Origin of the sequence: Tropicimonas sp. IMCC34043 (assembly GCF_003390845.1) — a bacterium.
In the GTDB taxonomy this organism is placed as follows: Bacteria; Pseudomonadota; Alphaproteobacteria; order Rhodobacterales; family Rhodobacteraceae; genus Tropicimonas.
The window spans coordinates 451,419-505,077 of record NZ_QMEK01000002.1; the positions used below are offsets into that span (position 1 = coordinate 451,419).

The following is a 53,659-nucleotide window of genomic DNA, read 5'->3' on the forward strand; positions in this document are numbered from 1 at the left end:
CCTCGATGCTGGGTGCGGCCTCGGGCATGGTTGCGGGCCTCGTGGCGGTGACGCCCGCGGCCGGCACGGTGGGGCCGGTGGGCGCCATTGCGATCGGCGCGATTGCCTCGGCGATTTGCTACTTCTTCGTCGATGTGGTGAAGAACTCCCTGGGCTATGACGACAGCCTCGACGTCTTCGGCGTCCACGGCATCGGCGGGATCGTCGGTGCGATCCTCACCGGCGTGTTCTCGGCCGCCAGCCTCGGCGGTGTGATGGGCGACGACTACTCGATCGCCGGTCAGACGCTGATCCAGGCCAAGGCCGTCGGCATCACCATCGTCTGGAGCGGGGTGATCTCGTTCATCCTCTACAAGATCGTCGACATGGTGATCGGCCTGCGCGTCAGCGCGGACGACGAGATGCAGGGGCTCGACGCCACCTCGCATGGCGAGAGCGCCTATCACCTCTGACGCGCCGCTGGGGCGTCGGAAGTCCAAGCAAGATCGTGCCGCCGCGCGTCGGCGGCACGAGGTCGGACCGGCTGACCCCGACGGTGTGACTGCCAGAGGGATCGCAAGCCGCGGCCCGGCCCGCCTGTAAAAGGTGAAGACCAGAGCACATGGGAAAAATCAGATGAAACTCATCATTGCAGCAATCAAGCCATTCAAGCTCGAGGAGGTGCGCGAGGCGCTCACTGCCATCGGCGTCCGGGGCATGATGGTGACCGAGATCAAGGGTTTCGGCTCTCAGTCCGGACACACGGAAATCTATCGCGGCGCCGAGTACGCGGTGAACTTTGTGCCCAAGGTCAAGCTTGAGATCGTGGTGTCCGCCGCGATGGCCGACCAGGTGGTCGAGACGATCCAGAAGACCGCGCGTACCGACAAGATCGGCGACGGCAAGATCTTTGTTCTCGACGTGAGCCAGGCGGTGCGGGTCCGCACCGGCGAAATCAACGATGACGCGCTTTGAACGACCGGGTGCATAAGGGAAAACCGACCGACATGAAACTTTCCAGATTCCTACCAATTCTGGCAATGGCCGCAGCGGTTCTACCCGCCGCCGCATTTGCCCAAGACGTCGACATGACGCCTCCCAACGAAGAAATTGGCTTCATCCTCACGACCTTCATGTTCCTTGTCACCGGCTTCCTGGTGATGTGGATGGGCGCGGGCTTCTCGATGCTCGAGGCCGGCCTCGTGCGCCAGAAGAACGTGACGATGCAGTTGACAAAGAACGTGGCTCTCTTCGCGATTGCCGCGATCATGTACTACCTGATCGGCTATAACCTGATGTATCCGGGCGATGGCTGGACCATCCCGGGCTGGATCGGTGCCTTCAGCACCACCACGCTGGAGCCCGTCGGGCTTGCCGGCGTCGAACCTGACCTGACCTATGCCTCGGTCGGCTCGGACTTCTTCTTCCAGTTGATGTTCTGCGCCACCACCTGCTCGATCGTCTCGGGCACCCTTGCCGAACGCATCAAGCTGTGGCCGTTCCTCGCCTTCTGCGTCTTGCTGGCCGGCGTGATCTATCCGATCGAAGGCTCGTGGAAATGGGGCGGCGGCTGGCTGGCCCCGGGTGTTGACGGTGTGACCGACTTCCTCGACTTCGCCGGCTCGACCATCGTGCACTCGGCCGGTGGCTGGGCGGCTCTGTCGGGCGCGCTGATCCTCGGACCGCGGCTTGGCAAGTACAAGGACGGCCGCGTGACGCCGTATCCGGGGTCGAACCTGGCGCTCGCGACCCTCGGTTGCTTCATCCTGTGGCTTGGCTGGTTCGGCTTTAACGGCGGTTCGCAGCTTTACATGGATACCGGCGCCAACGTCGCCGACATCAGCCGGATCTTCGCCAACACCAACACCGCCGCAGCCGGCGGCGCGGTTGCAGCGCTGATCCTGACGCAAGTGATCTATGGCAAGGTCGACCTTACCATGGTGCTGAACGGCGCGCTTGCGGGCCTCGTCTCGATCACCGCCGAACCTTTGACCCCCTCGCTCGGCGCCGCGACGCTGATCGGTGCCATCGGCGGCATTCTCTGCACGTTCGCGGTGCCGGCGCTTGACAAGCTGAAGATCGACGATGTGGTCGGTGCGATCCCGGTCCACCTTGTCTGCGGCATCTGGGGCACGCTTGCGGTCGTGTTGACCAACCCCGATGCGAGCCTGATGGCGCAGCTGAAAGGCATCATCGCGGTCGGCGTCTTCGTCTTCGTCGTCTCCTCGATCCTGTGGTTCATCCTGAAGCTGACCGTGGGGATCCGGGTTCCGAAGGATGACGAGATTACCGGACTCGACATGGCCGAGCTGGGCATGGAGGCCTATCCGGAATTCGCAAAGGGCTGAGACCTCCTCCTCCTTGGGACCAGCCTTGTCTGCCCCGGGCGCTTCGGCGCCCGGGTCTTTTTTTGTCTATCCCGAAGGAACGGGAATTTGGGCCTGAGAGCGCCGGGGGCCGCCGCGATGCCGCGCGCCCCGGACGGCGCGATCAGCCGGCTTTGCCGGGGATCCGTACCGAATTGCCGGTGGCCATGTCTGTGCCCATATAGGCCTCGCCCGCGGCCTTCCACGCGCCGAAACCGCCGCCCATGTGCGCGACGGGCGAGACGCCCCCGGCCAGAGCGATCCGCGCCGCCCGTTCCGAACGTACGCCCGATCCGCAGTGGAACACGATCCGCTTGCCTTCCTGCGAGGGCAGGCGTTCGGGTTCGAAGAACGGCAGCGGCAGCAGCAGTGCGCCGCGGATATGTTCGAAGGCATATTCCTGGATCGTGCGGACGTCGATCAGCGCGATTTCGCCCTTTCGGAAGGCCGCAGCCACCTCTGCCACGCTCCAGGTTTCCAGATCGCCATGCTCGGTCTTTTCGATTTCCATGTCGCTCTCCTTGCAACTGTCGTCGCTGTGTCCCGCGCGCGCCGGACCGGGCTGCGGCAGGTCAGTGAAAAGCGTTACAGAGATATAGCTTAAAGGAGAATGCGCCGGATTGTCCGAAGCCTACCTGAGTTGCGCCACCCTCGAGTCCGCCGTCGCGTTTTTATACTCGCAACCGAAGTCGAATACCGCACGGTTCAGAGCGCTTTCACGCAGCAGAAGGAAACAGCTGTAGTTGTCATGGGTAAAGTCAACCCGCTCGGCGACATTGAAAAAATGTGTCTGGTTGCCGAAGTGAGTGACGATTGCCCCGCCGTTCAGCGATCGCACGCTCATCATGAGCTTCGGCTCGAACAGCGGATAGGATGTGTCGCGTTTGGTTACGACGACGGACCTGTCGGCGACATACCCGGTGCGAAGCTGCGACCGCAGGACCGCGAGTTCCTGGCGCAGCGCCTCTGCCTCGACCTCTGCCTCGGTCCGCAGTCTCACAAGCTCTTTGAACTCCCGCAGGGTTTCGTAAGAAATCTCTGCTGTCTCGGGTGCGGCAGCCGACGCGTCGCTGTCGCGCATGGAGATCGCCACCACGAATATTCCAAGCAGGATGGCAGCAGATCCCACTATGGTTCCCGAAAGAAAACCGCCACTATTTTTCATAACTCAACCGCACAAGGTTCAACTGTTTACATTGCGCCCACACTCCCTGGAGGCGAGCGACGGGCGCGAATTAATACCTCTTACGCGAGTGTGAAAGAATTTTGTTAACCAATTCGCGCAAATTCGGCAAGAACTGACGATACTGTATCGATTCTGACTGCAATCCGGGCAGATCGGGCGGCTCAGCCAAGGACGCTGGCGATTGCCCGTGCGGCCGGTCCGATCGTGGCGTCGGTCAGGCCGGCCAGGTTGATTCGGCCATCGCCGATGACGTAAATCGCATGGTCCTGACGCAGGGCCGCGATCTGGTCGGGCGTCGCGGGCAGCAGCGAGAACATGCCAACCTGTTCGGCGAAGGCGGCAAAGCGGTTCGATCCGGTCTCGGTCTGCAAGGCCGCGGCAAAGTCCCGGCGCAGTGTCCCTATGCGGCTGCGCATGGTCTCGAGTTCGGTTCGCCACGCCGCCGTCATGCCCGGATCGGCGAGGATCTCGGTCACCACGGCGGCGCCGTGATCGGGTGGAAAGGCAATGCTGACCCGGTTGAGCCAGGCGAGGCTGCGCTGGACCTCAGCCTGGTCGCGCGGGGTTTCGGTGACCGCCAGAAGCAGCCCGACCCGGTCGCGGTAAAGCCCGAAGTTCTTCGAGCATGACGTCGCGACCAGCATCTCGGGGCAGCGGCGCGCCAGCAGCCGCAGGCCCGTTGCGTCGGCGTCCAGTCCCTGCCCGAGCCCGAGATAGGCAAGATCGACCAGCGGCAATGCGCCCGCCTCGGTGATGCGGTGGGCGAGCGCCTGCCAGTCCTCGGGCGTCAGATCGGTCCCCGTCGGGTTGTGGCAGCAGCCGTGCACCAGCACCACGTCGCCCGGCCGGAGCCCCGCCAGGTCCCGCCACATCCCGGCCCGGTCAAGCCCGCCTGCCGCCCTGTCGAAATAACGGTAGACGAGGCGTTGCAAACCGCTGCGCTCGACCATCGGGGGATGGTTGGGCCAGGTCGGATCTGGCAGCCAGAGCCGCGCCTCGGGTCGGGCCAGCGCGACCAGTTCCATCGCCTTCTGCAGCGCGCCGCTGCCACCGGGTGTCGCAAGTGCCGCGACCCGCGCGGGTTCGACACCGTCGCCCAACACCAGGGCGCGCATGGCCTGCAGGAACCGAGGATCGCCTGCGGGGGCCACGTATCCCTTGCTGGTCTGGGTCTCGACCAGGCGCCGTTCGGCCGCCTTCACGGCGGCAAAGACCGGTGTGTTGCCCATGGTGTCGCGATAGACCCCGACGCCGAGGTCGATCTTGTCCGGCCGGTCGTCCGCGGCGAAGGCCTGCATGATCAGGACGATGCCGTCCGGCTGACGGGCTGTGAGGGTGCGGAACACGGGCGTGCGCCGCCTAGTCGGGGATGCGGTTGCGGTCGACCGGGCGTTTGAGCAGGCGGGTGAAGTCCTGCCGCCGCACCGGCTCGAATCCGAGCCGCTGGTACAGCCCGAGCGCGCGGGGATGGTCGAGCGTGTTGGTGTTGACCGTCATCTTCTCGACGCCCGGCTGCTCCCATCCGGTCAGCACCGCGTTCTGCAGAAGATAGCGGCCGAGCCCGCGGCCGATTGCCTGCGGCACCAGCCCGAAATAGGCTAGGTTGCAGATCCCCTTCTTGCGATGATCGAGCATGAAGAAGCCATGCGGCCAGCCATGGCGCATGAGCGTATAAAGCGATGTCCCCGGGTCCTGAAGCCAGTCCTCCAGTTCGTCCTCGCTGCGGTCATAGAGATCCTGCCAGGCATAGTCGCGCCCGACCGCGTCATAGAGCCCGAGGAAGAACCAGACCGGCGGGTTTTCGGCCTTGAACAGCGCCGCAGGCTGGCCGACCGGCTGGTGCGGCCAGGGGAATGTCGGCCGCTCGGTCATCTCGAGCCATGTAATGGTGAAGTGAATTTCGGTTCCCGCGGGTGTGGTGCTCATCCGATGTCCGCCTTCAGATCGGGATACATGCCCCATTCGGCCCAGGACCCGTCATAGAGCGCATTGCGCCGGTGGCCCAGAAGCTCGAGCGCCAGATTGACGATCGCCGCCGTCACGCCCGAGCCGCAGCTGGTGATCACCGGCCGGGCCAGATCGACACCCGCTGTCTCGAAGACCGCGCGCAGCGCCTCGTCGGACTTCATCGTTCCGTCAGCGTTCAGCAGCGACGCATAGTGCACGTTCAGCGACCCCGGAATGTGCCCCGAGCGCAGGCCGGGCCGCGGTTCGGGGACCTCGCCGCGGAACCGTTCGGGGCTGCGGGCATCGACGATCTGCCAGTCGCCGAGCTTGACCGCCCGCGCGACCTGGGTCACGTCCTTGACCATGTCGGCCTGAAGCCGGACCGTGATGTGGCGGTCACGGACATTCGGGGGCATGTCCTCGACCGCGCGGTCCTCGGCCTGCCACTTCGGGAAACCGCCGTCGAGCACGGCGATATTGTTCTGTCCCATCAGCCGGAACATCCACCAGACCCGTGCGGCCGAAAACAGCCCGGACCCGTCATAGACCACCACCTGGTGGCCGTCGCCGATCCCGAGCGCCCGCATCCGGCTAATGAACTTCTCAGGTGGCGGCACCATGTGAGGCAGGCCGGAGCGCAGGTCGCAGATCTCGTCGGTATCGAAGAACCGGGCGCCGGGGATATGCGCTGCCGCATACTCCGCCCTGGCGTCGCGGCCCGTCGCGGGCATGTGCCAGGAGGCATCGAGCAGCCGCAGATCCGGATCGCCCAGATGCGCGGCCAGCCAATCCGTGCCGACAAGGGTCCGCGGATTGTTCCTGTCCATGTCTCGCTCCCTGCACCGTCGTGTCGGAAATGGCTACTATCCGAGGCGCCAAGTGGCAAGGGTGCGCAGGGACAACGCCGCAAGCCGCAGCCGCGACAATGGTCGCAAGCCGGCCGCGCCGGTGGGCGACCGGGATCTACCGTTTTGGGCGGCTGGTCAGCTGTTCTGGCGCAGCAGGCGCTGTTTCTGGCGGTCCCAGTCGCGCTTGGCCTCGGTCGCGCGCTTGTCGGCGACCTTCTTGCCCTTGCCGATGCCGATCTTGATCTTGGCCATGCCGCGGTGGTTGAAATACAGCACCAGCGGCACAAGCGTCATGCCCTTGCGCTGGGTGTCGGACCACAGTCGCGACAATTCCTTGCGGTTGACCAAAAGCTTGCGGCGCCGCCGCTCCTCGTGGCCGAACATCGCCCGGTCGTAGGGGGCGATATAGCCGTTCACCAGCCACAGCTCGCCGTTTTCGACCGCGGCGTAGGATTCGGCGATATTGGCCGACTTCGAGCGCAGGCTCTTTACCTCGGATCCCGACAGCATGATGCCGCATTCGAGGTCGTCCTCGATTGCATAGTCATAGCGCGCCCGCCGGTTCTCGGCGATCACCTTGTAATTCGGATTGTCCTTGGGCTTGGCCATGACGCGGGGATATAGGCGCTCTGACGGTTCCTGCCAAGGGCGTGCTGTACCGAGGCCGGGTGAGGGCGGTGCCGTTCGAGGGGGCGCTGCCCCCGTCCCGCGATGCGGGACTCCCCCGGGATACTTGGAAACAGAAGAAGGTAGGGGAGCAGCGCGCCGGGCCGTGTGGTCGGGACGGCCCGGCGCGCCGTGGCCCCGGTCAGTCGATCAGGCCGGCATGGACCATGGCGGCACGGATCGCGGCCTTGGTCGGATCGGTCAGCCCGAGCAGCGGCAGGCGGACCGCCTCGGAGCAGCGGCCAAGCAGCGACAGCGCGTATTTCGCCCCGACGAGGCCGGGTTCGAGGAAGATCGCGGTATGCAGCGGCATCAACCGGTCCTGATATCCGAGCGCGCGTTTGTAGTCGCCGACGAGGGTCGCTGCCTGGAAAGCCGCGCAGAGCCCGGGCGCGACATTTGCTGTGACCGAGATGCAGCCCTGCCCGCCATGGGCGTTGAAGCCGAGCGCCGAGGCATCCTCGCCCGACAACTGGATGAAGTCCTCGCCGCAGGTCTGGCGTTGCTTGCTGACCCGTGTGACGTCGCCGGTCGCGTCCTTGACCCCGATGATCCGCGGCAGCTCGGCCAGCCGGCCCATGGTCTCGGGGGTCATGTCGACGATCGAGCGGCCGGGAATGTTGTAGATGATGATCGGCAGCTCGCAGCAATCGTGCAGCGCGGTGAAATGCGCGATCATCCCGGCCTGGGTAGGCTTGTTGTAATAGGGCGTGACGATCAGCGCGGCATCGGCCCCGACCGATTCGGCGTGCCGCATCAATTCGATTGCCTCGGCGGTGTTGTTCGAGCCTGCGCCCGCGACCACGGGCACCCGGCCGGCCACGACCTTGACCACCCGTTCGACGACGTCGCGGTGTTCGGCGTGGCTCAACGTCGGGCTCTCGCCGGTGGTGCCGACCGGGACGACCCCCGAACTGCCTTCCTCGATCTGCCATTCGATCAGGGATTCGAGGGTGTCGAGGTCGAGCGCGCCGTCCTTGAAAGGCGTGACCAGCGCGGGAAGCGAACCTTTGATCATTGTTTTTCCTTCAGTTCCCGCGCCGGCGGCGCGTCGATTGCGATGGCCCGGCCGGTCTGTGCCCGGTCAGCCGCGGCGGACCCTACTCGCAGCCGCGAAGCTTGCCAAGTTTGTGAGTTGCGTGCACGTCTCTGTGAGCTAGGGTGAAGCCGCCCCCGTTTCCGTTTCCTGTCGCTCCCGCCGGTGCATCCTTGCCCAATCCTATCGCTCCGCTTCTTCTTGTGACCGTGATGATTGCGGGCGCCGTGCAGCCCGGCCCGGGTTGGGCGACCGCCTCGGCACAGGCGGTGGCGTTGCAGTCGGCGCTGAGCCAGATGCGGTCGGGCGACTGGGACGAGGCTGCGGCCACCGCGCGGAAGGCCGGCGATATCGCGGCCGACGTCATCGTCTGGGACCGGCTGCGCCAGGGCGGGTTGGCGGAATTTTCCGAGTACCAGGCGTTTCTTGCCCGTCGGCCCGACTGGCCGGGGCTCGATCTGCTGCGCAGCCGCGGCGAGACCGCGATCCCCGAGACTGCCGATCCTCGCGCTGTCGTCGCCTATTTCGACGGCGAGGTTCCCGAGACCGGCATCGGCGTTCTTCGCCTTGTCGAGGCTTATCGCGCGCTGGGGCAGGAGGGCGATGCCGAGGCGCTGGCGGTGCTGGCGTGGCGCAGCCGCACGCTGTCGCCTGAAACCGAATCGGCGCTGCTGACGCGCTATCGCGCCTTGCTGACGCCGCATAACGAGGCGCGGCTCGACGATCTGCTGTGGCGTGGCCAGGAGGTGGCGGCGCGGCGGATGCTGCCGCGGGTGTCCGAAGGCTGGCAGAAGCTGGCCGAGGCCCGCATGGCGCTGGCCGATCAGGCGCCCGGGGTCGACACAAGAATCGCCGCGGTGCCGAAGGCGCTGCAGAACGACCCGGGGCTTGCCTATGAGCGCTTTGCCTGGCGCGCGGGCAAGGGGCGCGAAGCGGAGGCGATTGCACTTCTGGCCGAACGGTCGCGGTCGCCGGAACTGCTCGGCCGGCCGGAGGCCTGGGCGAACTGGCGCCGGATCTATGCCCGGCGGCTGATGCGCGAGGGCGCCTATGCCGAGGCCTATACGCTCGCGAGCCTGCATTTTCTGGTCGAGGGATCGAACTTTGCCGATCTCGAATGGCTTTCGGGCTTTATCGCCCTGCGCTATCTGAAGGATCCCGAGCTGGCGCTGCTGCATTTCGACCGGATGCACGAAGAGGTGGAATCGCCGATCAGCCTTGGCCGGGCAGGCTACTGGAAGGGGCGCGCCCATGCCGCGATGGGCGACGAGGACGGGGCCGAGGCGGCCTATCGCCTTGGCGCGCAGAATCAGTCGAGCTTTTACGGGCTGTTGTCGGCCGAGGCGCTTGGCGAGGACATGGACCCCGCGCTGACCGGCACCGAGAGCTTTCCGCCGGTCGACAAGACCGTCCTGGCGGACAGTTCGGTGCTGTCGGCCGGATTGTTGCTGCTGGAGGCCGGCGACCGGCCGACGGCCGAACGTTTCCTGACCCATCTGGTCGAGGGCAAGCCGCGCGAGGCCTCGGGCGCGCTGGCGCAGATGATGCTTGAGCGCGGCGAGATGCACATGGCGCTGATGATCGCCAAGCGCACGGCGCGCGAGGGGATCGTGCTGCCCGCGGCCTATTTCCCGCTGTCGCCGCTGATGGAGCGCGAGCTGCCGGTGCCACAGGAACTGGCGCTGGCGATTGCCCGGCGCGAAAGCGAGTTCAACCCCGAAGTGGTCAGTCCGGCGGGCGCGCGCGGCCTGATGCAACTGATGCCGGGGACAGCGGACGGGGTGTCGGGCAAGCTTGGCCTGCCCTACAGCCGCGACAGGCTGACGAGCGATCCGGTCTATAACGTGACGCTGGGCTCGGCCTATCTGGCGGGGCTGGTCGAGCGGTTCGGGCCGGCGCCGGTGCTGGTGACCGTGGGTTATAACGCCGGGCCGAGCCGGGCTGCCTCGTGGTCGGCGCAGTTCGGCGATCCGCGCACGCAGGATGTGGACGTGATCGACTGGATCGAGCTGATCCCGTTTCGCGAAACCCAGAACTATGTGATGCGGGTGACCGAATCGGTCATGGTCTATCGTGCCCGCCTGTCGGGAAAGACCGGCAAGGTGACGATGACCGAGTATCTGCGCGGCGGTTAGGGCCGGGGCGCTCCCGCCCCTCAGGGCCGCTGATGCGGCGCCTCGGGTTGGGTCCGGGCCCGCCTAGGGCGTGCGGTTGCGCCTCAGCGCCGGCGTTGTTCGCGCCAGAACGTGAACAGGCCGGCCGAGATCACGATGACCGCGCCCGCGGCAACGTTGGGGCGCAGGACCTCGCCGAAGACGCTGACGCCGATCACGGCCGCAAAGGCGAGCTGCAGATAGGCAAAGGGCTGCACCGCGCTTGCCTCGGCCACCTCGTAGCAGCGGATCAGCAGCCAGTGGCCGAGCGAACCGGTGACGCAGAGCACGCCCATCCAGACCCAGTCCACGGGCAGCATCGGTTCCCAGAACCACATCCCGACCGCCGTGGTGGCAACGGCGCCGACCGTTCCGGTCCAGAAAAAGCTGGTGGCTGCGGTATCGGCGCGGGCGACATAGCGGGTCAGCAGGCCGTAGAGCGCGAACATCGAGGCGGCGGCAAGCGGCACCAACGCAAAGGGCGAGAAGACGCCCGCGCTCGGGCGCAGGATCACCACCACGCCGACAAAGCCGATGGCGATCGCCGACCAGCGCCGCCAGCCGACGCGTTCGCCCAGCACCGGGCCGGAAAGTGCCGTGATGATCAGCGGATAGCTGGCGAAGATCGCATGGCTTTCGACAAGGCCCAGCAGCACGAAGGCGGTGACCATGACATAGATCTCGACCGCCAGCAGCAGGGCGCGCAGGATCTGCAACAGCGGCAACCGGCTGTGCGCCACCCGTTTCAGCCCGCCCGACTGGCGCGCGGACAGCGCCAGAACGAAAAAGGCAAAGAACCAGTAGCGGATCATCACCACCATGTAGATGTTGTAGCTGGCGGCGAGGTGGCGCGAGACGCCGTCCTGCGCCGCGAAGACGAAGCACGCCGCGATCATCAGCAGAACGCCAAGACGGTTGTTCTGGGCGGTCATTCGGGCAGGCGTCCGGCGCACATATGGCGTTTGCGGCCAAAGCCGGTGCGGCGTTCGACAGCAAAGCCCGCCTCGGACAGCGCCCGGCGCACGGCGCCGGCGGCGGAATAGGTGGCAAAGCTGCCGCCCGGGGCGGTGTGGCGGGCGACCTCGGCCATTAGCGCGGGCTCCCACAGCTCGGGGTTGCGGGCCGGGGCGAAACCGTCAAGGAACCAGGCATCGGCGCGGCCTTGCCACGCGGGCAGGGTGGTGCGGGCATCGCCCCGGATCATCTGCGCCTCGACCGGACCGATGCGGGTGGTGAAGCCCGCCGGGTTCCAGTCGGCGATCAGCGGTGCGGCAAGGGCGCCGAGGTCGGGGAAGCGGGCGAGCGCGCGGGCGAGCGATGCTGGATCGAGCGGGAAGGCCTCGAACCCGGTATAGCGGATCGCGGCGATACCGGAGGCCTCGGCGCAGGCGGCAAGCGCCAGCAGGTTCAGCCCGGTGCCGACGCCGAGTTCGGCCACGGCAAAGCCCGGCCGCAGCCGCCCTGGCAGATCGTTGCCGGCCAGAAACACATGGCGGGTCTCGGCAAGACCGTCGTCGAGCGAGAAATAGGGATCGTCAAAGCGGGTCGAGACCGGAACGTCGCCGTCGCGCCAGGTCAGAGCCGCCGTCTGGTCGTCGCGTGTCACCTGGTCTAAGTCCTTGCCGCAAGCGCGCGGACCATGAGCGAAAGGCAGGATCATGGCAAGGATCGACGTGACGGTACGGGGCGGCGGCATCTTTGGCCTCGCCTGTGCCTGGGAGATGAGCCGGCGCGGCGCAGCCGTGCGTGTAATCGAGGCAGTGCGGATCGGCGCCGGGTCCTCGGGCGGGCTGGTGGGGGCGCTGGCGCCGCATGTGCCCGAGATGTGGAATCCGAAGAAGGCGTTCCAGTTCGACAGCCTTGTTATGGCGCCTGATTTCTGGGCCGAAGTCGCCGCGGCCTCGGGGCGCGAGCCGGGGTATCTGCAAAGCGGCAGGCTGCAGCCGATTGCCGACGAGGAGGCGCTGGCGCGCGCCAACGACCGGGCCGAGAGCGCGGCCGAGCTCTGGCAGGGCCGGGCGCAGTGGCGCGTGGCCGAGGCGAGCGCCTTCGGCCCCTGGGCGCCGGTGTCGCCCACAGGGATGGTGATCCACGACACGCTGACGGCGCGTCTGCACCCGCGGCAGGCTGCGGCAGCCCTTGTCGAGGCGATCCGCCGAAGCGGCGGCGAGGTGGTGATCGGGGAGGCCGCCGAGGCAGGGGCGGTGTTGTGGGCCACCGGGGTGGCAGGGCTTGCCGATCTGGGCGCAACGCTCGGGCGCAACGTCGGCGCACCGATCAAGGGGCAGGCCGCCTCGTTGCGGCTCGACCGGGCCGGGATGCCGCAGATCCAGGCCGACGGGGTGCATGTGGTGCCCCACGCCGACGGCACCGTCGCCATCGGGTCGACGACCGAGCGGGAGTTCGATGCGCCCGACACCACCGATGCCGGGCTTGATGAGGTGATCGCGCGGGCGCGGGCGGCCTGTCCGGCGCTGCAGGGGGCCGACGTGATCGCGCGCTGGGCCGGGGTCAGGCCGCGCGCGCGCAGCCGGGCGCCGATGCTGGGGCCATGGCCCGGGCGGCCGGGCCACTTCGTCGCCAACGGCGGTTTCAAGATCGGCTTTGGCATGGCGCCGAAGGTGGCCGAAGTGATGGCGGATCTGGTGCTCGACGGGCGTGACGCGATCCCGCAGGGGTTCCGGGTCGAGGACAATCTCTGAAGCGGGCCGCGCCGCGCCTTTGGCGCGGCGGTGGCGTCACGGCAAGCCGGCGCGATCTTCGGGCAGCCCGTCCCCGATTCGGATGCCGCGGGACCCACGGAAGGTGCAGCAGGAAGCCACAACGAAAAAGGCCGCCCGAAAGGCGGCCCAGATCACACGGTTTACGCGCTGATCAGCCCTGACGGGCCTTGAAGCGGCGCTGGGTCTTGTTGATGACGTAAACGCGGCCTTTACGGCGCACGATACGGCAGTCCCGGTGCCGGCTTTTCAGCGAGCGGAGCGAGTTGCGGACCTTCATGGTCTCCCCTTTCCTCTGTCGCCGGCGCGGAGGGCGCCGTTGGTTTCGCCAAAGACCGGACACCGTCCGGCCGTGAATTCATGGTGGGCGATACTGGGATCGAACCAGTGACCCCTACGATGTCAACGTAGTGCTCTACCGCTGAGCTAACCGCCCCACACTTTGCGGACCCGCGATGCGCCCTTTTCAAAACAAAAGGACGCGGAGCGTTCCCGCGTCGGTGGAGGGGCGTATAAAAGGAACGGCGACAAGGTTCAAGGGCTTTTGGAGTGCGAAATTTTCAGCCTATAAGAAGCAAGGAGGCAGGATGACAAAAGCATGACACAAGCACCCTTCCAGTTGGATCTGCCCCGGACCCGCAGTACCTGCGTGGTCTTCGCCTCGCCACACAGCGGCCGGGCATATTCCTGGGAATTTCTCAAACGCTCGGTGCTTGACGAACGCTCGATTCGGTCCTCCGAGGATGCCTTTGTCGACCGTCTGTTCGATACCGCGCCCGAATACGGTGCGCCGCTGCTGTCGGCGCTGGCGCCGCGGGCCTATGTGGATCTGAACCGCAGTGCCGACGAGCTCGATCCGGCGGTGGTGCGCGATGTGAGGTCATTTGGCCACAATCCCCGGATCAGCTCGGGGCTCGGGGTGATCCCGCGGGTGGTGGCGAACGGGCGCGAGATCTATCGCGGCAAGATCGAACTTGCCGAGGCGCGGCAGCGGCTCGAAACGGTGTGGCACCCCTATCATGCGGAACTGCAGCGATTGCTCGACGAAAGCATGGCGCTGTTTCGCTCGGCGATCCTGATCGACTGTCATTCGATGCCGCACGAGGCCATCGAATCGCTGCCGGGCCAGCCGGGGGTGAAGCCGCAGGTGGTGCTGGGCGACCGGTTCGGCGCCGCCTGTGCCCCCCATGTGATGGACCGGGTCGAGGCGGCCTTTGCCGGCGCCGGGTTCCGCGTCGTGCGCAACGCCCCCTTCGCCGGAGCCTATGTTACCCAGCACTACGGCCGGCCCTCGCGTGGGCAGCACGTGGTTCAGGTCGAGGTCGACCGGGGGCTTTACATGAACGAAGCGGCGGTGCGGCCGAATTCCGACTTTGCCGCGGTCCGCGACCTGCTGCGCGGGGTCATCGCCGAAATCGTCGAGATCGGCCGCCCCACCGCCATGCCGCTTGCGGCCGAATAGCCGGAGCGCCTGGGACAGGCGGGGTCGGGGTTGGGGCTCCCGCCCCTTGGCGACGCCTGCGGCGTCTTCGCGGGTTGGGCCGGGTGCGCCTTTGGCGCGCGGTTGCGCGGCAGGCTGACGGGGCTCCCGGATCGCGAACGTCCGATGTAGACTGGGCCATGCCTGCCCTGTGCCGCGATTGCCTGACCGTCTTCGATGCCCTGCCCGACCGTGCCCGGCGCTGCCCCGCCTGTGGCGGGCCGCGGCTGATCTCGCATCCCGAGCTGTTCGATCTGTCGATTGCCCACATGGATTGCGACGCCTTCTATGCCTCGGTGGAAAAGCGCGACGACCCGAGCCTGGCCGACAAGCCGGTGATCGTTGGCGGTGGCCGGCGCGGGGTGGTTTCGACCGCCTGCTATATCGCGCGCATCCGTGGCGTGCGCTCGGCGATGCCGATGTTTCAGGCGTTGAAGCTTTGCCCCGATGCGGTGGTGATCCGGCCCCGCGGCAGCGCCTATGCCGCCGCCTCAAGGCAGATCAGGGCCATGCTCGATGCGCTGACCCCGGCGGTCGAGCCGCTGTCGCTCGACGAGGCATTCCTCGACATGACCGGCACACAGCGGCTGCACCATGCGCCGCCCGCCGTCATGCTGGCGCGTCTGGTGCGTGCGATGGAGACCGAGCTTGGGCTTTCGGGCTCGATCGGGCTGAGCCACAACAAGTTTCTGGCCAAGATCGCCTCGGACCTCGACAAGCCGCGCGGGTTTTCGGTGATTGGCCGCGCCGAGACCGAGGATTTCCTGGCCGACAAGTCGGTTCGGCTGATCTGGGGGGTCGGTGCGGCGACGCAGGAGGCGTTGGAGCGCGCCGGGATCCGCAGTTTTGCCGATCTGCGGCGCTGGGACCGCAAGGCGCTGGCCGACCGATTCGGGCATGGCGGCGAACGGCTGTGGGATCTGGCGCGCGGCATCGACCGGCGAAGGGTGCGGCGCGATCACCGGCCGAAGTCGATCTCGAACGAGACCACGTTCTTTCAGGATACCGACGACCGCGAACTGCTGGAGGGTCATCTCTGGCGGCTGTCCGAGAAGGTTTCGGACCGTGCCAAGGCCACGGGGCTTGCCGGCCGTGTGGTGGTGCTGAAGCTCAAGCGCGCCAACCACCGGCTTTTGACCCGCCGCACCAGCCTGTGGCAGGCGACCCAGATGGCCGACACGATCTTTCGTGCAGCACTGGGGCTTTACGCGCCGCTTGCGGGCACCGGGCCAAACCGGCTGATCGGAGTTGGCCTGTCCGAGATCGTGCCCGCGGCCGAGGCCGACCTCTCCGAGGACCTGCTCGACCCCGGCGCTGCGCGGCGGCTGCGCGCCGAACGCGCCACCGATGCGATCCGGGCCCGGTTCGGGCCCGAGGCGATCATCAAGGGCAGGGGGCTGCGCTAGCGTCTCGGTGCCGGGGGTCTAGCGCGGGTGTTCCATCATCAGCGCGAGGCCCGCGGTTTCGGTCAGAGCCTCGTAGTGGTGGGCCTGATCGGCGGGATAGCGGTAATAGTCGCCCGGATCCAGATCCTCGGTCGCGCCCGCGGGGCCGATCCGGGCGCGGCCCGAGATGACGACCGCGTGTTCGACGGTGCCCGGCTGGTGGGCTGCCGCAACCCGCGGTGCCCCCAGCGTCAGGTCCGCCCGATACAGCTCGCGACGGGCGGCGGGCGGGCAATCGGCCAGCAACACGGCGGAAAACCCGGCATCCGTGGCCTTGATCGGCGTGCCAGCGTCGTTGCGGATCAGCACCGGTCCCGGCACGGCGGTTTCGAACAGATAGGAAAACGGCACGTCGAGTGCTGCGGCGATGGCCCAGAGCGTTTCGACGCTGGGGTTGCCGCGGCCCGATTCAAGCTGTGACAGGGTCGACTTGGCCAGACCTGCGCGCGCGGCAAGCGCCGACAGGCTCAGTCCGGCGCGGCTGCGTTCACGGGTTATGGCGCGGGCGATGATCTCGGTCGGGGTCATGCGGGGTCAGTTCTATATAACGAACGAGCTTTCGATTTGACGAACGATTGCGGTTCGTTCATTTTATCGAACGATGTTCGAATTGAAAAGCGGGAGTGGGGGCCGATGGAGCCGCTATTGTCAGAGGTGTCAAGGCCCGGGGCCACAGCGAGCGGCGCCGAGTTTCGCGCCGGTCTGCGCGAGGTCATGCCGTTGGCGCTGGGGGTGGCGATCTATGGGCTGGCCTTCGGGCTGCTTGCGGCGCAGGCGCGGATGGACGGGCTTGCCACCGGGATCATGGGCGCGGTGGTCTTTGCCGGCTCGTCGCAGATCGTGGCGGTCGAGCGGGTGGTCACGGGTGCCGGCGCCGCGGCGGCGCTGGCCGCGGGCATCGCGCTGAACCTGCGGTTGCTGCTGATCACCGCGTCGCTGCGCGAGGAGCTTTCGGGGCGGCCCTGGTGGCAGATCCTTCTCGGCGTGCATCTGGCCACGGACGAGAACTGGGCGCTGATGCACGCGACCCGCGCCCGCGGGCGGGCGGTGGGATACTGGTATCTGGTTGGCGGCGGGGTCGGGATCTTTGCGGCCTGGGTCGCGGCGACGGCGACGGGGGCCATGCTGGCCGGCGCGATCCCCGAGCCGCGCGCCTTCGGGCTCGATTTCGCCTTTGTCGCGGCCTTCGTGGCGATTCTGCGCAATCTGTGGCGGGGGTCCGGGGACGCGCTGCCCTGGGGGGCGGCAGTCGGGGCGACGGCAGCGTTGGTGCTGGTGACGCCGATCGAGCCGTCCTGGGCGCTGGCCTGCGGCGGGGTCGCGGGCGCGGTAATTGCGGGGCTGCGCAGGGGCCGGGACGATGGCTGAGCCGGGGGGCGTTTCGGCCGGGCTGATCGCGGCGCTGGCGCTGGCGACGTTCGCGATCCGGCTTGGCGGCTATCTGCTGGGTGCCCGGCTGCCGGTGGACGGGCCCTGGGCGCGGGGCTTTGCGGCGCTGCCGGGCTGTCTGATCGCATCCCTGCTGAGCGTGCTGCTGTTGCAGGGCGGTCCGGCCGAGTGGGGTGCCGCGGCGGTGGCCGCAGGGGTCGCGATGGCAAGCCGCAGCCTGCCCTTGACCATGGTCGCGGGGATCGCGGCGATCTGTGCCCTGCGGCTGGTGCTGTGAGCCCGCGGCCTAGGCTTCGGTCTCGAAGTGCGGCTCGCAGGTCACCGGAAAGCTCACCGACCGGGCGATGAAACAGACCCGGTGGATGCGGTGGTGGATCGCCTCGGCCTCGGTCATGTCGGCGCCGGGGCGCAGGGTGATCCGCGGCCGCAGCGTCGCCGACACGAACCGTCCGGCGCCGTCCGGGGTCAGATCGCCGAGGCCGACCGGGCTGTCCTCGTACCCCGTCACGACGATCCCCGCGTCCGAGGCATAGTGCAGATACCACAGCATGTGGCAGGCCGAGAGCGCCGACAGCAGCATGTCTTCGGGGTTCATCCGCCCCGGATCGCCGCCCAGCAGCGGGTCGTTCGAACATTGCAGCCGCGGCTTGCCGGGGATCGCAACGTCCCAGGTGCGGTCATAGGCGCGATAGCTTGCGGTGCCCTCGCCGCGGTTGCCGGTCCAGACGATGCGCGAGGTATAGCTGTGGGTCATGGCATTCTCTCTTTGCGGTCTGCTTGCACGATACGGCGGCCTCGGTCACGCGAAGATCCCCTGACAGAACCAGCCGGCCGACAGCGCGCCGCCATGGGCATAATAGATCCAGAGCCGATCGCCGGTGTCGGCCACGATGTCCCAGTAGTCGCGGGTGCCCGAGCGCCACTCGGGCTCGTCGAGCCACCATTCCGGGGCGATCCGTTCGGGGCCGATGGCGCGTGCCAGCGCCAGATCGCGGCGGCGCCAGCGGAACCGGGCGGGCGGGCGCGTGCCGGTGCCCTGGGGCACCTGCACCGGTTCGGGCCGGAACAGCACCAGAGGACGCGGGCGCGGCGGCACCGGCGGCCAGTCGCTCGCAGGTTCGGACCAGGCGACGGCGCGGATCAGGGTGGTCTTCTCGGGGATGTGGCTGTCGCCGGGATGGATCCGGGTGATCGCGTCCAGCCCGACCCGGGCGCCGAGCCGGCCGATCAGATCGTCGAGCAGCGGTCCGGCGCGCCGCCGGGCAGCCAGCCCCATGGCCTCGGCCGTCGCCTCGGCATGGCCGCGGGGCTGGGTGGCATGGACCGGCTCGGTCAGCGTCGCTTCAAGCCGCAGCGCGTCGATGCCGGGGCCGGCGTCGATCTGATCGAGCTTCATCGCCAGCAGCGGGCGCAGCCGCTCGGGATCGGCCGAGGCGCGGGCCAGCCCGACCTCGACCGTCTGCCTGGAATGGTCGCAACGCAACACCTGCAGCTGCAGCCGGCGCGCGCCCTGACCCTTGTCGCGCAGCCGCGCCGCAAGCGGCGGCAGCAGCCGGTCGATGCCGGCCTGCAGGTCGGTGATCAGCCCGATCGGTTCGGGCAGCGACAGGCGCACGGCAAAGCGGGCGGGCGGACGCGCGGGCGAGACCGGCTCGGGCACCATGCCGAGCGCCTGATCGAGCCGCAGCACCAGATCGCGCCCGAACCGGCGGGTCAGTCCGGCGCGGGGCTGGCCCACCAGATCGTCGATCCGGCGCAGGCCGAGCCGGGCAAGCTGGGCCACCGTGTCGGGCGGCAGGCGCAGCGCGGCGACGGGCAGGGCGCCGATGGCACCAAAGGTCTGGCCCGGCGCCACGATCAGGCCCGGTACAGGCGTCGGGGCGGGCGCCTGACCCGCGTGGGTCCGGTCCCCCGCCCGGTCGCGTCCCCATTGCCGCCGCCGTGCCGCGCGCGAACGGGTGGCCCGCGCCTCCTGGTCGATGTCGTCGCCCGAGCGGACCCCCGACCGGACCCCCGACCGGGCGCCCGCCTGCCCGCCGAAGCGTGCCAGCGCCCAGGCCGCGCCGACGGTATCGGCAAGGGCTGCCTGCGGGCTCAGCCCCAGATCGGCGCAATCCTGTTCGATCAGCGCCATCACTGCCGCCTCGCCGCCGAACAGGTGGGCGCAGCCGGTCAGGTCGATCACCAGCGCGTCAGGTGGAACTTCGGCCACCCAGGGCGAGAACCGGCCGGCCCAGCGGCGCAGCCCGGCCAGAAAGGCGGCCTCGGCCGGGGGATCGGCCGGGCGGGTGACAAGATCCGGGCACATGGCCTGGGCATCGCGCAACGGCTGGCCGGTGGCGAGCCCCGCGGCCGAGGCAGCAGGGCTGAGCGCGCTCAGGATCTGGCGGCCGGCCGCGTCGGCCACCACCGCGAAAGGCGCGTCAATCGGGCCGCGGCCAAGCCGCAGCAGCCGCTCCGCCGCCAGGCGGGGGAACCAGAGTGAAAGGATCCGTCGGGTCGACATCGGGCAGCATCCGGCGCGCGCACAAAATGTTCATGTTATGTTCCATAGTGCGCCCGTCGCCCCGAAGAGTCGAGTCCGCGCCACCACAGGGCGCGGCGCCGCGGGCCAGCCGCAGGCCCCACCCGCACGGGCGAAAAACAGCAGATCGCGCCACGCGACGCGCGACACGTTCAACGGTCCGATGTCTGCCTTGATGCGGACGGTCGCGCCGGATCAGCCCCGATCGCGCAGGTGATCCTCGGCATAGGCGACGCTGATCCCCAGCGCATCCAACCCGTCTTCCAGGAAGCTGGCAAGCTCCGGCATTCCGGCAAGGTAATCCTCGGTCGGTGCACTGCGTTCCTGCTGCGCGGTCGCGATCGCCTCGTCAAGCTCGTCGACTGAAAAGCTTTCGCGCCCGATCCAGGCGCAAACCACGACGCTTACCTGTTCGTCCTCGTTCAGCCCGGCGATATATCCGCGCAACTGCGGACTGTCCGACCCGTATTCCCGTGCCAGAGCGATGATCCGCACGACCTTTCCGTCGCTTATGTCGAGCATGGCCGTCGCCTTTCTTATTCTCCACCTACAATCTCGCGCCGGAGGAAAAGAGGCAAGGGCAATTGCCGGATCCGAGGGGCCAGGCGGGGGAAACACGATCCTCGGGCAGTCCCTTGCCCGGCCAGACCCGGTTGCCGTCGCCGCGTGCCGCAGGCGCGCGGCAGGGCATGGGTGGGCGATGGCGCATGGAATGCGGCCGCGGCGGGCGGGAGCCCTCGGCCCCAACCTCTTGCCGCGGCAGCGCTCAACTGTCGCGGCGCAGGATCTGCACCGGCGGCCGCGGTGCCAGCGCTGCGCCGGGGGCCGCGCCTTCCTCGGACAGCCCATCGAAATCGAAGGCTTCCAGCCGCTGCGCCCGGCGGCCCGCCTTTTCGGCACTGATCCGGATCTCGGCAAGATCCTTGCTTGCCTGCGAGAAATGCCGGTCGAGCGCCTCGACCCGCGCCCCCAGCCGCTCGACGTCGCCAAAGAGCAGCCCCAGTTCGCGCCGGATCGCACCGGCCTGTGCACGCATCCTCGCGTCCTTCAGAACCGCGCGCAGCGTGTTCAGCGTCGCCATGCAGGTGGTGGGCGAGACGATCCAGACCCGGGCGGCAAAGCCCTCGCGCACCAGTTCGGGGAAGTTCCCGTGCAGTTCGGCATAGACCGCCTCGGAGGGCAGGAACATCAACGCGCCCTCCGCGGTCTCGCCCTGCAGGATGTATTTCTCGGAAATCGTCCGGATATGCGTCTTGACCGCCACCCGCATCGCCTTGGCGGCTTCGGTCTGCTCCCAGGGCGTCGTGGCGCGCCGCAGCGCCTCGTAGGCCTCGAGCGGGAACTTGCTGTCGATCACGATCGGCCCCGGCGGGTCGGGCAGCTTGATCAGGCAATCGGCCCGCTTGCCGTTCGACAGGGTCGCCTGCCAGACATAGCTGTCGGCCGGCAGTGCCTTCGAGACGATATCATGCAGCTGGATCTCGCCAAAGGCGCCGCGGGTCTGCTTGTTCGACAGGATGTCCTGCAGGCTCAGCACCTCGCCCGACAGCTTTTCGATGTTGGACTGGGCCCGGTCGATGGTTTCGAGCCGCCGCTGCAAATCGCCCAGAGACTTCGCGGTGCGGGTCGAACTGCCCTGCAGGCTTTCGCCCATCCGGGTTGTCACCTCGGCCAGCCGTGCCTCCATCAGTTGCAGAACCTGCGCCTGGGATTGCGCCTGCGCCTCGGATACATGGGTCAGCCCGCCCGCCAGTTGATGCTGCCCATCCGACATCGCCTGCACCCGCTGCCCAAGCATGCCGACCTCGCGCAGCAGCGGTGCGCTCAGCCGTGCCGCCGCCCCCGCCCGCTGCACTGCCATGATGAGCAGCGCGAACAGCAGCACCGCCAGAACGATGCCGGCGATCCCGGCCAGGACGGCAGGGTCGGACAGGTCGATCGCCGCATCATTGACCCGGATCATGGCTGACCAATCATGTGCGGCCGAACAGCCTCTCGATATCCGACAGCTTCAGCTCGACATAGGTCGGCCGGCCATGGTTGCACTGCCCCGAATGCGGCGTCGCCTCCATCTCGCGCAGCAGCGCGTTCATCTCCTCGGCCCGCATCCGGCGGCCGGAGCGGACCGAGCCATGGCAGGCGATGCGGCTCAGCACCGCGTCGATCCGGGCACCGAGGGCCGCGCTTTCACCCAGATCGGCGATCTCGTCGAGGATGTCGGCCAGAAGTGCCGTGGCATCGACCTCGCCGAGGATCGCCGGGGTCTCGCGCACCGCAACCGCACCGCCGCCAAAGGGTTCGAGCGTCAGGCCAAGCTGCGCCAGCGTCTCGGCATGGGCCAGCAGGCGGGCGCAGTCGTCATCGGACAGGGTCACGATCTCGGGGATCAGCAACGCCTGCGCCGCAACGCCATTTTCCGCCATCTGGCGTTTCAGCCGTTCATAGACCAGCCGCTCGTGCGCGGCGTGCTGATCGACAATGACGACGCCGTCGGCGGTCTGGGCGATGATGTAATTCTCGTGCACCTGCGCCCGCGCGGCGCCAAGCGGCCGGTCGGTCGGGTCGGTTGCTGCCTCGGGTTCATAGCGGGCCGAGGGGGGCGCGGCCTCGGCGAACCCCGGTGCCTCGGGGGCGGGCGCCTGCGCGGCCCAGGCCAGATGCAGGGCACCGGAGGAGGGCCGCTGAACGCCGTAGTCGCGCTGATAGGCCACCGGACCCGACGCTTCGGGCCGCATCGCGCCAAGCGTCGCGCCCGCCACGGTCGAGGAGGCCCGGTGCCCGGCCTCGGCCAGCGCGTGGCGCAGCGCCGAGACGATCAGCCCGCGCACGAGGCCCGGATCGCGGAACCGCACCTCGGCCTTGGCCGGGTGGACGTTGACGTCGACAAGCTGCGGGTCGCAATCGACGAACAGGGCGGCGGCAGGATGCCGGTCGCGGCTGAGGAAATCGGCATAGGCCCCGCGCAGCGCGCCGATCAGCAGCTTGTCGCGAACCGGCCGTCCGTTCACGAACAGGAACTGCGCCACCGCCGCGCCGCGGGAATAGGTCGGCAGGGCGGCAAAGCCGGTCAGCCGGATCCCCTCGCGGGTGGCGTCGATCGCGAGCGCGTTGGCGGCAAAATCGGCGCCCAGAACCCGCGCCAGCCGCCCCTGCAGCGCGTCGAACAGATCCCCGGTCTCGGCATCGGCACGGAACACAATCCGCCCGTCGCCGCCGCCTGTCAGATCGCGCAGGGTGAAGGCAACCGAGGGTTCGGCCATGGCGAGCCGCTTGACGATATCGGTCACTGCCTGCGTCTCGGCCCGGTCGGTGCGGAGGAATTTCAGCCGCGCGGGCGTGGCAAAGAACAGATCGCGCAGCTCGACAATGGTGCCGCGGGTCAGCCCGGCGGGCGAGACCACGCCGCCGGTGCCGCCCTCGACCGCGATCCGGGCGGCCTCGGCCGCGCCGGTTGCGCGGCTGGTCAGGCTCAGGCGCCCGACGGCGGCAAGCGAGGCCAGCGCCTCGCCGCGAAACCCGAAGGAGCGGATGTCGAGCAGGTCGGAGCCGTCGATCTTCGAGGTCGCGTGGCGCGCCAGTGCCAGCGGCAGGTCGCAGGCCGGGATGCCGCAGCCGTCGTCGGTGATCCGGATCAGCCGCTTGCCGCCTTCGGCGATCTCGACCGTAATCCGGCCCGCACCGGCGTCGAGCGCGTTTTCGATCAGCTCCTTGACGGCCGAGGCAGGGCGTTCGACCACTTCGCCGGCGGCGATCCGGTTGATGACCGTCTCGTCGAGCTGGTGGATCTGGGGGGCGGGATCAACCGCTATGTTGGGGGCCATTGCACGCATGCCACAATTTCTAGCATGCGGGGCTGGCCCCCGCCAATCCCCTACTGGCCCAGATCGAGGCCTTCGGGCTTGCCCACGACGACGAATGTCAGCTCGGCGGGGTCGACCAGCTCGGCCGCCACGCGATTTACCTCCTCGACCGTCACCGAACGGATCTTGTCGTTGCGGGTGCGGACATAATCGATCGGCATGCCGGCGGTCTGCATCCCCGCCAGGATATTGGCGATTCGCTCGTTTCCGTCAAAGCGCAGCGGGTATTCGCCGGTCAGGTAGGTCTTGGCGCGGTCGAGTTCCTCGGGCGTCACGCCGTCCGACGCCAGCTTTTGCCATTCGTCCTCGATGATCCCCAGGGTCTCGCCGACCCGCGCGTTCACCGTCGCGACACTGCCAAGCAGCATGTCGGACAGATCCATGGTGTAGAGATAGGCGCCGATCCCATAGGTCAGCCCGCGCTTTTCGCGCACCTCGGCCATCAGCCGCGAGGAAAACCCGTGGCCGCCGAGGATCTGGGTCAGGATGAAGGCCGGGAAGAAATCGGGATCGTCCATCGCAAGGCCGCGCTGGCCGAAGGTCACCACCGATTGCGGCGTGTCGAAATCGATCACCGTCACCCCGCCCGGCAGCGCGGGGGCAACCTTGGGCGGCATCGGCGCGCCGCTCGCGGGCAGATCGGCGAGCAGATCGTCGAGCAGGCTTGCAAGGCCCTCGGGGTCGATGTCGCCCACGGCCGAGACATAGAGCCGGTCGCGCACCATCACCCTGTCCTTGGCCTCGATCAGATCGTCGCGGGTCAGCGCCGAAACGCTGTCCACGGTGCCCTCGACCGAGGAGCCATAGGGATGGTCGCCAAAGGCGAGGTTCGAGAAGGTGCGGTACGAGATCGACTGCGGATCCATCGTGTCCGATTCGATCCGCGCCAGCACCTGGCCGCGCACCCGTTCGACCGCGGCGTCATCGAAGCGCGGCTCCAGCAAGGCCTTGCGCAGCAGCGCCAGCGCCTCGTCGCGGTTTTCGGTCAGCACCCGGGCCGAGATCGAGACGGAATCGGCATCGGCATCGAACCGGAATTCGGCCGCGAGCGATTCGGTCGCCACGGTGAACTGTTCGGCATCCATGTCGCCGGCGCCTTCCTCGAGCAGCGCGGACATCAGGTTGATGGCACCGCGCTTGCCCGGCGCATCGAGGCTGGCGCCGCCCTTGAACCGCAGTTCGAGCGCCAGGAAGGGGATCGAATGTTCCTCGACCAGCCAGGCGTCGATGCCGGCAGGCGAGGTGACATCCTGGATCTCGATCTCGGCGCAAAGCGGCGCGCCGAGACCAACGAAGGCGACCAGCGCCAGAACGAACCGCTTCACTGGATCACCTCTTCGGTCGGGTTGGCGGGCTGGGCGGCGGCGTCAACCTCCACCTCTGCGTCGGGCCGCCGGATGATACCGGTGACCGAGGTGCGCTTGTCGGTCAAAAGCTCGGCCGCCTGCATCACGTCCTCGGGCGTCACCGCCTGCAGCACCTCGGGCCAGGCCTGGATCTCGGCCACGGTCAGACCGCTTGTCAGCGCCTCGCCATAATCCTGCGCCAATCCCTGCAGCTTGTCGCGGCTATAGATCTCGTCGGCCTTCAGCTGCATCTTCAGCCGGGCGAGCTGTTCCGCATCGACGCCGTTCTTCAGGAACTCGGCGATCATCCGATCCATATCGACCTCTGCGTCGTCCAGGCTGCGTCCCGGCACCGGCATGACGAGCAGCGCGAAGGTCGTGTCGTCGAGCGCGGTCGGATTGTAGAATGCGCCGGTATAGAGCGCCGTCTTCTCCTGCACCTCCAGCGTCCGGCCCATCAGCGAGGTCTGGGCCGAACCGCCCATGAGCTGCGCCAGAATGGTCAGGGCGGCCGCTTGTTTCTGCCCGCCCGTATGGCGGGACGGTGCCAGATAGCTGCGCAGGACATAGGGCTGCGCGACCCGGGCGTCTTCGTAGATCACGCGCCGCGCGGCCAGTTGCGGCGGCTCGGAGGGGCGCTGCCGCACCCTCAGGTCGGGATTGGGCGGAATGGTTCCGAAATGTTCCTCGGCCAGCGCGCGCACCGCCTCGGGCTCCACATCGCCCGCGACCACCAGCACCGCGTTGTTCGGGGCATAATACTGGCGGTAGAAGGCGATTGCATCCTCCTTGGTCAGGCCCGCCATCTCGTGGCGCCAGCCGATGATCGGGATGCCATAGGGATGGTTCATGTACTGCGCCGCCATCCTTTGCTCGTTGAACAGCGCGCCGGGATCGTTCTCGATCCGCTGGTTGCGTTCTTCGAGGATCACGTCGCGTTCTGGCAGGACGACATCGTCGGTCAGCACCAGATGGGTCATCCGGTCGGCTTCCATCTGCATCATCAGGTCCAGCCGGTCGGCGGCGACGCGCTGGAAATATCCGGTATAATCATAGCTGGTGAAGGCATTGTCCGACCCGCCGTTCTGCTCGACCGTGTCCGAAAACTCGCCCGGGTCCAGCGTGTCGGTGCCCTTGAACATCAGGTGTTCGAGGAAATGGGCGATGCCCGACTTGCCCGCCGGTTCATCGGCGGCGCCGATCCGGTACCAGACCATGTTCACGACGACCGGGGCCCGGTGATCCTCGATCACCACCACCTCCATGCCGTTGTCGAGGGTGAAGCTGCTGACGTCCTCTGCCATGGCAGGCAGTGCCATCAGGCCGAGAGAGATCAGCGCGGGGCCGATGGATCGGAGCATGTGACCTCCTGCAATTGCGCACAATGGGGCGACAATAGCCATCGGCCGGGCGCGATCAACCGCGTCCGTCCCGACCTACGAGGATGTGAGAGGGTCGCGAGCGGCTCTCGCCTACTCCTGCACAACCGGATCCGGCGGGGCAGCGGGCGTCGGCACGTTTCTTTGGCGCGCGCCGATCAGGCTGCCGTACTGGTTGAGCTCGCTGCCTTCATAGACCCGGTAATAGGTCGGCACGCGGAATATCCGCTCCATCAGCCGGCCGCGGTGACGCTGGCGGTATTCCAGATCGTCCTGCGCCAGTTCGGTCCGGATCTGCGGATCGGTGCCATAGCGCGAGGTCTGCTTGATCAGCGCGCCGTCGGCGCCAAGCTTGCCGTCCTGCGCGACGCGGGCCGGATTGCCGCCAAGCGCCGCGACCGCATCTGCGGTCGGCGTTACATCCGTGCGGTTTGGCGAGCCCACGGGGGCCGGCGGCGGCAGGGCCGTGTAGCTGGGCGGGGTCTCGATCGGCTTCGAGGGCAGGATGGCAAACTCGTCGGGGGTATAGCGCGCGCGCCCGATCTGCATCAGGTTGGGATCCTTGCGCGAACAGGCGGTCACGGCAACGAGCGCAAGCGCGATCAAAACGCCGGCCCGGGCCATCCTTCCTGTCGACATATCCGCCTCCTGCCACAACTTCATGGCCTGTCTACCCCAAGCGGCAAACCGCGTCACCTGGACTTTTTCCGGCTGTCCCGTTCGCCGCCGATCAGCACCAGCCCCACCGCGCCGAGAAAGATGAAGATGTCGGCCACGTTGAAGACATAGGGATTGTCGAAGCCGCAGCACGCCATGTTGAGGAAGTCGCGCACGCCGGGAAACAACACCCGGTCAAGCGCATTTCCCATCGCCCCGCCGATCACCAGCCCGGCACAGACGAATTCCAGACCGTGGCGAAACGATCGCCGCGCCCAGACCAGCAGTGCGGCGCACAGCACCACCGACAAGGCGACCAGAATCCAGCGCTGCAGATCGGAACTGGCCGAAAACAGGCCGAAGTTGAGCCCGGTGTTCAGCCCGTGGCGAAACACCAGAAAGGGTGGCAGCACATCTATCTGTTCGTGCCGCGAAAGCTCCATTCCCTCGAAGACCAGATGCTTCGAGGCCTGATCGGCGGCAAAGGCCACCGCCGCGGCAAGCCACAGACGCCACATCCCGTCAGTGCCGGAAGTGCCGCATGCCGGTAAAGACCATGGCGATCCCGGCTTTGTCGGCGGCTGCGATCACCTCCTTGTCGCGCATCGATCCGCCGGGCTGGATCACCGCGGTGGCGCCAGCTTCGGCTGCGGTCAGCAGACCGTCGGCAAAGGGAAAGAACGCGTCCGAGGCGACGACCGAGCCGCGGGTCAGCGGCTGCGCCAGTCCCAGCGCCTCGGCCATGTCTTCGGCCTTGCGGGCGGCGATGCGGGTCGAATCGACCCGGCTCATCTGGCCCGCGCCGACCCCTACGGTGGCGGCATCCTTGACATAGACGATGGCGTTCGACTTGACGTGCTTGGCGACCTTCCAGGCGAACAGCAGATCGGCGATCTCGGCCTCGGTCGGAACACGCTGGGTCACGACCTTCAGATCGGCGGCGGAGATGTGGCCTGTGTCCTTGTCCTGCACCAGATAGCCGCCCGAGACCTGACGGATGGTCGTGGCAAGCGCCCGCGGGTCGGGCAGGCCGCCCGTGGTCAGCAGGCGCAGGTTCTTCTTCCTGGCGAAGATCTCGGCCGCCGCGGGGTCGATTTCGGGTGCGATCACCACCTCGGTAAAGATCTCGGCGATCAGTTTCGCCGTCTCGACGTCGAGCGTGCGGTTCAGTGCGATGATGCCGCCGAAGGCCGAGGTCCGGTCGCAGTCGAAGGCGCGGGCATAGGCCTCGGCCAGGGTTGCGCCACGGGCGACGCCGCAGGGGTTGGCGTGCTTGATGATGGCACAGGCCGGTCCGTCCTCGGGCGCGAATTCCGCCACCAGCTCGAACGCCGCGTCGGTGTCGTTGATGTTGTTATAGCTCAGTTCCTTGCCCTGATGCTGGACGGCGGTCGCAATCCCGGGGCGCATCGAGCCGTCCTTGTAATAGGCCGCCTTCTGGTGCGGGTTCTCGCCATAGCGCATTTCCTGCGCCAGCGTCCCGGCAAAGGCGTGGCGGCGCGGGAATTCGGCGCCGATGGCGCCCGCCATCCAGGTCGAGACCGCCGCGTCATAGGCCGCGGTGCGGGCATAGGCGATCTGGGCGAGCTTGCGGCGGAACTTCGGGCAGGTGGCACCCTCGTGCTTGTCCATGTCGCCCAGAAGCGTCTGGTAATCCTCGACATCGACGACGACCGTGACAAAGGCGTGGTTCTTGGCGGCGGCGCGGATCATCGCCGGGCCGCCGATGTCGATATTCTCGATGCAGGTGTCGAAATCGGCGCCCTTGGCGACGGTTGCCTCGAAGGGATAGAGGTTGACGACCAGAAGATCGATTGCGCCGATCCCGTGGGCCTCCATCGCGGCGACATGCTCGGGGTTGTCGCGCAGCGCCAGCAGCCCGCCGTGAACGCCCGGATGCAGCGTCTTGACCCGGCCATCCATCATCTCGGGAAAGCCCGTGACCTCGGAGACGTCCTTGACCGTCAGACCGGCCTCGCGCAGCGCCGCGGCAGTGCCGCCGGTCGAAAGAAGCTCGACGCCGCGCGCGGCAAGCGCCGTACCGAGCTCGACCAGACCGGTCTTGTCGGACACGGACAAAAGCGCACGGCGGATGGAAACAAGGTCGGTCATCGTCATTCTCGCATCAGTCAGAAGGAAGGGCGTCGTCATCGCGCACCAGGTCGCGGATCGCCTGCGGCGTACCCTGTGACTTGGCAAAGGTCCAGTTGATCCGGCATCCGGCGGACGTAACCGGCCCGGACAGCACGATCTGGCGGGTTGGCCGCGGCTTTGGCTGGCCGTTTTCCAGATAGACCCCGGGCTCGACCCGCGCGTCTTCGGCACCGTCCTGCCAGAACTCCCAGACCTCGCCGCTTTTCAGGATCATCGGCAACACGCCTTCCTCGGTCACCGGCTGGACCGAGACGTCGGGATGCAGGTGAAAGCGGATGGTGAAGCGTGGCGCCACCCCGCCGTCGGCCTCGGTCCGGGCGTCGATCCGGCGCCGGTCGGCTTCGGTCGGCGCCAGCAGATGATCCTCGCCCGACAGCCGGCGGCCGTCGCGGGCAAGGGTCAGGTGGCGCGCATGGCTCAGCCCGTACTGCGGCAGATACCCGTCGTGCGCCAGCCGCAGGCCCAGGGCGGCGGTGTTTTCGGATCGATCCAGCCGAACGGCGCGGGTCGCCGGCTCGGGCGCGCCGGGTCGCCGCGCCACGGCCGGGGTCGCGCGGGTGCCCGGATGCAGTTCCAGCGTCGAATGGCTCGCCGTGGTCTGGCAGGCGCGCCGCCAGGTCTCGCCGAACCCGGCGCCGGGGCCGCAATTGACCACGAAGGGGCGTCGCCCCGATGTCAGTTCGAAGGCGAGCAGCGAGGCGTGCGGATCGGCCCCCTCGACGGCCGCGCCAGGTGGCGGTGCCGCATCGACGATCACGGTGGTGCGCCCGGCCGCAAGGCGCGCGAACCCCATCGCCAGCCCGTCGTGCGGCGCCGGGCGAACCCCGGCTGCCCCCAGTACCTGGTCAAGCCGCCCCTCGCGGCCCCGCCCGCCGCCGTGGAACCGCGCCAGCCCGCCGTCGGCATGGCGCAGCGCCCGCAGGATCGGTGCAATCCGCACCACTGCGGCCTCGAGCGGCGGTTCAGGCCGGCGGCCGGCGTCGATCATCGCCTGACCGGCCCAGACCAGCAGGGTGAAGACTTCCAGCAGCGCTTCGGGGTTGCGGCTTGCCAGACCGCCCTCGGGATCGACGTGATCGGTGCATTCCCGCGACAGGGCGTGGATACCCACCTCGGCCAGCGGCTGGTGCCGCTTTTGCGCCAGTCCCGCCGCGATCAGCCCGGTCAGGGCTTCGAGCCTTGGCAGCAGCGGCGCCGCCTCGGTCCAGCGGCGCGACAGGAAATGCGCCTGGGCCGACAGGGTGCGGAAATATTCGTCGCGCTCCACCCGGTCCCAGCCAGACAGCAGCCAGGGCCCATGGTTGACCCAGCGGATCAGCCGCCGCCCGATCAGGTCCGCACGCCAGCCGGCACCGCGGCCGCGGCCGTGCCGGGCGATCCAGCCTGCGGTCCACTCGCGCGCCAGTGCCAGCGCTGCGGGGGTTCCGAGTGCTGCCAGATCGTCCATCCAGGCAAAGCCGTGCAGGGCGTCCGCGAAGCCGGGCGAGGGCATGGCCAGATCCCAGATCGCGCGGTCAGGATCCTCGATGGGTATCCCGTCGAACAGGAAATGCCCGGCCAGCAGTTGCCGCCCCAGGGCGGGCGAGCCGATGCTGCGCGGCTCCGGCTCGGCCGCGAATTCCGCGGCCGAGGCCGCGCGACATGCGCGCCAGACCTGCAGACGGGTGCCAAGCCGCGATGCGCCGCCCTGACCGCCCGAATTTCCCTGCGAATGCTCCATGTTTCTGCCGATGCCGCCTGTCAGAACTGCCGGATTGAGGTGCGATCTTACGCTGCGCCGATGCCGGTGTCAGGCCTTGCGCAGCGCCGCGACGAAAAATCCATCGAGGCCACCTCGGTCGGCCCACATCTCGGGGGTGGTCCGCAGCGCCGCCGGGCCTGCGTGCCAATCGCGCGGCATCCCGGACACTGCGGCAAGCGCGCCCTCGTCCGGGGTCAGCTCCGGGTGACGACCGAGTGCTGCCGAAAGTTGCGCCTCGCCCTCATCGGGCAACAGCGAGCAGGTGCAGAACACCAGCCGCCCGCCCGGCGCCAGCATCTCGACCGCCCGGTCGATCAGTGCCGCCTGCAGCGCCACCAGCGGCTTGATGCTGGCCGAGTCCTTGACGAAGGGCAGATCGGGGTGGCGCCGGATCGTGCCGGTCGCCGAACAGGGCGCGTCGAGAAGAATGGCGTCAAAGGGCGCCTCGGGGTGCCAGTCGAGCGCATCGGCGACGACGACCTCGGCCGAAAGTCCGGTGCGCGCGAGGTTCTCGCGCAGCCGCACCAGCCGCGCCTCGGAGATGTCGAGCGCTGTTACCGCGGCCCCGGCGGCGGCAAGTTGCAGGGTCTTGCCGCCGGGTGCCGCACAAAGGTCGAGCACCCGTTGCCCCGGTTGCGGTGCCAGCAGCCGTGCCGGCAGGGCAGCCGCTGCATCCTGCACCCACCAGGCTCCCTCGGCATAGCCTGGCAGGGTCGAGATCTGCCCCGGCGCAGCCAGCCTGAGCGAGCCTGTGGGCAATGCCTCGGCGCCAAGCCGTTCGGCCCAATCCCCGTCCGTGGCGCGCATAGTCAGATCGAGCGGCGGGGCGGCCTCGAACACCGCCTCCATCCGCGCCACCCGTGCATTGCCCCAGGCTGCCCCGAGCCGGCCGCGCAGCCAGCCCGGCAGGCGTTGCGGATGGGCAGCGAGCCAGCCTTCCGGGCCCGCATCCGCAAGCCGTCGCAGCACCGCGTTGACCATCGCCGCAGCGCCGGGCTGCTGGCGTCTGGCAAGCGTGACCGCGGCATTGACCACACCGTGGGCCGCCGCGCCCTCGCCCAGCATCTCGACCGCGGCAAGCCGCAGCAGCGCCCGGATCGGCGGCTTCGGCGCACGTTGCAGGAAGGGTTTCAGGGCCGCGTCGGCGCGTCCGGCGTGGCGCAGGGTGGTGCGGGCCAGCCGGCCGGCGCGGGCGCGCACCTCGGGCGGGGCATCGGCGAAATGGGGGTGGGATTCCATCTCGGACAGCATCATGCCGTCCTCCCATGCTCCCATGAGCAGGTCGAGCGCCAGTTGCCGCGCGGCCAGCCCCGGGGCCTCGCCACCGGAGTTCCCGCCGGCCGTGCCCTTGTTGCCGCTCTGCGCCCGCTCGCCCATGCGACGGCCCTTTCCATTGCCTCGAACCCGCCTCGCGTATATCACGCCCGGGTCAGCGACAAGGATGGAACGATGTCAGAGACGACCGAACCGCCCCGCCCCGATCTGCCCGCCGCCGCACAACGCGCGCTGGCCGAAGCGGCCGAACGCCGGGCAAAGGCCGAGGCCGAAGCCAAGGCGATGCCCGTGGAACTGGGCGGCCGGCGCGAGGGGCTGGAGCCGGTGCGATACGGCGATTACGAGAAAAAGGGCCTGGCGATCGATTTCTGAGACCGCCGGGGCAGGGCCGAAGGCCGCCTGCCTCAGACCCCCAGCACGTCCATCATGGAATAGTGCCCGGGCTGCTTGTCCTGCCCCCAGAGCACGGCGCGCAGCGCACCGCGGGCAAAGATCGCCCGGTCGGTCGCCACATGGCGCAGCACCAGTCGCTCGCCCGCCCCGGCAAAGATCACGTCGTGTTCGCCCACGATGTCGCCGCCGCGGATCGCCGAAAAGCCGATCGTGCCGGGCGCGCGGGCGCCGGTGATGCCGTCGCGGGCGGCGACATAGGCTTCGCGAAGCTCGACCCCGCGCCCCTCGGCCGCCGCCTCGCCCAGCATCAGCGCGGTGCCCGAGGGCGCATCGACCTTGTGGCGGTGATGCGCCTCGACGATCTCGATGTCGAAATCCTCGCCAAGGGCGGCGGCGACCTGCCGGGTCAGCCGGGTCAGCAGGTTGACGCCGAGGCTCATGTTGCCGGCCCGCACGATGACCGCATGACGCGCGGCGGCATCGAGCTTTTTCAGATCCTCGTCCGACAGCCCCGTGGTGCCGATCACATGCACCGCACGTGCCTGCGCCGCGATCACCGACAGCGCCACGGTTGCCGCGGGCGTGGTGAAATCGATCACCCCCTGGGCGCCGGCCATCGCCTCGAGCGCGTCGTCGGTGACGATGACGCCGGCAGGTTGCCCGCCCATGGCGGTACCGATGTCCTTGCCGACCCAGTCGCCGCCCGGGCGTTCCACCGCGCCGACCAGCCGCAGCCCCGGATGCGCGCGGACCTCGCGCACCAGCATCTGACCCATCCGGCCCGATGCACCCATCACCACGATCCCCGGTGTCTCGCTCATATCAGCCTCCTGCTTCCGCCGGGACGGTGTAGCCGAGCCTGCGTCGGCAGGCAAAGCCCGCTTGCACCGGAAGCCTGCCGGGCCTAGTTGGAAGGCATGGCTAAGAACAAGCTTCATACCGGGCAAGGCCCCTCGCAGCGGCAGCTTCGCGTTGGCGAACTGATCCGCCGCCGTCTGGCGGAAGTGCTGGCGCGTGGCGACGTGCACGACCCGGAACTGAACCGGATGTCGATCACCGTCGGCGAGGTGCGCGCCACGCCTGATCTCAGGAACGCAGTCGCCTATGTCATGCCGCTTGGCGGCAGACAGGCGGCCGAGGCGCTCGAGGCGCTCAACCGCAACCGGGTCGAACTGCGCCGGGTGGTGGTCAAGGGACTGGCGCTGAAATTTGCGCCGGAGCTTCGCTTCGAGCTCGACGATACGTTCGACCGGATCGACGATACCCGCCGCATGTTCGATCAGGAGACGGTCCAGCGCGACATTGCCGCCCGGCATGAGGACGACGATGAGGCCTGAGAGGTTCGGCCGCGCCGTATTTGGCGCCGGTCTGCTGATTGCCGGCGTGCTGCCGTTGGCGGCCGCTGCAGCCCCCGACTGCCGCACCATGAGCTATGAGGACAATGGCTATACCGTCTGCACGCTCCGGGCGGACCGGGACGAGATCCGGCTGTTTCACAGCGACGCTGCGGGCAACCTCTATGGCGGATTCAGCGCGATCGAGGCGGATCTGGCGCGGCAGGGCAAGACGCTGACCTTTGCAATGAATGCCGGAATGTACCACGGCGATCGCCGGCCGGTCGGGCTCTATCTGGAGAACGGGCAGAAAAGCGGGCCGCTGGTGACACGCGACGGGCCGGGCAATTTTGGGCTCTTGCCGAACGGGATCTTCTGTATCCAGACGGATCGCGCCAGGGTGATCGAGAGCCGGGCCTATGCCGCCAACCTGCCCGAGTGCCGCTATGCCACCCAGTCCGGGCCGATGCTGGTGATCGATGGCAAGCTTCACCCGAGGTTCCTGCCCGACAGCGACAGTCTTTTTGTCCGCAACGGTGTCGGGGTCGAGGCCGATGGCGTGACGGTCGATTTCGTGATCTCGGACAACCGGGTCAATTTCGACAGCTTCGGACGGTTCTTTCGCGACGTTCTGAAGACCCCGAACGCGCTTTATTTCGACGGCAAGGTCTCGCGCATTCATGCGCCGTCGATGGGACGGTCGGATACCGGGTTTCCGCTCGGCCCGATCGTCGGGTCGGTGGCGCCGGCCGAATAGCCGGGCCTGACGCCGGCGGCCGAGTTGGCCCGGCATCCACACAGCAGAAATGAAGTGGCGACAGGCGGGCGGCCGCGACCATGGCCGGCACCCGGCAACGTAAAAAGGCCCCGGGGAGATACCTCGGGGCCCTTCTGTTCGTACCGTCCCGGGGGATCGGCGTGATTATTCGGCGGTCTCGGCGGCTTCGGCCGCTTCCGGCGTCATTTCCTTGCCGGTGGCCTGATCGACAACCTTCATCGACAGCCGCACCTTGCCGCGGTCGTCAAAGCCCAGCAGCTTGACCCAGACCTCCTGGCCCTCTTGCAGGGCGTCCGAGGGGTGGTTCAGCCGCTTGCCGAGGATCTGGCTGACGTGCACCAGGCCATCGCGCTTGCCGAAGAAGTTCACGAAGGCGCCGAAATCGACGATCTTCACGACCTTTCCCTTGTAGATCTTGCCTTCCTCGGGCTCGGCCACGATCGAATAGATCATGTCATAGGCCTTCTGGATGGCTTCGGCATTGGCCGAGGCGATCTTGATCACACCGTCGTCGTTGATGTCGACCTTGGCGCCGGAGGTCTCCACGATCTCGCGGATGACCTTGCCGCCCGAGCCGATCACTTCACGGATCTTGTCGGTGGGGATCTGCATGGTTTCGATCCGCGGCGCATGCGCCGAGAATTCCTGACGGCCGGCGGTCAGCGCCTTGGCCATCTCGCCCAGGATGTGCATCCGGCCGTCCTTGGCCTGTGCCAGCGCCTGTTTCATGATCTCGGGCGTGATGCCCGCGACCTTGATGTCCATCTGCAGCGACGTGATGCCGGCTTCGGTGCCTGCAACCTTGAAGTCCATGTCGCCCAGGTGATCCTCGTCGCCGAGGATGTCGGTCAGCACCGCCCAGGAGCCGTCGTCCTCGAGCACGAGGCCCATGGCGACGCCAGCGACGGGGGCCTTCAGCGGAACGCCCGCATCCATCATCGACAGCGAGCCGCCACAGACCGAAGCCATGGAGGACGAGCCGTTCGATTCGGTGATCTCCGACACGACGCGGATGGTATAGGGGAAGTCGGTCGGTGCCGGCAGAACTGCCTGCAGGGCGCGCCAGGCAAGCTTGCCATGGCCGATCTCACGACGACCCGGGGACCCGACGCGGCCAACCTCGCCAACCGAATAGGGCGGGAAGTTGTAATGCAGCAGGAAGTTCGAACGGGAATTGCCGTGCAGCGCATCGACGATCTGTTCGTCTTCGCCGGTGCCAAGCGTGGTCACGACCAGCGCCTGGGTCTCGCCGCGGGTGAACAGGGCCGAGCCGTGGGTCCGGGGCAGCAGGCCGACTTCGGAGCTGATCGGGCGCACGGTGGTCGTGTTGCGACCGTCGATCCGCTTGCCGTTCTTCACCACGTCGCCGCGCAGGATCGAGGATTCGAGCTTCTTGAAGGCGGTCCCGAGGTTCGCATCCGCCCGCTGTTCTTCGGTCAGGGCGGCGGTGATCTTCTCGCGCACGGCAGCGACGGTATTGGTCCGCTCCTGCTTGTCGAGGATCGCATAGGCGGCGCGCATGTCGTCTTCGCCGGCGGCCTTCACCGCGGCGTAAAGTTCGGAATAATCCGGCGCCGTGAAGTTGAAGGGTTCCTTGGCGGTCTCTTCGGCCAGCGAGATGATCAGGTCGATCACCGGCTGGATCTGTTCGTGGGCAAAGACCACGGCACCCAGCATCTCGTCTTCCGACAGCTCGTAGGCTTCGGATTCGACCATCATCACCGCGTCCTTGGTGCCGGCAACCACCAGGTCAAGCCGTTGGTCGGGCTTGGTGCGCAGATGGTCCATGTCGGCGACGTCGGGGTTCAGCACATAGGCGCCATTCGCAAAGCCGACGCGCGCGGCAGCGATCGGGCCCATGAACGGCACGCCCGAGATCGTCAGCGCGGCCGATGCCGCGATCATCGCGACGATGTCGGGATCGTTGACGAGGTCATGGCTGAGCACGGTGCACATCACGAGCACTTCGTGCTTGAAGCCCTTGACGAACAGCGGGCGGATCGGACGGTCGATCAGGCGCGCAGTCAGCGTCTCTTTTTCCGAGGGACGGGCTTCGCGTTTGAAAAAGCCACCGGGCACCTTGCCAGCGGCATAGTATTTTTCCTGGTAATGGACGGTCAGCGGGAAGAAATCCTGTCCCGGCTTGGGTTCCTTGGCGAAGGTCACGTTGGCCATGACCGAGGTTTCGCCCAAGGTCGCGATGACTGTGCCGTCAGCCTGGCGGGCAATCTTGCCGGTTTCCAGAGTGAGCGTTTCATCGCCCCACTGCATGGATTTTCTTACTTCATTGAACATCTAGCGTATCCTGACTGGGAGCCCTCCCGGGCGCATCCCGGGTCTCCCGTTTGAATGGCGGCCCCATTGCCGCAGACCCCTTTTATCCATTTCGAGCGCCGGGGTCAGAGCGCAGCGTCTCAGATGAAAGGGCCTTACACGGTTCCGGACTGTTTGAAAACCGGGTTTCCCCTGCGATAGCGGGACCGTGTAAGGCCCGGAAACGGCCCATGAGGCGGGATCCGGGCGGGGCGATGAGGGGGGATGTTCCGGCGCGGCGGGCCAAAGCCAGGGCGGGCCTGTCGCCGGTTTGTCGGAGGGTGCCGCGCGTGACGCGGTGAGGGCAGGTGGTGGCAGTCACCGGGCGACCCGGTCGCGACCTTCCCGAAAGCAAAGACGCGCCACCGGGGCGCGTCTTTCTTGGCGGATCAGCGGCGGATGCCGAGGCGTTCGATGAGGCTGCGATAGCGCGCCTCGTCCTTGCGCTTGAGATAGTCGAGCAGCTTGCGCCGCAGGGCGACGAGCTTCAACAGTCCACGGCGGGAATGGTTATCCTTGGTGTGGATCTTGAAGTGATCGGTCAGGGTGTTGATACGCGAGGTGAGGATCGCAACCTGGACTTCCGGCGAGCCGGTGTCGCCTTCCTTGGTCGCATATTCCTGAAGCACGCGGGCTTTCTCTTCGACGGTAATCGACATCGGGGTCTCCTTGTGGATCAAAAGGGTTCATGGCGCAGGCCGGGATGTCGTCCAGCGAGGCCCGTGGAGAAGAAACCGCGCCCCATTCAGGCCGCGGATGAGCGCATATAGGGGAACGAGCCGGGAAACGAAAGGGGTTTTCGAGTCCCTGCGCGGCACCGCCAAAGCTCAGCGATGGCGCCATGGGACCGGGGCGACGGCATATCCCACGTAAAGCGGATGGCGGGGCAGGCCCGCCTGCGTCGTGCCAAGGCACAGCAGTGGCCGGTTGCTGGCGCCAAGCAGCGCCGCGACCTCGGCGTCACGGCCGCGGTGGGCGCCGTGCACGCCCCAGGCGCACAGCACGGCATCGGCCCAGATGGCGGCATCGCGCAGGGCGGCGTCGTTGTCGGGGCCAACCGGCGCGCTTGCCGCGCGCAGATCGCGCGGATCGGTGGCACGCAGGGCAAAGAGGTTGCAGGCCCGGAGACCGCCATAGCCGAGCGCGCGGGCCCGGCGTTCGCAGCGTTCGATGGTGGGGTCGTTGCGTTCCTCGGTCGCGGTCGAGGGGTTGAGCATGACATAGAGCAGCCGCGGCGCGTCGGGCGCCCAGACCCGCGTCAGGGCATAGCGATAGGCGCCGCAGTCCGAATAGACCGCCGTCGAGACGGCATCGCCCCTGACGTGGCGCCGGGTGATCACCGCAGCGCTCAGTCCTCGTCGGGCAGGTTGAAGACCCGCGCGGGGTGCAATTCGCCCGCGCGATAGATGCCGATCGCGACCGGTTTGCCACGCCAGGCGGCCCAGGCGGTGTCGCCGTATTCGACATCCGTGGCCGACAGGACCAGCCCCGGATTGCCGTTCCTCAGCCGCACGGCACCTTCGGCCGAACAGGGCAGGCAGGGCAGGTCCGTCAGGCCGTCTTCAAGCGGGCGCAGATGGGCGTCAAGCTCGGGCGTCCGGGCCTGAGCCTCGAGCGTGTCCCAGTCGAGTGCATCTTCGGTGTCGAAGGGTCCCGACCAGATCCGGCGCAGGACGGTGACATGCGCGTGGCAGCCAAGCGCCTCGCCAAGGTCGCGGGCGATCGAGCGGACATAGCCGCCCTTGCCGCAGACCATCTCAAGCTCGGCATGGTCGGGATCGGGGCGCGCGACCAGTTCGAGGCTTTCGACGAAAAGCGCGCGCGCGGACAGATCGAAGTCCTCGTCGTCGCGGGCCAGCGCATAGGCGCGTTCGCCATCGACCTTCACGGCCGAGAATTTCGGCGGCACCTGCTGGATGTCGCCGCTGAAACCCGGCAGGGCGGCGGTGATTTCGGCATCCGTCGGGCGCAGGTCGCTTGTCGCGATCACCTCGCCCTCGGCGTCGTCGGTGTTGGTGGCCTGACCGAAGCGGATGGTGAAGCGATAGGCCTTCAGCGCGTCGGTGACATAGGGAATGGTCTTGGTCGCCTCGCCAAGGGCCACGGCAAGCAACCCGGTCGCCGTCGGGTCGAGCGTGCCGGCATGGCCTGCCTTGCGCGCCTCGAAGGCCCAGCGGACCTTGTTGACCACGGCGGTCGAGGTTGGCCCGGCGGGCTTGTCGATGATGACCCAGCCGGAAATGTCGCGTCCCTTGCGCCGTCGCGCCATGTCAGTTCCCCTTGCCCGTGAGCCCGGCCGAGTAGCCCGCGCCGCCCGCTGCGTCAATGCGGTGCGCCCGCCCGCTGCGGTGGCGACCGGTTCCGTGCAAGGGTCCGAACGACGCATCCTGGCGGCAACACCTGCCGGAAATTCGGTCGCCGTGCGCCCTGCGGCCCCCGAAGTCGATTTGCGAGGCTTGATTTGGCATCGGGCGACCCGCAGACTTGTAACATGAACATGCAGACCCCGACCCCGATTGGAAGCTATCGTCTGCCGGATCAGGTGGCCTTCGACCGCAGTGAAATGAGTCTCATCCTGACGCTTTATGGCCGGATGGTCGCCGCCGGGGAATGGCGCGACTATGGCATTTCCTGCCTGCGCGAGGTGGCGGTCTTCTCGATCTTCCGCAGGACCGCCGAGACCCCGCTTTACCGGATCGAGAAGCGCCCGAAACTGCGGCAGAAGCAGGGGCTCTATTCGGTGATCGGCATGGATGGCCAGATCCTGAAGCGCGGACATGACCTGAAGGCGGTGCTGCGCGTGCTGGAGCGCAAGCTGATCCGCCCTGTCGAGTGACGACCTGACGAAGGACTTGCGCCCGGGCCCTGACGCGCCGGTTCCCGGCCGTCACGCATGGTTCCGGGTAATCGCCACACTCCGTGGCATCCTCGCCGGCAGCCTTGGGGAGGATGCACCATGGAACTCACGCTGACCTCCGCCATGTCTGGCGGCGCCATGGTCGGGCACCTGTCCTATCTGCTGCTCGTGGTCTCGATGATGATGCAGTCGATGCTCTGGCTTCGGCTGCTGGTGATACTGTCGTCCTTGCTTGCCATCGCCTACGAGGCGGTCTGGCTGCACGATCCGGTCGGGCTGTTCTGGGAAAGCGCGCTGGTCGTCGTCAACCTGCTGCAGATCGCGCGGCTCTGGTACCGGTCCCGCGTGGCGCGGTTCCTGCCCGAAGACCGGCTGCTGGCAGAAACGGTGCTGCAGATCCGCGATCCTGCACTGGCGCGCAGCCTGCTCGACGGTGGTTTCTGGACCGATCTGCCGGAGGGTTCGGAGCTTGTGCATCAGGGCCAGCCGCCCTCGCACCTGACATTTCTGGCCAGCGGCGCAGCCGGGGTTCGGCGCGACGGCGCAACTCTGGCCGAGGTAGGCCCCGGCGCCTTTGTCGGCGAGATGTCGATCTTCGATCCCGAGGGTATGGCCTCGGCCACCGTGGTGGTCAGCCGGCCGGTGCGCTGCTGGCGGATCTCGTTCGAGCGGCTGCGCCACTGGCAGCGCGCGCAGCCCGACCTTTCCGCGGCAATCGAGGCGGGGCTCGCCCGCGACATGCGCCAGAAGATCGTGGCCGGCAATGCCCGGATGACCGCTGCGCAGGACGGGTCGGCGGCGGGCTGACCCGCGCGCCGGCCCGTCAGGTCATTCGTCGTCGAGCAGCGGGTCGATGCGGCGGGCGCGGAACTTGCGCCAGCGCGACCAGATCGCCAGCCAGATGCAGCCGAGGATCACCAGCAGCGTGATGGCGATCCAGGGGATCACCCGCACATCGGGTCCGGCAACCGGCGTCACGCTGATTGCGTTCGGATAAACGCTGAGGAACGGAAGCCGCCAGCCGTATTTCTTGACCGCCACCCATTTCTCGTCGTTTCCGGTCGACTTGTTGTCGGCGGCGATCGACTGCAGGCTCGAGGTGTCGAACTTGAAATAGGGCGGCCAGCCCCAGCCGGTATCCTCGTTGCGATAGACCATCGGCTTGCCGTTCGCCTTCACGGCCGAGATGAACTGAACGTCATAGCCGTCCGTCGTCGTGGCGTCGCCGGTGTTCGAATGGGCCCAGAAGATCGAATTGTCGCCCGGATGCACGCGCTGCACATAGGTGTCCGTGATCCGCACCACATCGTTGCGTGGCAGCGTGTACCACAGGAAGGCCGCGACGAGTGTCCAGACAATGATCCGGAACGTCCACTTTATGATTTCCCACATGGCTCGGTCCTCAATGGTAATTGGTCAGATAGATGATGCCGCCGATCAGCACGAACGGGATGACATAGACGCCGAGGATCAGTTTGCGGCGTAGCGAGTGATGATACGCCTCCATGCCCTCGTCGATGAAGCGCGCGCGGTCGCCGTGGCGGATTTCCTCGTCCCATTCACGCTCCAGCTTGTCGCGGCGCAGGCGGCGGGAATGGATCGACAACCCGATATAGACCCCGGTCATCGCGACGAACAGGATCAACAGCAACTTTCCCAGTGTCGCCATCGGCACCTCCCAGCTGCCGCGGACGGTTGCGGCGTGACAGACAGGTGATACCCCGGTTCGCGGGCCGGCGCGACAGTGTATTGTCGGCCTGTCTTCCTTGCCGCATGTGCCGTTTGTGTCGTGCGGCAGCGACCTGGCCCGCCCGAAATGGATCCCGCCCGGCCAGTCGCAAGTGGGACCCAACGTGACCGACGTCAAGGTGGACAGCGCGCCCGCGATAGCCCTAGGTTTGATCCAACGTTCCGCCCCCGATCTGCCCGAACCCCGATCTGCCCGAACCGGAGACACGCTCCATGGTCCCTTTGCGCCTGACGATCCTTCTTGGTCCGCTCGTGCTGGCCGCCGCCGCCTGCCAGCCGACCGCGCCTACAGCCACGAATGCCGCCACACCCGTGGCCGAGGGCGCCGATCTGGTCGGCGCCAAGGCCGAGACCGACATCGATGCCAGCGCACTGATGGCGCCGCAATAGGCTGTCAGGCTTCGGGGTCCGTCGGTCGGTGACGATGCGCGATGGCTTGACCCGGCATCGGGCGTCTCAGGGCCGCATCAGCGTGCCGAAGATCCGGTCCTTGTGCTCGCCCAGATAGATGCGCAGCCAGGGGGTGAAGCGTTCGGGCCGCCGCGCCACCTCGGCGGTCAGGTCATAGAACCCCACCCATTCCACCTGCGCCACTTCCGCGGGATTCGGCGTGACCTGCATCTTGCGCTCGGCCAGCGCCATGAAGATGTCGACCACCTCGTGTTCGATCATGCCGTCGCCGACATCGGCGCGGTATTCGAGCCGGTCGCGATGGGCGGGATAAAGGCCGGTGATCCCCAGTTCCTCGCGCAGCCGGCGCACGGCGCAGTCGGCGGCCGGTTCAAGCCAGCGGGGATGGGTGCAGCAGGTGTTCGACCACAGCCCCGCGCTGTGGTATTTTCCGGCGGCGCGGCGTTGCAGCAGCACGTTCTCGCCATCCATGACAAAGACCGACACCGCCTTGTGCCGCAGGCCCCGACGATGAACGTCGAGCTTGTCGATCGGCTGGAGGGTCCCGTCGACCCAGGCGGGGATCATGTCTTCGGTCATGGACCTGTGCTCGGCACGGCGGTTCGGTGCCGGATGGATGGTGCGGTAGAACGGACGCGGCACCGCGCGCTGACGCTGCCTGACCTAGCGACCACTATGCAGCCGCGCTTCGGCGTTTCACCTCGACATGGTGCCACAGGGTGCCCTTGAGGGCCCGCGATGCCCTGCCCGTGCGCAAATGTCCCAAGGCCGCCCGTCTGCTGGCGGCTGCCGGGGCACAGCCTGCGGCGGGCGGTCGCGACGGGGCGACATGCCTCGGCGTCTTGTACCTTGGAACGATTGAATGCGCCGCATCCTTCGTTAGGGTGGGTCGGGGAAAGACGTTCACAAGCCAATCGGCAGAAACCAGCGGGACCAAAGGTGCCCGTGTCCAGCCATGACCGAAAGCGAGGAAATCCCCATGATCCGATCCCTGACCGCCACCGCCACCGCCATCCTGACCGGCCTGCTGGCCGTTCCTGCCGCAGCCCAGGACGTCGACGCCGGCGCCGAGGTGTTCAAGAAGCAATGCGCAACCTGCCATGTCGTCGTGAACCCCGATGGCGAGACGCTCGCCGGGCGCAAGGCAAGAACCGGCCCCAACCTTTATGGCGTGATCGGCGGGCCCGCCGCGCAGGTCGAAGGCTTCCGCTATGGCGACGGGATCCAGAAGGCGGCCGAAATGGAACTGGTCTGGAACGAGGAGAACCTCGCCGCCTATTTGCAGGACACCAGCGGGTTCCTCGAAACCTTCACCGGCGACGATTCCGTGCGCTCGAAGATGTCCTGGAAGGTCAAGAAGGAAGAGGACGCCGCCAATGTCCATGCCTTCCTGATCTCGCTCAACCCCCCCGAGTGATCGGGCAACAGGCCGATTTAGAGGGGGCCGTCCGTCAGGGGCGGCCCCTTTATCTTGTCGATGTGAGGCGGGGTTTCGCTTGCGTATCGCGCCGCCCGTTGTGGCAGCGAGGAGCCCTTGGCTCACACGGCAGCCAGGCGGGATGTGGCCCGAAGGTCGCCTAGTCGTTCAGTTTGCGCCTCAAGCGGTTTGCAATCTGCTCAAGATCTTCACGCGGGAGCGGAGGAAACTCCGCGCTCTGGAAGGACGTCATGCCATTTGGCAACTTCTCTTCCACGATTTCGCCCCGGATCATGCTGTCGTTCAGTGCGTCGCCGTCGCGATGCGGGGCAAGATGCACGTGAAGATGGGGAACGCCGTCTCCGAAGATATAGACGTAGACAACATCGGCCCCGGTCGTCGATCTCAGGGCCTCGGAACATCTTGCCATCGCGGTGCCGAAGCTGGCCGCCTCGGCCCCGTCGAGGGCATGGATGTGCGAAATGTGACGTTTGGGTTCGAGATAGGCGAATTCCATGACCTCGGATGACAGCGCCACTGTCAGACGCCAATGATCGTCCTGCCAGACCTCAATTCGATCAAGCTCGGCATCGGCGTTCCGGCCGCGGCACAGGATACAGTCGGGGTTCTCCATCATTCCCATCTTAGAGCCTGAGCAGGGATCCGGATTCAACCGCCTGCGGCGTGGAGAATGGCAATTCCGCGCCGCCTTCCGGGCCTCCCACCCTGCCGGACAGGCAGGGACCGGGCCGGAATTCGACTTACCAACCACGGTCGCTTGCCGCTAACGTGGGGCGCAGGATCACGTGAGATCACCAAGGGAGCCCCGCCATGTTCACCCGTCTCATCCCCACTGCTGCCGCCCTGCTGGGGCTTGCCGTCTCTGGTGCGCTGGCCGCGCAGGACAGCGTCTCGCTTGGCATCGCGCTCGAGCCGCCCAACCTCGATCCGACGGGCGGGGCGGCGGCGGCGATTGACGAGATCGTCTATTCCAATGTCTTCGAGGGCCTGACCCGCTTTGCCCCGGACGGCAGTATCGTGCCGGGGCTTGCGTCCAGCTGGGATGTGTCCGGGGACGGCCGAACCTATACCTTCCATCTGCGCAAGGGCGTGACATTCCACGACGGCACCGCGATGGATGGCGCGGACGTCAAGTTCTCGCTCGACCGTGCCCGCGCGCCCGACTCGACCAATGCCCAGAAGGCATTGTTCGCGGGCATCGAAAGCGTCGAGGTGCCCGATCCGCTGACCGTCGTGGTCACGCTCGCCCGCCCCGATGGTGCGTTCCCGTTCAAGATGGCCTGGGGCGACGCGGTGATCCTGGCGCCCGAGACCGCCGCGCAGGCCGCGACCCATCCCGTCGGCACCGGACCTTTCGTGTTCTCGCGCTGGGCGCAGGGCGACCGGGTCGAGCTTGACCGCAACGACGCCTATTGGGGCACGGAACCGGCGCTGGCCCACGCGAGCTTCCGCTTCATCTCGGATCCGAACGCGGCGATGGCGGCGATGATGTCGGGCGAGATCGACGCCTTTCCGCGCTTTCCCGCCTTCGAGACCCTCGCCGTGTTCGAAAGCAACCCGATGTTCCGCGTCACCGAGGGCTCGACCGAAGGCGAGACGATCCTTGCCATGAACAACGCCCGGCCGCCGCTCGACGACATCCGCGTGCGCGAGGCAATCGCCCATGCGATCAACCGTCAGGAACTGATCGATGGCGCCATGGGCGGCTATGGCACCCCCATCGGCAGCCATTTTGCCCCGCACAACCCGGATTACGAGGATCTGACGGCGCTGTCTGCCTATGACCCCGAATTGTCGAAGACGCTGCTGGCCGAGGCCGGGCAGAGCGACCTGAAGCTGCGCCTTGCCCTGCCGCCCCCGGTCTATGCCCGCCGCGGCGGCGAGATCGTGGCGGCCGAGCTGCGCGCGGTGGGGATCGAGACCGAGATCACCAACATGGAATGGGCGCAGTGGCTGGAACAGGTGTTCAAGGGCAAGGATTTCGATCTGACCATCATCAGCCATACCGAACCTGCCGACATCAACATCTATGCCCGGCCGGACTATTACTTTCAGTATGACAACCCGGCCTTCCGGGATCTGATGGACCGGCTCGACGCCACCAGCGATCCGGCCGAACGCTCGGCTTTGCTGAAGCAGGCGCAGGAAACTATCGCGAAGGACTACGTCAACGGCTTCCTGTTTCAGCTTCCCCGGGTCTCGGTCGCCAAGGCCGGGCTGGAAGGTCTGTGGGTCGACGAACCGACCCAGGCCAACGACCTGACCGGGGCGCACTGGGCCGACTAGGCGCAGGCCGGGAGGTCGAGGAGGATAGGGTCGGCCCCTCGCGCCGGATGCGCGGGGGCCGGCCCGGTAGCGGTCAGAGGAAGGTCAGCCCGATCGTGATCAGGATGCCGCTGACAAACAGCTGGACCACGCAAAAGCCCATGATGTCCTTGGCGCGCAGCCCGGCAATGCCAAGCAGCGGCAGCGCCCAGAACGGCTGGATCATGTTGGTCCAGGCATCGCCCCAGGCCACGGCCATCGCCGCACGGGCCTGATCGACGCCAAGTTCTGCGGCCGCAGGCAGGATCACCGGCGCCTGCACAGCCCATTGCCCGCCACCCGAGGGGACAAAGAAGTTGACGATGCCGGCGCTGAGGAAGGTCCAGAACGGGAAGCTGCGTTCGGTGGCGAACGAAACCATCCCGTCCGAGATCGAGGCGGCAAGGCCAGATCCGACCATGATGGCCATGATACCGGCATAGAACGGAAACTGGATCACGATCCCTGCCGCGCCTTTCACGCCCTGCTGCAGGCTCAGCAGCAGATGACGCGGCGAGCCGTGCAGCAGAATCGCGAGCGTCAGGAACAGGAAGTTGACGACATCGAGCGTCAGCCCGCCGCCTGCCAGGAAATGGGTCACCAGCCAGACCGCGGCGGCAGCGCCGATGATCCAGGACAGGATCGGGCTCATCTCGATCCGGTCGGAGGGCGTTTCGGGCGCGCCGGCGTCGATGATGTCGTCGTCAAGCTTGGCGCGGTCGACATAGATGCTGTCGGCCGCAGACGGCAGCATCATCCGGTTGACCAGCGGCACCGCGATGAACAGCGACGCGACGATGGCAAGGTTGAACGGCGCGAAGATCGTCTGGGAGGTGCCGATCACACCCATCTGGGCGGCAAAGGGGTGGCCTTCGGTCGCGATCGCGAGCGGAATGGATCCAGCCAGACCGCCGTGCCAGACGAGAAAGCCCGAATACGCCGAGGCGATCAGCAGCCGGTAGTCGACCTCGATCTTGCGGGCCAGTTCCTTGGCAAACAGCGCGCCGACGATCAGCCCGAAGCCCCAGTTGATCCAGCTTGCACCGAGCGAGACCACGGAAACCAGAAGGATCGCGCCTCTCGGCGTCGAGGCATAGCCGGCAAGACGGCTCAGGATGCGGCGGACCAGCGGCGTGCTGGCCATCATGTAGCCGGCAACCAGAACAAAGACCATCTGCATGGAGAACTGGAGCAGCTTCCAGAATCCGTCTCCCCACATCTGCACCACGGCAAGGGGCGAGGTTCCCTCGAAGATCACAGCCGATCCCATGACGACGATGGTCAGGAAAAGGACCAGTACGTAAGGATCGGGCAAGTACCGTTCGACCAGCTGGACGAGCGGTTTTGTCAATGGAGCGAGCATTGTTGTCTCTCTTTCGTTGTCGAGAATCGGCCCGTTGCAAGGACGGGTCTGCGGATCACCCGGCAGGTTCGTTCGGGTAGTCGGCGCGACCTTTGCATGGCGCTGACTTGCGCGGCAACGGAACACAGAGTCGCGAGGTCTGTGACATGATCGACGTGAAGGGCTGTCGCCGCCAAGGGCGACGACGTGGCAGGGAGGTGCGAACCGGTCCCGGAAAAATCATTTGAAGACATTGGTTTGGGCCTGATCGGCGGCCATCTCTACCGCTTCCGGCGGCCGCCGATCAGGACCGAGATCAGGAACAGGCAGGTCGCCACGCAAACGATGGTCGGACCCGTCGGCGTGTCAAAGCGGAAGGACGCGGCAAGCCCGCCAAGGGCCGCAAGGCTGCCAAGCGCGCCCGCCGCGATCGCCATGGACTCGGGCGTGCGTGCAAGGCTGCGTGCGGTGGCTGCCGGGATCACCAGCAGCGCCGCGATCAGCAGCACGCCGACGACCTTGATCGCCACGGCGACGGTCAGGGCAAGCGCGAGTGTGAGCGCCGCCTGATCGCGCCGCGGGTCAAGCCCGCTGGCAATCGCAAGGTCGGGCGCCACAGTTCCGGTCAGCAGCGCCGACCAGCGCCACGAGATCAGCGCGATCACCACCCCCGCGCCGGCCCAGATCACCATCAGATCGCTGCGGGTCACGGCAAGGATGTCACCGAACAGGTATGCCGACAGATCCGATCGCACCCCGGGCAGGAACGAGACCGCAACAAGCCCGAAGGCCAATGCCGAATGGGCCAACACGCCGAGAAGCGTGTCGGCCGCAAAACCGCGACCGCCGAGCGAACTGACCGTCACCCCCATGGCCAGTGCCGCCAGCAGAACGCCCGGAAAGGTTGGCACGTCGAGCGCCAACGCCAGCGCGATCCCCAGCATTGCCGCATGGGCGGTGGCGTCGCCGAAATAGGCCATCCGCCGCCAGACCACGAAACAGCCAAGCGGGGCGGCCGCAAGCGCCGTGCCGACGCCTGCGAGGGCGGCGCGAAGAAGGAAGTCGTCGAACATCAGATTGCGTGGTCCTCAACGGGCGCATGTTCCTGCGGATGGTCGTGATCGTGCCCGTGGTCGTGGGTGTGGCGGTAGAGCGCCAGCGCACCCTGTGTTCCGGTGCCGAACAGCGCCCGGTATTCGGGGGCCGAGGCCACGACCTCGGGCGTGCCCGAACAACAGACATGGCCATTGAGGCAGATCACCCGGTCCGAGGCGCTCATCACCACGTGCAACTCGTGGCTGACCATCAGCACCGCACAGCCCATTTCCCGCCGGATCTCTGCGATCCGAAGGTAAAAGGCAGCCGATCCGCGCTGGTCGAGCCCCTGCGTCGGCTCGTCGAGCATCAGGATATCCGGGTTTTCAAGCAACGCGCGCGCCAGCAGCACGCGCTGGAACTGGCCACCCGACAGCGCCGACATCTGCCGCTGCGCAAGGTCCGGCAGGCCGGCATGGTGCAGCGCATCGGCGATCTGCGCGGCCGGGTGGCGGCGTGGAAGGCCAAGAAACCGGGTCACGGTGATCGGCAGCGTCGGGTCTATGTGCAGCTTCTGGGGAACATAGCCGATGTGCAGCCCGGGCGCCCGGGTCAGGGTGCCGGAATCGGGCCTGATCGCCCCGATCAACGTGCGCAGCAGGGTCGACTTCCCCGACCCGTTGGGGCCGACGATGGTGACGATCTCGCCGCGGCAGATGTCGAGGTCGACGTCGTGCAGCACCTGCAGCGCGCCGTGCCGCACGTTGACGCCGCGCGCGGACAGGATCGGATCTGTCGATGTCATTCGCTGTCGCTTTGCCGGCAGGCGGCGCAGCGGCCTTCGGCCTCGACCAGCACACGCTCGACCTCGAAGCCCGAGGCAGCGGCGGCCGAGACCAGTTGCGCGCGGGCCGGAAGCGCGACGGTTTCCGCGACCCGGTTGCAGGACCGGCAGATCAGGAAGGCGGGAATGTGATCCTCGCCCGGATGATTGCAGGCGACGAAGGCGTTCAGCCGTTCGACCCGGTGGGCAAAGCCGTTGGCGACAAGGAAGTCGAGCGCGCGATAGGCCGCCGGCGGCTGTGCACCAAGCCCCTCGGCCTGCAGCCGCTCCAGCACCTCGTAGGCGCCCATCGCCCGATGCCGTTCCAGCAGGATCTCGAGCGCCCGCCGCCGCACGGGAGTAAAGCGCAACCCTTCATAAAGACAGCGCGCCTCGGCCGCCGCCAACGCGTCCTCGACACAATGGCTATGGTCGTGTCGGGCAAAGCCGACAGGTTCGGTGGGGTGGCGCTGCGGTTCCATCTCGCGTCCATTTTCAACTTGCGGTGTTATAACATATCATTTAGACGGCCCTCAGCAAGATCGAAAGGACCTTCAGGATGCGACAGTCTATCCCCACACTCGCGCTGACCGCAATGCTGAGCGCGTCGGCTGCGTTTGCCGAGGTGCCCAAGGTGGCAACCGACATCGCGCCGGTGCAGTCGCTGGCAGCTCAGGTTATGGCCGGGCTTGGGGCGCCGGAGCTGATCCTGCCGCCGGGGGCCTCGCCGCATGGCTATTCCATGCGCCCGTCCGAAGCGCGGTCGCTGGCCGACGCCGATCTGGTGTTCTGGGTCGGCGAGGCGCTGACCCCCTGGCTGGAAAAGCCGCTGGAAAGCCTTGCCGGCAATGCCGAGGTGGTGGAACTGGCCGAGGTCCCGGGCGTGACGCAACTGAGCTTTCGCGAGGGCGCGGCCTTTGCACCGCACGATCACGACGCGGAGGAAGAGCACGTTGGCGATCAAGAGCCGCCAGACGAGGAGGGCCACGCCCATTCCCATCACGGTCTCGATCCGCATATGTGGCTTGACCCTGACAACGCGAAGGCGTGGCTGATGGCGATGGCCGAGGCGCTGGCAGCGGCCGATCCCGACAACGCCGCCACTTATCGTGCCAATGCTGCCGCGGCGGTCGAACGGCTTGGCGCCGAGCAGGCGCAGCTTGCGGCCGAGCTTGCGCCGGTGCAGGGGATGCGCTTCATCCTGTTTCACGACGCGTTCCAGTATTTCGAACATCGCTTTGGGCTGACGGCGGCGGGCGCGATTTCGCTCGGCGATGCCGTCGACCCCGGCGCTGCACGGGTCACGGCGATCCGCGATCTGGTGCGGGACGAAGACATCGCCTGCGTCGCCGCCGAACCGCAGTTCAGCCCGGCACTGGTCGCGACCGTGACCGAAGGCACCGGGGCCAAGACCACGGTGCTGGACCCGATCGGGGTCGGCCTGAACCCGGGGCCCGAGATGTACGGCACGCTGCTGCAGAACCTGGCGCAGGGGTTTCTGGCCTGCCGGTGACCGCGCGCGGGATCGGATCACGCCGGGCGGGGGCGCTGCCCCCGTCGCGGCAATGGCAGGCCCGTCGCAATGGCAGGCCCGTCGCGCTATGGCAGAATTTGCAGCCAGCCCCAGCTGGTCAGGATCGTTGCTGCGGTACCGACCAGCACGGCCGAGGCCGCGACGCGTTTGGCCACCCCATACATGTTGGCAAAGACATAGGCATTGACCCCCGGCGCCATCGCCGCGGTGATCACCGCCGATCGCAGCGCCGGCTCGGGCAGGGCAAAGGAGCGGCCCAGCAGGTATGTGATTGTCGGATGCAGGATCAACGAGACCGCAACGATGAAGGCGATGGTGCGCAGATCGCCCTCGGGACGATAATAGTAGAGCACGCCGCCAAGCCCGAACAGCGCCGCAGGCAGCCCCGCCCGACCGATCAGATCGAGCGCATCGGTCAGCACCAGCGGCAGCTGTAAACCGGTCAGGTTGACCGCAAGCCCCGACAGCACGCCAAGGATCAGCGCGTTGCGGAACATCGCCCGCAGCACCATGCGCGGCAGGGTGCGCGCCGAGCTGCCGGTTTCACGCGCGCGCACGATCTCCATCGCGGTGATGCCGAGCGTGTAGCAGAACGGCGAATGGATCGCGATGATGGCATAGTTCGCGCCAAGCGCATCCGCCCCATAGGCGCGTTCGGTGATCGGCAGGCCGAGCAGAAGCGAGTTCGAGAACAGCCCGCAAAAACCGATGGCGACGCTGTCCTGCCAGGGCCGCCCGAACACATACCGCGCACCGAACAGCCCGACGAAAAACCCGGTTGTGGCCCCGATATAGAAGCTGGACAGCAGCGGCAGGTTGAAGTTGCTGCCCAGATCGAGGGTCGAGATGCCGCGAAACAGCAGCGCGGGAATGGCGAAGCTCTGGGTGAACTTCATCAGCCCGTCGACACCATCGCTGCCGAAAAACTTGCGCCAGACTGCCGCGTATCCAAATCCGATGACCAGGAAGACCGGGAGAATGATGGAAATCAGATCGCCCATCGATCAGAGGTCGTAGCGGATTGTCAGCCCGTCATAGGCCGGTTCGACATGGGCCGGGGTCTCGTCCAGCACGGTCTGATAATCCATGTCGATATGAAGGTTGGTGACATAGGCGCGGCGCGGCGCGGCCCGCCCGATCCAGCCGAGCGTTCGCGCAAGATGCGCGTGGCTCGGGTGGGGGGCATAGCGCAGCGCGTCGACGATCCAGCAGTCGAGACCCTCGAGCGCGGGCCAGGCGGTGTCGGGGATCTCGTTGACGTCAGGCATGTAGGCCAGATCGCCGATGCGGAACCCGAGCGCGTCGATGTTGCCATGATGCACCCGGATCGGGGTCAGCGTGATCGGGCCGGCCGCGCCGTCGATGGTAAAGGGGCCGTCGATTGTTCGCATGTCGAGGATCGGCGGATAATCCGAGCCCTCGGGTTGGACAAAGACATAGCCGAAGCTCGAAATCAGCTTGTCCTGGGTCACCGCATCGGCCCAGATCGGCAGCCTGTGGCGCAGGGTGAAGACGATCATCCTGAGGTCGTCGATGCCATGGGTGTGGTCGGCGTGCCCGTGGGTATAGGCGACGGCATCGACCACGCCCACGTCGGCGGCCAGCAACTGGTAGCGCAGGTCGGGCGAGGTGTCGATCAGCACCCGCGTCACCGCCTTGCCATCGATCCGTTCGACCAGCAGCGAACAGCGGTGGCGGGCGTTGCGCGGGTTTTCGGGATCGCAGGCGCCCCAGACACGGCCGACCCGCGGCACCCCGCCGGAAGAACCGCAGCCAAGGACGGTGAAGCGAAGTTCGGCCATCAAGCAGCCCTTGCCCAGGCGGCGGCCTTGGAAAACAGGCGGTCGAAATTGGCCGAGGTGCGGGCCGCGAAATCGGCATAATCGAGCCCGAAAAGCTCGGCGCCGACCTTTGCGGTCAGGGCCGAATAGGCGGGCTCGTTGCGCCGTCCGCGGTGCGGCGGCGGCGCCAGATAGGGCGAGTCCGTCTCGACAAGGATCCGGTCGAGCGGGGCCGCGGCAAAGATATCGCGCAGGTCTTTCGAGCGCGGGAAGGCCGAGATGCCCGACATCGACAGGTAAAATCCCAGATCGAGCGCCGTCTGCGCCAGGTCCGGCCCCGAACTGAAGCAATGCAGGACGCAGTCATAGGGCCCGGCTGCGTGTTCCTCGGACAGGATCCGGGCCATGTCGTCGTCGGCGTCGCGGGAATGGATGATCAGCGGCAGTCCGGTCTGTCGGCAGGCCTCGATATGAACGCGCAGGCTGTCTTGCTGCATCGCCGCACTTTCGACGGTGTAGTGATAGTCGAGCCCGGTTTCGCCAATGCCGACGAGTTTCGGATGCCGGGCCAGTGCGACCAGTTGCTCGACCGTAGCCATCGGTTCCTCGGCGACGCTCATCGGGTGGGTGCCGGCGGCATAGAAGACCGGCGCATGCGCCTCGGCAATGGCGCGGACCCGGGGTTCGTTCTTCAGCTTGGTGCAGATCGTGACCATACGGGTCACCCCGGCGGCGTTGGCGCGGGCGATCACGTCCGGCAGTTCGCCCTCGAAATCAGGGAAATCCAGATGGCAATGGCTGTCGACGATCTGAGGTTGGGGCATGGCGGTGGTCCGGATGATCAGGCGGGAGCGGTCACGGTGCCGTCGGCGCCCGCATCGAGTCTGAGGATCGTATCGAGCAGCAGCGCGGCGGGGTCAAGGTTGACGGCCATTCCATGGCGCAGGCGTGCATCCAGTTCCTGCGACAGGGTTGCCCAGCGGCGGGCAGCCCCCGCGTCGGGGCAGAGCCGTGCCAGCACCGCGGCCTCGCCCGGCGCAGCCTCGGGCATGGGCGGGCCGGACAGCCCGGCCCGCGCAAGCCGCGACAGGAACAATGCCAGAAGTTCCGCGATCTGATCCATCAGTTCGGACTTTCCAGGCCCGGCGGCCCGGTTCGCAAAGGCGATGGCCGCGGGGCGGTCGACCCCCGGCGCGGTCGAAAACAGCCTGACGAGATCGGCATAGAGCGCGAGCCCGTCCGATTGCAGCAGCCGAAACGCCGTGCCGGCCGAACCCGCGGCAAGGGCCGAGACCGGGCCGGTATCGTCCGGCATCGGGGCGCCGGCCTGCGACAGCGCCGCGGCAAGGTCGTCGGGGGTCAGCGGGGCGCAGCGCAGGACGCGGCAGCGCGAGCGGATCGTCGGCAAAAGGCGCG

The 53,659-nt window shown here is 67.3% G+C and carries 58 protein-coding genes and 1 tRNA gene (2 of these 59 only partly in view); 18 read left to right on the top strand and 41 right to left on the bottom strand.

The genetic code is table 11. From position 1 onward, the window contains the following. The 3 genes from DQG17_RS11875 to DQG17_RS11885 form a co-directional block, all read left to right on the top strand. Window positions 1-452: the final stretch of an ammonium transporter gene (locus DQG17_RS11875; RefSeq protein ID WP_116133180.1), read on the top strand. Its footprint begins 901 nt before the window's first position; the window shows 452 of its 1,353 coding nt (coding positions 902-1,353); its start codon lies off the left edge, out of view; its stop codon occupies window positions 450-452. A 163-nt stretch (window positions 453-615) separates the two neighbouring features. Next, window positions 616-954, top strand: coding sequence for a P-II family nitrogen regulator (locus DQG17_RS11880; RefSeq protein WP_116133046.1), 339 nt, complete (start codon window positions 616-618; stop codon window positions 952-954). A gap of 32 nt (window positions 955-986) precedes the next feature. Continuing rightward, the gene (locus DQG17_RS11885; protein ID WP_116133047.1) at window positions 987-2,327 is read left to right on the top strand and encodes an ammonium transporter; all 1,341 of its coding nucleotides are present in this window, start codon (window positions 987-989) and stop codon (window positions 2,325-2,327) included. Window positions 2,328-2,469: 142 nt separating this feature from the next. On the opposite strand, the gene DQG17_RS11890 is transcribed toward DQG17_RS11885, so the two are convergent. The 7 genes from DQG17_RS11890 to dapA all read right to left on the bottom strand — a co-directional run bounded on the left by DQG17_RS11890 (window position 2,470) and on the right by dapA (window position 8,010). Beyond that, window positions 2,470-2,856 carry a rhodanese-like domain-containing protein gene (locus DQG17_RS11890; protein ID WP_116133048.1) on the bottom strand — a complete coding sequence of 129 codons (387 nt, stop codon included), beginning with the start codon at window positions 2,854-2,856 and terminating at the stop codon, window positions 2,470-2,472. Window positions 2,857-2,976: 120 nt separating this feature from the next. Then, window positions 2,977-3,426, bottom strand: coding sequence for a hypothetical protein (locus DQG17_RS11895; protein ID WP_157973597.1), 450 nt, complete (start codon window positions 3,424-3,426; stop codon window positions 2,977-2,979). A gap of 266 nt (window positions 3,427-3,692) precedes the next feature. Next, the gene (locus tag DQG17_RS11900) at window positions 3,693-4,877 is read right to left on the bottom strand and encodes an amino acid aminotransferase (RefSeq protein WP_116133050.1); all 1,185 of its coding nucleotides are present in this window, start codon (window positions 4,875-4,877) and stop codon (window positions 3,693-3,695) included. A gap of 13 nt (window positions 4,878-4,890) precedes the next feature. Beyond that, complete coding sequence (locus DQG17_RS11905) at window positions 4,891-5,457, bottom strand: N-acetyltransferase (RefSeq protein WP_157973598.1); 567 nt, start codon at window positions 5,455-5,457, stop codon at window positions 4,891-4,893. Beyond that, on the bottom strand, window positions 5,454-6,305 hold the full coding sequence (gene sseA, locus DQG17_RS11910) for a 3-mercaptopyruvate sulfurtransferase (RefSeq protein WP_116133052.1): 852 nt from the start codon (window positions 6,303-6,305) through the stop codon (window positions 5,454-5,456). Before sseA ends, DQG17_RS11905 begins: the two co-directional genes overlap by 4 nt. Window positions 6,306-6,461: 156 nt before the next feature. Beyond that, window positions 6,462-6,935 (bottom strand): SsrA-binding protein SmpB, encoded by a 474-nt coding sequence (gene smpB, locus DQG17_RS11915; protein ID WP_116133053.1) that lies wholly within the window; start codon window positions 6,933-6,935, stop codon window positions 6,462-6,464. A 199-nt stretch (window positions 6,936-7,134) separates the two neighbouring features. Then, window positions 7,135-8,010: a 4-hydroxy-tetrahydrodipicolinate synthase gene (gene dapA / locus DQG17_RS11920; protein ID WP_116133054.1), complete on the bottom strand. Its 876-nt coding sequence runs from the start codon at window positions 8,008-8,010 to the stop codon at window positions 7,135-7,137. A 191-nt stretch (window positions 8,011-8,201) separates the two neighbouring features. Here dapA and DQG17_RS11925 point away from each other — a divergent pair, with 191 nt between their 5' ends. Beyond that, window positions 8,202-10,163 carry a lytic transglycosylase domain-containing protein gene (locus DQG17_RS11925; RefSeq protein WP_116133055.1) on the top strand — a complete coding sequence of 654 codons (1,962 nt, stop codon included), beginning with the start codon at window positions 8,202-8,204 and terminating at the stop codon, window positions 10,161-10,163. An 83-nt stretch (window positions 10,164-10,246) separates the two neighbouring features. Here the strand turns inward: DQG17_RS11925 and DQG17_RS11930 are convergent, their stop codons facing one another. Together DQG17_RS11930 and mnmD are read right to left on the bottom strand one after the other, a co-directional pair. Next, window positions 10,247-11,113: a DMT family transporter gene (locus tag DQG17_RS11930; RefSeq protein ID WP_116133056.1), complete on the bottom strand. Its 867-nt coding sequence runs from the start codon at window positions 11,111-11,113 to the stop codon at window positions 10,247-10,249. After that, a complete protein-coding gene (gene mnmD / locus DQG17_RS11935; RefSeq protein WP_232829412.1) occupies window positions 11,110-11,787 on the bottom strand; it encodes a tRNA (5-methylaminomethyl-2-thiouridine)(34)-methyltransferase MnmD in 678 nt (225 codons plus the stop codon). The genes DQG17_RS11930 and mnmD overlap by 4 nt, the downstream gene beginning before the upstream one ends. A 52-nt stretch (window positions 11,788-11,839) precedes the next feature. Between mnmD and DQG17_RS11940 the strand changes: the two genes are divergently transcribed. Then, a complete protein-coding gene (locus tag DQG17_RS11940; protein WP_116133057.1) occupies window positions 11,840-12,883 on the top strand; it encodes an FAD-binding oxidoreductase in 1,044 nt (347 codons plus the stop codon). Between the two features lie 172 nt (window positions 12,884-13,055). Here DQG17_RS11940 and ykgO read toward each other — a convergent pair whose 3' ends face one another. Then, window positions 13,056-13,181, bottom strand: coding sequence for a type B 50S ribosomal protein L36 (gene ykgO / locus DQG17_RS11945; protein WP_089233906.1), 126 nt, complete (start codon window positions 13,179-13,181; stop codon window positions 13,056-13,058). Between the two features lie 81 nt (window positions 13,182-13,262). Further along, window positions 13,263-13,337: transfer RNA gene (locus DQG17_RS11950), tRNA-Val, on the bottom strand. 162 nt (window positions 13,338-13,499) lie between these two features. Between DQG17_RS11950 and DQG17_RS11955 the strand changes: the two genes are divergently transcribed. Both DQG17_RS11955 and DQG17_RS11960 read left to right on the top strand, forming a co-directional pair. After that, a complete protein-coding gene (locus tag DQG17_RS11955; protein WP_116133058.1) occupies window positions 13,500-14,363 on the top strand; it encodes an N-formylglutamate amidohydrolase in 864 nt (287 codons plus the stop codon). Window positions 14,364-14,521: 158 nt separating this feature from the next. Further along, entirely contained in the window at window positions 14,522-15,787 is a 1,266-nt protein-coding gene (locus DQG17_RS11960; RefSeq protein WP_116133059.1) for a DNA polymerase IV, read from the top strand. 18 nt (window positions 15,788-15,805) lie between these two features. Here DQG17_RS11960 and DQG17_RS11965 read toward each other — a convergent pair whose 3' ends face one another. Further along, complete coding sequence (locus tag DQG17_RS11965) at window positions 15,806-16,354, bottom strand: helix-turn-helix domain-containing protein (protein ID WP_116133060.1); 549 nt, start codon at window positions 16,352-16,354, stop codon at window positions 15,806-15,808. Window positions 16,355-16,459: 105 nt separating this feature from the next. Between DQG17_RS11965 and DQG17_RS11970 the strand changes: the two genes are divergently transcribed. Then, window positions 16,460-17,194: an AzlC family ABC transporter permease gene (locus tag DQG17_RS11970; RefSeq protein ID WP_116133061.1), complete on the top strand. Its 735-nt coding sequence runs from the start codon at window positions 16,460-16,462 to the stop codon at window positions 17,192-17,194. After that, a complete protein-coding gene (locus DQG17_RS11975) occupies window positions 17,187-17,492 on the top strand; it encodes an AzlD family protein (protein WP_116133062.1) in 306 nt (101 codons plus the stop codon). Before DQG17_RS11970 ends, DQG17_RS11975 begins: the two co-directional genes overlap by 8 nt. A gap of 9 nt (window positions 17,493-17,501) precedes the next feature. On the opposite strand, the gene DQG17_RS11980 is transcribed toward DQG17_RS11975, so the two are convergent. From DQG17_RS11980 to DQG17_RS12035, 12 genes are all read right to left on the bottom strand, one after another. Continuing rightward, window positions 17,502-17,969 carry an OsmC family protein gene (locus tag DQG17_RS11980; RefSeq protein WP_116133063.1) on the bottom strand — a complete coding sequence of 156 codons (468 nt, stop codon included), beginning with the start codon at window positions 17,967-17,969 and terminating at the stop codon, window positions 17,502-17,504. 45 nt (window positions 17,970-18,014) lie between these two features. After that, window positions 18,015-19,721: a DNA polymerase Y family protein gene (locus tag DQG17_RS11985; RefSeq protein ID WP_116133064.1), complete on the bottom strand. Its 1,707-nt coding sequence runs from the start codon at window positions 19,719-19,721 to the stop codon at window positions 18,015-18,017. Between the two features lie 213 nt (window positions 19,722-19,934). Further along, entirely contained in the window at window positions 19,935-20,261 is a 327-nt protein-coding gene (locus DQG17_RS11990) for a DUF3775 domain-containing protein (protein ID WP_116133065.1), read from the bottom strand. A 244-nt stretch (window positions 20,262-20,505) separates the two neighbouring features. Beyond that, window positions 20,506-21,702, bottom strand: a complete 1,197-nt coding sequence (locus tag DQG17_RS11995) for a DNA recombination protein RmuC (RefSeq protein WP_116133066.1) — start codon at window positions 21,700-21,702, stop codon at window positions 20,506-20,508. A 10-nt stretch (window positions 21,703-21,712) separates the two neighbouring features. Next, window positions 21,713-23,569: a DNA mismatch repair endonuclease MutL gene (gene mutL / locus DQG17_RS12000; protein ID WP_116133067.1), complete on the bottom strand. Its 1,857-nt coding sequence runs from the start codon at window positions 23,567-23,569 to the stop codon at window positions 21,713-21,715. A gap of 41 nt (window positions 23,570-23,610) precedes the next feature. After that, window positions 23,611-24,924, bottom strand: coding sequence for a pitrilysin family protein (locus DQG17_RS12005; RefSeq protein WP_116133068.1), 1,314 nt, complete (start codon window positions 24,922-24,924; stop codon window positions 23,611-23,613). Next, a complete protein-coding gene (locus DQG17_RS12010; protein WP_116133069.1) occupies window positions 24,921-26,306 on the bottom strand; it encodes a pitrilysin family protein in 1,386 nt (461 codons plus the stop codon). The genes DQG17_RS12005 and DQG17_RS12010 overlap by 4 nt, the downstream gene beginning before the upstream one ends. 111 nt (window positions 26,307-26,417) lie before the next feature. Next, window positions 26,418-26,963, bottom strand: coding sequence for a DUF3035 domain-containing protein (locus tag DQG17_RS12015; protein ID WP_232829413.1), 546 nt, complete (start codon window positions 26,961-26,963; stop codon window positions 26,418-26,420). Window positions 26,964-27,016: 53 nt separating this feature from the next. Then, window positions 27,017-27,499: a signal peptidase II gene (gene lspA, locus DQG17_RS12020; protein ID WP_116133071.1), complete on the bottom strand. Its 483-nt coding sequence runs from the start codon at window positions 27,497-27,499 to the stop codon at window positions 27,017-27,019. A 4-nt stretch (window positions 27,500-27,503) separates the two neighbouring features. After that, window positions 27,504-29,093: a bifunctional phosphoribosylaminoimidazolecarboxamide formyltransferase/IMP cyclohydrolase gene (gene purH, locus DQG17_RS12025; RefSeq protein ID WP_116133182.1), complete on the bottom strand. Its 1,590-nt coding sequence runs from the start codon at window positions 29,091-29,093 to the stop codon at window positions 27,504-27,506. 13 nt (window positions 29,094-29,106) lie between these two features. Next, a complete protein-coding gene (locus DQG17_RS12030; RefSeq protein ID WP_116133072.1) occupies window positions 29,107-30,855 on the bottom strand; it encodes a heparinase II/III family protein in 1,749 nt (582 codons plus the stop codon). 69 nt (window positions 30,856-30,924) lie between these two features. Beyond that, the gene (locus DQG17_RS12035) at window positions 30,925-32,253 is read right to left on the bottom strand and encodes a transcription antitermination factor NusB (RefSeq protein WP_116133073.1); all 1,329 of its coding nucleotides are present in this window, start codon (window positions 32,251-32,253) and stop codon (window positions 30,925-30,927) included. Between the two features lie 72 nt (window positions 32,254-32,325). Between DQG17_RS12035 and DQG17_RS12040 the strand changes: the two genes are divergently transcribed. Next, on the top strand, window positions 32,326-32,523 hold the full coding sequence (locus tag DQG17_RS12040; RefSeq protein WP_116133074.1) for a DUF1674 domain-containing protein: 198 nt from the start codon (window positions 32,326-32,328) through the stop codon (window positions 32,521-32,523). 32 nt (window positions 32,524-32,555) lie between these two features. Here the strand turns inward: DQG17_RS12040 and dapB are convergent, their stop codons facing one another. Next, window positions 32,556-33,365 carry a 4-hydroxy-tetrahydrodipicolinate reductase gene (gene dapB, locus DQG17_RS12045; protein ID WP_116133075.1) on the bottom strand — a complete coding sequence of 270 codons (810 nt, stop codon included), beginning with the start codon at window positions 33,363-33,365 and terminating at the stop codon, window positions 32,556-32,558. Between the two features lie 96 nt (window positions 33,366-33,461). On the opposite strand from dapB, the gene rbfA reads away from it, so the two are divergent. Both rbfA and DQG17_RS12055 read left to right on the top strand, forming a co-directional pair. Then, on the top strand, window positions 33,462-33,881 hold the full coding sequence (gene rbfA / locus DQG17_RS12050) for a 30S ribosome-binding factor RbfA (protein WP_116133076.1): 420 nt from the start codon (window positions 33,462-33,464) through the stop codon (window positions 33,879-33,881). Continuing rightward, on the top strand, window positions 33,871-34,635 hold the full coding sequence (locus DQG17_RS12055; protein WP_232829414.1) for a phosphodiester glycosidase family protein: 765 nt from the start codon (window positions 33,871-33,873) through the stop codon (window positions 34,633-34,635). The genes rbfA and DQG17_RS12055 overlap by 11 nt, the downstream gene beginning before the upstream one ends. Before the next feature lie 165 nt (window positions 34,636-34,800). Here DQG17_RS12055 and pnp read toward each other — a convergent pair whose 3' ends face one another. The 4 genes from pnp to truB all read right to left on the bottom strand — a co-directional run bounded on the left by pnp (window position 34,801) and on the right by truB (window position 39,238). Next, complete coding sequence (gene pnp, locus DQG17_RS12060; RefSeq protein ID WP_116133078.1) at window positions 34,801-36,951, bottom strand: polyribonucleotide nucleotidyltransferase; 2,151 nt, start codon at window positions 36,949-36,951, stop codon at window positions 34,801-34,803. 407 nt (window positions 36,952-37,358) lie between these two features. Continuing rightward, window positions 37,359-37,628, bottom strand: a complete 270-nt coding sequence (rpsO, locus tag DQG17_RS12065) for a 30S ribosomal protein S15 (RefSeq protein ID WP_116133079.1) — start codon at window positions 37,626-37,628, stop codon at window positions 37,359-37,361. Between the two features lie 168 nt (window positions 37,629-37,796). Beyond that, the gene (locus tag DQG17_RS12070; RefSeq protein ID WP_116133080.1) at window positions 37,797-38,309 is read right to left on the bottom strand and encodes a DUF1643 domain-containing protein; all 513 of its coding nucleotides are present in this window, start codon (window positions 38,307-38,309) and stop codon (window positions 37,797-37,799) included. 8 nt (window positions 38,310-38,317) lie between these two features. Next, window positions 38,318-39,238, bottom strand: coding sequence for a tRNA pseudouridine(55) synthase TruB (gene truB / locus DQG17_RS12075; protein WP_116133081.1), 921 nt, complete (start codon window positions 39,236-39,238; stop codon window positions 38,318-38,320). Window positions 39,239-39,460: 222 nt separating this feature from the next. On the opposite strand from truB, the gene DQG17_RS12080 reads away from it, so the two are divergent. Together DQG17_RS12080 and DQG17_RS12085 are read left to right on the top strand one after the other, a co-directional pair. Next, window positions 39,461-39,805 carry a DUF2794 domain-containing protein gene (locus DQG17_RS12080; RefSeq protein ID WP_116133082.1) on the top strand — a complete coding sequence of 115 codons (345 nt, stop codon included), beginning with the start codon at window positions 39,461-39,463 and terminating at the stop codon, window positions 39,803-39,805. Window positions 39,806-39,925: 120 nt separating this feature from the next. After that, a complete protein-coding gene (locus DQG17_RS12085; RefSeq protein WP_157973599.1) occupies window positions 39,926-40,633 on the top strand; it encodes a Crp/Fnr family transcriptional regulator in 708 nt (235 codons plus the stop codon). 21 nt (window positions 40,634-40,654) lie between these two features. Here the strand turns inward: DQG17_RS12085 and DQG17_RS12090 are convergent, their stop codons facing one another. Further along, complete coding sequence (locus tag DQG17_RS12090) at window positions 40,655-41,218, bottom strand: DUF1523 family protein (protein ID WP_116133084.1); 564 nt, start codon at window positions 41,216-41,218, stop codon at window positions 40,655-40,657. Between the two features lie 10 nt (window positions 41,219-41,228). Further along, complete coding sequence (locus DQG17_RS12095) at window positions 41,229-41,495, bottom strand: hypothetical protein (RefSeq protein WP_116133085.1); 267 nt, start codon at window positions 41,493-41,495, stop codon at window positions 41,229-41,231. Between the two features lie 293 nt (window positions 41,496-41,788). Between DQG17_RS12095 and DQG17_RS21685 the strand changes: the two genes are divergently transcribed. Then, the gene (locus DQG17_RS21685) at window positions 41,789-41,965 is read left to right on the top strand and encodes a hypothetical protein (protein WP_157973600.1); all 177 of its coding nucleotides are present in this window, start codon (window positions 41,789-41,791) and stop codon (window positions 41,963-41,965) included. Window positions 41,966-42,031: 66 nt separating this feature from the next. On the opposite strand, the gene idi is transcribed toward DQG17_RS21685, so the two are convergent. Then, window positions 42,032-42,565 carry an isopentenyl-diphosphate delta-isomerase gene (gene idi, locus DQG17_RS12100; RefSeq protein ID WP_116133086.1) on the bottom strand — a complete coding sequence of 178 codons (534 nt, stop codon included), beginning with the start codon at window positions 42,563-42,565 and terminating at the stop codon, window positions 42,032-42,034. A 400-nt stretch (window positions 42,566-42,965) separates the two neighbouring features. On the opposite strand from idi, the gene DQG17_RS12105 reads away from it, so the two are divergent. After that, window positions 42,966-43,403, top strand: a complete 438-nt coding sequence (locus tag DQG17_RS12105) for a cytochrome c family protein (RefSeq protein WP_116133183.1) — start codon at window positions 42,966-42,968, stop codon at window positions 43,401-43,403. A 160-nt stretch (window positions 43,404-43,563) separates the two neighbouring features. On the opposite strand, the gene DQG17_RS12110 is transcribed toward DQG17_RS12105, so the two are convergent. Then, complete coding sequence (locus tag DQG17_RS12110) at window positions 43,564-44,037, bottom strand: HIT family protein (protein ID WP_157973601.1); 474 nt, start codon at window positions 44,035-44,037, stop codon at window positions 43,564-43,566. 197 nt (window positions 44,038-44,234) lie between these two features. On the opposite strand from DQG17_RS12110, the gene DQG17_RS12115 reads away from it, so the two are divergent. Beyond that, a complete protein-coding gene (locus DQG17_RS12115; RefSeq protein WP_116133088.1) occupies window positions 44,235-45,710 on the top strand; it encodes an ABC transporter substrate-binding protein in 1,476 nt (491 codons plus the stop codon). Window positions 45,711-45,783: 73 nt separating this feature from the next. Here DQG17_RS12115 and DQG17_RS12120 read toward each other — a convergent pair whose 3' ends face one another. The 4 genes from DQG17_RS12120 to DQG17_RS12135 all read right to left on the bottom strand — a co-directional run bounded on the left by DQG17_RS12120 (window position 45,784) and on the right by DQG17_RS12135 (window position 49,410). After that, the gene (locus DQG17_RS12120) at window positions 45,784-47,091 is read right to left on the bottom strand and encodes a short-chain fatty acid transporter (RefSeq protein ID WP_116133089.1); all 1,308 of its coding nucleotides are present in this window, start codon (window positions 47,089-47,091) and stop codon (window positions 45,784-45,786) included. 260 nt (window positions 47,092-47,351) lie between these two features. Continuing rightward, window positions 47,352-48,143 carry a metal ABC transporter permease gene (locus DQG17_RS12125; protein ID WP_116133090.1) on the bottom strand — a complete coding sequence of 264 codons (792 nt, stop codon included), beginning with the start codon at window positions 48,141-48,143 and terminating at the stop codon, window positions 47,352-47,354. Further along, complete coding sequence (locus DQG17_RS12130) at window positions 48,143-48,910, bottom strand: metal ABC transporter ATP-binding protein (RefSeq protein WP_116133091.1); 768 nt, start codon at window positions 48,908-48,910, stop codon at window positions 48,143-48,145. The genes DQG17_RS12125 and DQG17_RS12130 overlap by 1 nt, the downstream gene beginning before the upstream one ends. After that, window positions 48,907-49,410 carry a Fur family transcriptional regulator gene (locus tag DQG17_RS12135; RefSeq protein WP_116133092.1) on the bottom strand — a complete coding sequence of 168 codons (504 nt, stop codon included), beginning with the start codon at window positions 49,408-49,410 and terminating at the stop codon, window positions 48,907-48,909. Before DQG17_RS12135 ends, DQG17_RS12130 begins: the two co-directional genes overlap by 4 nt. A 77-nt stretch (window positions 49,411-49,487) precedes the next feature. Here DQG17_RS12135 and DQG17_RS12140 point away from each other — a divergent pair, with 77 nt between their 5' ends. Then, window positions 49,488-50,441, top strand: a complete 954-nt coding sequence (locus tag DQG17_RS12140) for a zinc ABC transporter substrate-binding protein (RefSeq protein WP_116133093.1) — start codon at window positions 49,488-49,490, stop codon at window positions 50,439-50,441. Window positions 50,442-50,527: 86 nt separating this feature from the next. Here the strand turns inward: DQG17_RS12140 and DQG17_RS12145 are convergent, their stop codons facing one another. The 4 genes in view from DQG17_RS12145 to DQG17_RS12160 are tightly spaced (at most 17 nt apart) and all read right to left on the bottom strand, a layout consistent with a single transcriptional unit that may run on beyond the window. Beyond that, complete coding sequence (locus tag DQG17_RS12145) at window positions 50,528-51,463, bottom strand: AEC family transporter (RefSeq protein WP_116133094.1); 936 nt, start codon at window positions 51,461-51,463, stop codon at window positions 50,528-50,530. Window positions 51,464-51,466: 3 nt separating this feature from the next. Next, window positions 51,467-52,264, bottom strand: a complete 798-nt coding sequence (locus tag DQG17_RS12150) for an MBL fold metallo-hydrolase (protein WP_116133095.1) — start codon at window positions 52,262-52,264, stop codon at window positions 51,467-51,469. Then, on the bottom strand, window positions 52,264-53,067 hold the full coding sequence (locus DQG17_RS12155; RefSeq protein WP_116133096.1) for a TatD family hydrolase: 804 nt from the start codon (window positions 53,065-53,067) through the stop codon (window positions 52,264-52,266). Before DQG17_RS12155 ends, DQG17_RS12150 begins: the two co-directional genes overlap by 1 nt. A 17-nt stretch (window positions 53,068-53,084) precedes the next feature. Further along, window positions 53,085-53,659: the 3' portion of a DNA polymerase III subunit delta' gene (locus tag DQG17_RS12160; protein WP_116133097.1), read on the bottom strand. It continues 565 nt past the right edge of the window; 575 of the gene's 1,140 nt are visible here — the last part of the coding sequence; the start codon falls outside the window, past its right edge; it ends in the stop codon at window positions 53,085-53,087.

What these genes read in the sequence shown, in the direction of transcription:
- DQG17_RS12095 (WP_116133085.1), bottom strand. Translation starts at nt 41,495, where the DNA reads ATGGCGACACTGGGAAAGTTGCTGTTGATCCTGTTCGTCGCGATGACC.
- truB (WP_116133081.1), bottom strand. Translation starts at nt 39,238, where the DNA reads ATGGCGCGACGGCGCAAGGGACGCGACATTTCCGGCTGGGTCATCATC.
- DQG17_RS11990 (WP_116133065.1), bottom strand. Translation starts at nt 20,261, where the DNA reads ATGCTCGACATAAGCGACGGAAAGGTCGTGCGGATCATCGCTCTGGCA.
- DQG17_RS11890 (WP_116133048.1), bottom strand. Translation starts at nt 2,856, where the DNA reads ATGGAAATCGAAAAGACCGAGCATGGCGATCTGGAAACCTGGAGCGTG.
- mutL (WP_116133067.1), bottom strand. Translation starts at nt 23,569, where the DNA reads ATGCGTGCAATGGCCCCCAACATAGCGGTTGATCCCGCCCCCCAGATC.
- DQG17_RS11930 (WP_116133056.1), bottom strand. Translation starts at nt 11,113, where the DNA reads ATGACCGCCCAGAACAACCGTCTTGGCGTTCTGCTGATGATCGCGGCG.
- DQG17_RS12040 (WP_116133074.1), top strand. Translation starts at nt 32,326, where the DNA reads ATGTCAGAGACGACCGAACCGCCCCGCCCCGATCTGCCCGCCGCCGCA.
- DQG17_RS12035 (WP_116133073.1), bottom strand. Translation starts at nt 32,253, where the DNA reads ATGGGCGAGCGGGCGCAGAGCGGCAACAAGGGCACGGCCGGCGGGAAC.
- rbfA (WP_116133076.1), top strand. Translation starts at nt 33,462, where the DNA reads ATGGCTAAGAACAAGCTTCATACCGGGCAAGGCCCCTCGCAGCGGCAG.
- DQG17_RS11940 (WP_116133057.1), top strand. Translation starts at nt 11,840, where the DNA reads ATGGCAAGGATCGACGTGACGGTACGGGGCGGCGGCATCTTTGGCCTC.
- DQG17_RS11980 (WP_116133063.1), bottom strand. Translation starts at nt 17,969, where the DNA reads ATGACCCACAGCTATACCTCGCGCATCGTCTGGACCGGCAACCGCGGC.
- DQG17_RS12125 (WP_116133090.1), bottom strand. Translation starts at nt 48,143, where the DNA reads ATGTTCGACGACTTCCTTCTTCGCGCCGCCCTCGCAGGCGTCGGCACG.
- DQG17_RS12110 (WP_157973601.1), bottom strand. Translation starts at nt 44,037, where the DNA reads ATGGAGAACCCCGACTGTATCCTGTGCCGCGGCCGGAACGCCGATGCC.
- DQG17_RS12135 (WP_116133092.1), bottom strand. Translation starts at nt 49,410, where the DNA reads ATGGAACCGCAGCGCCACCCCACCGAACCTGTCGGCTTTGCCCGACAC.
- ykgO (WP_089233906.1), bottom strand. Translation starts at nt 13,181, where the DNA reads ATGAAGGTCCGCAACTCGCTCCGCTCGCTGAAAAGCCGGCACCGGGAC.
- DQG17_RS11880 (WP_116133046.1), top strand. Translation starts at nt 616, where the DNA reads ATGAAACTCATCATTGCAGCAATCAAGCCATTCAAGCTCGAGGAGGTG.
- lspA (WP_116133071.1), bottom strand. Translation starts at nt 27,499, where the DNA reads ATGTGGCGTCTGTGGCTTGCCGCGGCGGTGGCCTTTGCCGCCGATCAG.
- dapA (WP_116133054.1), bottom strand. Translation starts at nt 8,010, where the DNA reads ATGATCAAAGGTTCGCTTCCCGCGCTGGTCACGCCTTTCAAGGACGGC.
- DQG17_RS11965 (WP_116133060.1), bottom strand. Translation starts at nt 16,354, where the DNA reads ATGACCCCGACCGAGATCATCGCCCGCGCCATAACCCGTGAACGCAGC.
- DQG17_RS12150 (WP_116133095.1), bottom strand. Translation starts at nt 52,264, where the DNA reads ATGGCCGAACTTCGCTTCACCGTCCTTGGCTGCGGTTCTTCCGGCGGG.
- sseA (WP_116133052.1), bottom strand. Translation starts at nt 6,305, where the DNA reads ATGGACAGGAACAATCCGCGGACCCTTGTCGGCACGGATTGGCTGGCC.
- DQG17_RS12055 (WP_232829414.1), top strand. Translation starts at nt 33,871, where the DNA reads ATGAGGCCTGAGAGGTTCGGCCGCGCCGTATTTGGCGCCGGTCTGCTG.
- DQG17_RS12030 (WP_116133072.1), bottom strand. Translation starts at nt 30,855, where the DNA reads ATGGAGCATTCGCAGGGAAATTCGGGCGGTCAGGGCGGCGCATCGCGG.
- DQG17_RS21685 (WP_157973600.1), top strand. Translation starts at nt 41,789, where the DNA reads ATGGTCCCTTTGCGCCTGACGATCCTTCTTGGTCCGCTCGTGCTGGCC.
- DQG17_RS12140 (WP_116133093.1), top strand. Translation starts at nt 49,488, where the DNA reads ATGCGACAGTCTATCCCCACACTCGCGCTGACCGCAATGCTGAGCGCG.
- DQG17_RS12145 (WP_116133094.1), bottom strand. Translation starts at nt 51,463, where the DNA reads ATGGGCGATCTGATTTCCATCATTCTCCCGGTCTTCCTGGTCATCGGA.
- DQG17_RS11955 (WP_116133058.1), top strand. Translation starts at nt 13,500, where the DNA reads ATGACACAAGCACCCTTCCAGTTGGATCTGCCCCGGACCCGCAGTACC.
- DQG17_RS11995 (WP_116133066.1), bottom strand. Translation starts at nt 21,702, where the DNA reads ATGATCCGGGTCAATGATGCGGCGATCGACCTGTCCGACCCTGCCGTC.
- DQG17_RS11985 (WP_116133064.1), bottom strand. Translation starts at nt 19,721, where the DNA reads ATGTCGACCCGACGGATCCTTTCACTCTGGTTCCCCCGCCTGGCGGCG.
- DQG17_RS11970 (WP_116133061.1), top strand. Translation starts at nt 16,460, where the DNA reads ATGGAGCCGCTATTGTCAGAGGTGTCAAGGCCCGGGGCCACAGCGAGC.
- idi (WP_116133086.1), bottom strand. Translation starts at nt 42,565, where the DNA reads ATGACCGAAGACATGATCCCCGCCTGGGTCGACGGGACCCTCCAGCCG.
- DQG17_RS12130 (WP_116133091.1), bottom strand. Translation starts at nt 48,910, where the DNA reads ATGACATCGACAGATCCGATCCTGTCCGCGCGCGGCGTCAACGTGCGG.
- smpB (WP_116133053.1), bottom strand. Translation starts at nt 6,935, where the DNA reads ATGGCCAAGCCCAAGGACAATCCGAATTACAAGGTGATCGCCGAGAAC.
- DQG17_RS11960 (WP_116133059.1), top strand. Translation starts at nt 14,522, where the DNA reads ATGCCTGCCCTGTGCCGCGATTGCCTGACCGTCTTCGATGCCCTGCCC.
- DQG17_RS12105 (WP_116133183.1), top strand. Translation starts at nt 42,966, where the DNA reads ATGATCCGATCCCTGACCGCCACCGCCACCGCCATCCTGACCGGCCTG.
- DQG17_RS12080 (WP_116133082.1), top strand. Translation starts at nt 39,461, where the DNA reads ATGAACATGCAGACCCCGACCCCGATTGGAAGCTATCGTCTGCCGGAT.
- DQG17_RS11895 (WP_157973597.1), bottom strand. Translation starts at nt 3,426, where the DNA reads ATGCGCGACAGCGACGCGTCGGCTGCCGCACCCGAGACAGCAGAGATT.
- DQG17_RS12155 (WP_116133096.1), bottom strand. Translation starts at nt 53,067, where the DNA reads ATGCCCCAACCTCAGATCGTCGACAGCCATTGCCATCTGGATTTCCCT.
- DQG17_RS12120 (WP_116133089.1), bottom strand. Translation starts at nt 47,091, where the DNA reads ATGCTCGCTCCATTGACAAAACCGCTCGTCCAGCTGGTCGAACGGTAC.
- DQG17_RS11885 (WP_116133047.1), top strand. Translation starts at nt 987, where the DNA reads ATGAAACTTTCCAGATTCCTACCAATTCTGGCAATGGCCGCAGCGGTT.
- DQG17_RS11905 (WP_157973598.1), bottom strand. Translation starts at nt 5,457, where the DNA reads ATGAGCACCACACCCGCGGGAACCGAAATTCACTTCACCATTACATGG.
- DQG17_RS11975 (WP_116133062.1), top strand. Translation starts at nt 17,187, where the DNA reads ATGGCTGAGCCGGGGGGCGTTTCGGCCGGGCTGATCGCGGCGCTGGCG.
- DQG17_RS12115 (WP_116133088.1), top strand. Translation starts at nt 44,235, where the DNA reads ATGTTCACCCGTCTCATCCCCACTGCTGCCGCCCTGCTGGGGCTTGCC.
- DQG17_RS12085 (WP_157973599.1), top strand. Translation starts at nt 39,926, where the DNA reads ATGGAACTCACGCTGACCTCCGCCATGTCTGGCGGCGCCATGGTCGGG.
- rpsO (WP_116133079.1), bottom strand. Translation starts at nt 37,628, where the DNA reads ATGTCGATTACCGTCGAAGAGAAAGCCCGCGTGCTTCAGGAATATGCG.
- DQG17_RS12090 (WP_116133084.1), bottom strand. Translation starts at nt 41,218, where the DNA reads ATGTGGGAAATCATAAAGTGGACGTTCCGGATCATTGTCTGGACACTC.
- DQG17_RS12015 (WP_232829413.1), bottom strand. Translation starts at nt 26,963, where the DNA reads ATGTCGACAGGAAGGATGGCCCGGGCCGGCGTTTTGATCGCGCTTGCG.
- purH (WP_116133182.1), bottom strand. Translation starts at nt 29,093, where the DNA reads ATGACCGACCTTGTTTCCATCCGCCGTGCGCTTTTGTCCGTGTCCGAC.
- DQG17_RS12010 (WP_116133069.1), bottom strand. Translation starts at nt 26,306, where the DNA reads ATGCTCCGATCCATCGGCCCCGCGCTGATCTCTCTCGGCCTGATGGCA.
- dapB (WP_116133075.1), bottom strand. Translation starts at nt 33,365, where the DNA reads ATGAGCGAGACACCGGGGATCGTGGTGATGGGTGCATCGGGCCGGATG.
- pnp (WP_116133078.1), bottom strand. Translation starts at nt 36,951, where the DNA reads ATGTTCAATGAAGTAAGAAAATCCATGCAGTGGGGCGATGAAACGCTC.